Here is a 57,100-nt window from a genome sequence, read left to right on the forward strand (position 1 = left end):
GCAGCTCCATGCCGCTTTCGGCGGCGTGGTCGGCATAGTTCAGGCCGATGCAGATGAACTTGCCCACCTGGCCCACACAGGCCCCAATGCGCGGGTTGCCCTCGACCAACGGCAAGGTTGCCGTGTCGATAGCTCGCAAAGCATCAAGACCGGCATCGGACAACACCTCGCCCGAGATGTCTCCAATCGTGCCCGACAAATCACGGATCGCGCCGTTTCCATCCAGCAGCCCCGGCTTTTCCTGACCAGCCAGGCCATAACGCAGCAGTTTCATCTAAGTCTCTCCTTGCTTACACGGTCCAGCCGCCGTCGATGGCGAAAGTCTGTCCAGTGGTAAATCCACTTTCATCGCTGGCCAGATAGGTCGCCAGCGCTGCAATCTCGTCTGCGTGGCCAATCCGCCCCATCGGTTGCCGCGCGATAAAGTCTTTCAGTGCCTGATCGTAGTCGCCGGTCGCCCGCAAACGGTCATGCAAACTGGGGCTGTCTACGGTTCCGGGGCAAATTGCGTTGCAGCGAATGCCCTGTGTTACGAAATCCGCTGCAATTGACTTTGTCAGCCCGATCACCGCAGCCTTGGACGTGCAATAAGAGAACCGGTTCGGCACACCCTTAATCGAAGACGCAACCGAGGACATGTTGATGATCGACCCCCCGCCGGCCTCCAACATGCCCGGCAGCACCAGCTTGGCCAGCCGGTACATTGCCTTGACGTTCAGATCAAAACTGAAATCCCACTGGCCCTCGTCACAATCCAAGATCGAGCCCGCGCCCACAAAGCCTGCGCAGTTGAACAGAACATCCAGAGGACCGGTTTGCTCCACCGCTTCTGTCACTGCATCCGCGTCTGTGACATCCAGCTTCAACGCGGTGACACCTTCGAGTTCGGCCAGTTCAGCCAAGGTGTCGTCGTTGATGTCGCAAGCTATCACCTGAGCGCCCTCGGCCACGTACCTCTCGACGCTGGCGCGTCCGATGCCTTGCCCCGCAGCGGTAACCAAAGCTTTTTTTCCGGCCATTCGGCCCTGAGTTGGGTTCATATCGATCTCGATCATTAGTTCAGATGTTATGTGTTGGCCGATGTGAGCGATCAAAGCCAGCCGTCTTTAGCCTGAGTTTAACATTGGACTTCAGCCTCGCTCAGACCAGCAATGCGTCAGCGCTCTGGAATTTGGCTTGGGCGGTCTTTTCTACCACGATTCCTCCCCACTATATTATTTAAATGCAAATCATACTTTCATTTATAAATCAACATTGACTTCTGATTACGACCCAAGCGATGATCGAACGCTCAGACTCATCGGCCTGACCAGGAGGGCAAAGTGGCAAATTCGTCCGAGAAATACCGCGCTCCAGCGTTAGAAAAAGGACTTGATATTATTGAGCTTCTTGCCCTTCACGGCGACGGAATATCACAAGGTGAAATTGCGCGAGCCTTGCAACGTTCGCAAAGCGAAATTTACCGAATGCTATCCACATTGGTGCGGCGGGGGTATGTCGTTCGATCGAAGGACGGTGATCTTTACTCCCTAAGCCTGAAAATGTTCGCAGTGTCCCAGGGGCATCCACCAATTGAACGCCTGATGGAGGTTGCCTCCCCCAAAATGCGCGCAGTCACCAGACTTGCCTGGCAGTCTTGTCACCTTGGTATGGAAAGCAATGGAGACATCGTCGTCGTTGCTTCGGTTTCGGCCCCAGGAAATTGGGTGTTTTCGTTGCGCGTAGGCACCGTCATTGGCCTAAGCAACACAGGTACTGGCCGCGTTTTGGCTGCGTTTCGAAGCGACCAGCAGATCGAAGAACTTCTGGATATGCATCGGTTGGCACAGGGAGAACCGGAAATCGACCGCAGTGAGTTCCTAGAGCATGTGAGCCGTATTCGAGAAGTTGGTTACGAGCGTATGCCATCTGCAACAGCAGTGGGCGTCACGAACCTTGCCTTTCCCGTCTTCGACCGTGAACGTGTGCCAATTTGTGTCGTGAACTGCCCCTATGTCGAGCGTATCGACAAGTTAGACGTGCCATCGTTGGATGAAGTACATCTGTTGTATCAGTCTTTGGCCGACGAGCTTACCAATTTCTACTCTGGCGAAAGCAGTTTACTGACCGAGCATTGACGGGAAAGGTTATGTGACCCCATTGAAGCTCCGCTGACCCAACAACGGACGCAGGGTACCCGGTGCAGTAATTGCGGCAGCCCTCGGCCGACTGCCGTTGACTTGTTACCGGCTTAAACCGACGCAAAGTTTCCTTCAGAAATCGCTTAGAAACGCGAATGCTCGGGCCTTTTTGTTTCTGGGGATATGGACACCGACGTCGGAGACGCGGCTACCCCACTGGCTGCTTCAGCGTGGGGGACGCTCTCGCGCATTTTGAGGCGGACAACGGTGAACATACCAGCGACCAGCATCAGCACCCAACACATCCATTGGACCGCTCTGTCACTGCCAAGAAGAGATCCGATACCCCCAAAAATTGGCCCGACCACGCTGCCGACGGTGTAAACAAACAACAAGGTGACAGCTGTGGCGCCTACATAAACAGGAACTGTACGGTCCATGGCATGCGCAACAAGGACCGAATAGAGCGGCATGATCAGTCCTCCCAGAAACACAGAGCCGATTATCATGACAACTTGCAGCACGAGCCCGCTTTCCCCGGCGATTGTAAACCCCTCGTTGCGTGAGGCAATTGACAGGATCATGACGGTCAAGGCGGCGCTCAGTGACATCGCTGCGATCATATAGCGGCGGTCCATTCGATCTGATGCGTGGCCGATTGGGAACTGAAACAGAATACGTCCCAAGTAGAAGGCTGCCACGACAAACGCGATCATATTTGCGCTCATCCCTGCGACCGAAGCCTGATAAGGCAAAACAGTCAGCAGCAGCGCCAACACGAAGCCGTTCACGAACACGCCGATGAACGCGGTTGGAGATTCCCGGAAGGACGCGATAAGGCGCAACTGCGCGTGCGCAGGCACACTGGGGGGAGAGGTTCGGGTCGGCACCAGAACGATGATCGCAATCGAATAAAATGCGGACATCATCACAAACGCTTCGGACAAATCGCCCGAGAACAGTATGATAAAGGCCTGGCTTGCGACAGACGTCACACCCAAAACGATGTAGTAGATGGACAGGATGCGCCCTCTGCTATTTGCGGGTGCAGAGTCGTTGATCCACGCATCCCCAATGGAATACAGACTGGCCGTAGCCAATCCGGTCGCAAATCGCGCAGCAATCAGGACAAAGGTGTTTTCTGAGATCGACAACAACAGGGCACACAGGCTGCACAATGCCGCCGAGGCTGCAAATGCCCGTATGTGACCAATCCGGGCCAAAGGCCGAAAGACAAAAAAACACCCAAGCAAGAAACCCAGAGAATAGCTTGCAGCGACGAAAGACGCTGCCTCTTGGCTGCCACCGGAATCCGCAATGCGCAACGACACCAAGGTGCCCAAAGCCGCCGTCGACAGGTGGATCATTCCAATGGACACAAACAACGAACGCAGAGACACAATGGATATCGTCATTTCAGCCTCATATTGGTTTGCAAGCTACGGACCCGACGACAGTTATCGTTGTCTACAGCTTGAATTTCACGCCGATAAGCAAACCGTGCTGTTCAACGTCATAGACGAACCCGTCTCCATCCTCGCGATCGACAGAGAAGTACCGGTAGCCACCGACCACATCCACGGTTTTACTTACTCGGTAGCCGAAACCGCCGAACACATCCGAGGTAAAATCCGATCCCCCGCCACCAACGAATGCCCAACCCGTCACATACCAGTCTTCTGAAACACTCGATCGACCGCGAAGGCCAAAGATACCGTCAAGCCATTCGTCCCCTCCGCTGACCTCACGGCCCGGAACTGTTCCGGCCCTTAGCGAGCCGTCAATGGATACGTCATAATACCGAAAGCCAACAGCCAGTTTCAATTCGGATGCTTGAGTTGCTAGTGCCACGTATTCTGTGCCAAGCGTTGCGATCAGAATATCCGTGTCGATAACGGCTGAGCTAAATGCCGGGCCAGGTGTTGAAGCGTCCGAGTCGAAATCGAAATATTGAAGATCACCGAAGATACCGAACCTGTCCTTTGTTGCTGATCCAGCAATCATGAAACCGATTTCCAGCTCGTCCAGCAAGTCACTGAAAGACCCATCGACACCCAATGTCGGCGCTCGCGGCCCCGGAGATACATCGCCATTCAGACTGGGCATCCAAAGATATGGGGTCAGCGCGAAATCCCACCCGGATGCCGCCTCCTGAGCCTGTCCGGAAAGAGGTGCAAAAGTCAGCGCCAAGGCGACTGCAGGCTTCCATGCTGCGATCTGGGTACGTTTTCCCTGATGGCTACTCCGGTGTGTTTCGGACAAATTTTTCCGCTGCATGTTTCAATTTCTCCTCAACCAACGTCATTTTGCATGTGACGGACTATCGCGGCCAGTTCCGATCACACGGACTGCGCCTACATGCTTCGGAGCTGTGTCGATCGCTCAAACATGGTTTGGGCTTCACATAGGCAACAGCGGGCACACTTTTTCGCCATAGAACAAAAGCGATGACCGAGATCGGTAGAACAACCAGCATCCGCTGCAAACCCAAGGCTTTAACTCCGCCTTTACTTGTCGATCTTGCTGATCTTTGTCCCCTTAAGACTAGTTCCCGCCATCAAACCTTCCTGACCGAACACTATTGGAACGATATCTCCTTGAAGGTAATTGGTGCCCATGGAAGCAGACCAGCCTTGATCACCACCAACCAGTGTCGGTCCGGTGCCTGCCTCCCAGCCATTGTTGTTGCGAAAATATTCAAGGGCAGCGTCATTCATAAAGAACATTGCATATGAGAATTGCTGAACACCCGCCTGAAACCCGTATGAGGCACCCGCAATATTGTAGTAGCCCGTTGTGACCCCATTCTCGCGCATAGCGCCTTCACCGAATTGACCTCCGACGACCAAGCCACCTGCGGTGACTTTCGGAAAAATCAAAATGGCTATCGCTACTTCGGACAAGTCTCTGGCTTCGGATGAGTTGCTGTACAATTGATCAAGTGCGGCACTTGCCCCATTGTCGATTTCGGACGCGGTCAAACCACTGGTCGTGTCCAAAACAGCCTCGCTTGCAGTTTCAGCGACATCACCTGCCTTTTTGGCCGCGTCGGAAACGCCTTTCGTCACCTTGTCCAGAAGGTTTTCCGCATATGCGGATTGCTCGGTGGGAAACCCTAAAATGCCAACAAACAAAAATGCGGCGAAAAATATGAAATGCAACATCTTATCCTCCCTGTTCATCCGAAGTGACTTGGCAAAAAAGCACATGCTGTCACAGATAGCACAGCTGACTTCGGATTAGTTCAAGTATCTATTGCGCAGCTTTTCCAGATCCTGATCTGTCAGCCCAAGGCCCTCATGCAGGTAATTGTCGACCGAACCGTAAGTCTCGTTCACACTGCTATAGAAGTTATTCAAATACTCCATTCGAACACCCAACGAGGGCCAGACCGCTTCAGGGGTCATGCTCGTGCCGCGTTCAGCGTTCACTTGATCAGCAATTTTCACGGATGCGTTGCGGGCATCCTTGAGAACGTTGCTCATCATGAAATCTGCCTCGATGTCTTCTTGGGTGACGCCCAATGCGCTCAACACCAAGGCAGTGGCAACACCGGTTCTGTCTTTTCCACCCGAGCAGTGATACAGCACAGCCTCCCCCTCCGGTTGCTCGATCAGGACGTCAAACAAAGCACGAAATTCTTTTGTGTAGTCAGTGGCGATATATCCGAAGGCCTCGAAAAAGAGAGTGTCCGTTTGCGTCTCGGTCGCCGTCCCTGACTTGATGCTTGCACGCATGTCTTCGATCATCTGAGCCTCTTGTTCCATGACCGGGAAATTGTAGCGTTCAGGCCCTTGTCCATCCGGCCACAAAACAGGGTCAGCGGTCGATTCCAACGTGGTTCTTAGATCCACTATGGAAGTAACCCCCAGATCCTCGACAAGAGCCATTCCGTCGGCACCCATACGATCAATTTCACCGGAACGAATAAGTTGCCCGGTTCGAATGCTGCGCCCGTCTTTGGTCTGCAATCCGCCTAAGTCCCTGGTATTGGCCACGCCTTCAATCGGGATGGCGCGATCCTCGGAGGCTTGCGTTTGCTCAGCATCCCCCAACCCGCATAAGGCGAGAGCTACGATTGCCACGCGTACAATGGTCATTTGTTTCTCCTTCCGGGTGGTCTGAGGGTGATGATGGGAATGACCGTCAAGGGTTTGGTGAACCTCAGGTTTGGGTCACGTTTCGACCTTAGAAATCAAACCGAGCGCCGACGAAGGGACCATCAAAGGTCAAATCCGAAATCGCCTGCGAATTACCGATGTTCCAATCGAGATACCGATAGCCCAGCACCAGGTCCCAATTGTTGATCTTGTAATTTGCAGCCAAGCTAAGCTGAGTTGTCAGGTCACTTTCTCCAGCACCGATATCCGCATAGTAGGACATCCCCCAACGATCACTGAACTGGCGTGTTCCACGCAGACCGACCACAACGTCCCAGTTGTTGATCTTACCTGACACACGTTGCGAGCCGCCGGAGACTTCGATGTCAACGGTATTGTCTAGGTTCAGTCTTCTTACCCCGCCTAAAACTGTGAAAAGGGTGCCTGGCGCATCAACCAAATCGTATCCAACCGAGCCCGTAAATACGGTCCCTTCGACATCGACATCCGAAGAGGCAGGGATACCCGGACCGACGGCACTGTTTTGATCGTTGCTCAGGTTGAGATACAGGGCATCAACAATGACCGAAAGCTTTGCGCGTCGCGCTTTGACAGCGCCCATCAACCCGAAGTCGAGATTGTCCAGAATGTCGCTGAAACTTACATCGATGCTGTTCCCAGTGGTTGTTTCACCGCTTAATGCGGGCGCCCAGAGATACAGGTAGGCGGTAAAATCCCAGGTCGGGTTATCTGCCTTCGCGGGCAGAGCAAATCCGGCCCAAAACGCGCAGGCAATCGCAGACAAGCGCCATCTCTTTCCGGCGAAAAAGGTACTGTTCATTTTCAGGGCCTTTGTGAAATTTCTAAGTGCGGAGGGGCGCAGAGGTGCAAGCTCTGCGCCCGGCTGAGTGGTTTATTGCCAGCTCATGAACACGTCGCGTGTTTCCTCACTTTCAGGACGCAAGTTCTCAATACCGCCGTAGGGAATGTCTTTACCAATTTCCGAGTTGGGATATTTGGCCATCATCTTTTGATGTCGCTTGACCATGTCCTGGAACGAGGCGCCGGCCCAAAGAGAATACCCAACTAGCGGATGTTCTTCGCGCGGGTCCCTATAGACATTGTAGGTCGGCGCAGCAGCCCCCGGAGCACCCGGCGCAGGCAGATGCATCTTGAATTCCTGTTTGACGATCGACCGCAGCACGGGGCCTTCGTAGACGTAAACATAATCACGCCGCCCATTACCTTCACCCTCCAGCAGCAACGCTGTTTGGTCGACCCCGTCAATTACTCGGTCGCGCGGAATGAATTCTGTCGCCCCGGCAATGCGCGCGATCGTGGTGTAAATATCCGAGACGTGGAAAATGTCCCCTGCAGCGCTGTCAGCTTCGATCACACCGGGCCAACGAATAAACGCATCCGTGCGCACCCCGCCTTCCAGATGCTGAGTTTTGCCGCCGCGATAGATCAATTGGTTCAGGCCAGAGGTTCCTTCGTAGTGATACATCAGGCCATTGTCGGCCATGATCATGACGATGGTATTGTCGGCCTCACCTGTCTCCTCTAGCTTGGCCAGAACGTCTCCGATCCATTCGTCCAAAAGCTGCAACTTGTCCGCATGAAACCCGCCGTTGCGCGAGAGGGCTTGATCTGGGTAGACAAAGTTCAACGGGTAAAGAGGCCAGTATTGCAGAAAGAATGGCTCATCCAGCGCCGCAACGCGCTCAAGCTGCTCCATCGCTTGCACCTGATAGCGCTCATTCATCTCTTCATATTTGGCCTGTGTCCACTCTTCGCCCGGGGCCATTTCAACCTCGCGCGCGGGCCCGCCTGCTTCGGCCTCAACCCCTGTCACCAAGCCGTAGGGTTTAAAGCGCTCGTCCAGCAAAAATTGGTTGTTCTGACCCGAGGCATGGTATCCCAACATATTGTTGGCCTGCATTGCCTCGCGGGTCATCAGACTTAGCTGCACCTGTTGGTGCAGCGGAAAGGCTGCGTAGTCGAAACCCTGATTGTGGGGATAGGCCTCTTCGATATCGCCCTGATGCCACTTGCCAACGTGAGATGTGTTATACCCCACCTCTTTCAGAATCTCGGGAAGCGTCACTTCGCTGGCAGGCAAACCCTCACCAACCAGAGCGACCTTGACCTCTTCAACCCCGGCCCGGATCGGATGCCGACCGGTCAACATAGCTGTACGTGTCGGTGTGCAGGACGGTTCAGTGTACATCCGCATCAGCGACATGCCTTCGCGGGCAAAACCGTTGATATTGGGTGTCTCGATCCCCATCACATAGTTCATCTTTCGCTCGCCCATCTGGCCGAAGCTGATGTCGTCAATCAGAATATACAAAAAATTCGGAGGCTTACCCCCGTTGGCCTCACGAATTTCAGCAAGTTTGGCGTCGATCTCGAGATCCTGCGCGTCCCACTCCTCTCCAAACTGAGCACGCAAAAAGCTGAATTCGCCGTCGTGTACAATGGGGTCGCTTTGCGCAACAACCTGCCCCCCGGTTAGGAATGTAAACATGGTTGTGGCCAACGCCATATATCTCAAACTAATCGTCACTGCAGGCTCTCCAGTTGATGGTTACGTCTTGCAACGCCGCCACAAGAAGGTCGTGGCATTGGGCCGATAATGATTGATCGGACTGATGTGCCAGCTCTGTTAGGCGTCGGTACTCGGGCGGGGTGACAAAGGTCACAACCCTTTTGGAACGGGCGTCGGCATTTGGCAGACGTGGTCTGCCCATGCGAGACTTGGAAGCTTGACGCGACACTTGACTTGGCCCCCCCTCCAGTTTGTTTTCTTTACCGGTAAACTGTCAGGATGCTGAAATGGACCACATCAAAAATCGGCCAAATCCGCAGGAATTCGATGCCAGCGCCGCTGAAGCGGCCCCTTCTGCGATCGTGCTTGACCTGATGCATCCCAATGATCTTGCCGCGATGACGCCCTGGGAAATGGACTTTCGCCAGCTTGACCCCGGCCCTTTGTCCACACAAATCGCGGTGCGCTCTAGCCCGGCATGTTCTGTTTTGAACATCTCGCTCAGCGGTGCGGTTCACCAACGCGGCGTCTCACCCGACGGGTGGAGCACATTCGGCATTTCCCGCAGAGGGACAATAGACTCCTGGCAAGGATGTGCGCTTGACGACGACGCCTTTCTGACTTTTGGAAACAAAGATGGCTTCGACGGCGTGTCTACGGGACGTTTCTTTGGCAATGTCGTTTCTTTCAACACCCGGCGGTTCCAGAATCTCGCCCAGTGTTGCGGATATTCTATCGCAAGCGAAGGCCCGGCGCTGCGAATACAGATTTCCGATGTTAATGCGCGCAGAATGGATTGGCTGGAACGAGAAATCGCAAATCTGTTGAAACACTCGGATGAGCCGTGGAGCGAAGATGTTGAAGAAGCTCTGATGATCAAAGTGTTAGCCATCCTGACCAGCAGCGCAATTCATCAAGACAAGAGTTCAGCCCAAACCAGACGCCGCGCCCTTAACCGGGCTTTGGAGATGATGAACGACAATGCGCTGGAGCCCGTTTCCATCGAAGACCTGTGCGCAGCAACCGGCGCGTCATTGCGCACCCTGAACCGCGCTTTCAACGAACGCTTCGGGTATGGTCCAAAAGCATATTATATGCGACTGCGATTGGACGGTGTTCGCGAAGATCTACTGAACGGGGCTGGAGCGAAATCAATTGCCGATATAGCCAACAAACATGGGTTTTGGCACATGGGGCAATTCGCCCGAGACTATCGGCTGTTTTTTGGCGAATTGCCATCGGAGACGCAGATGAGACGCAGTGCGTGACGGTCTTCAAGCGCCTCGGCATAAATTTTGCGGTTAGAGCTTGAACACACGGGCCCGGCGATACCCACCACCCGACATCCAGCCCGCGACGCCCTAAAAGGGACACCATGAACATGTTTCCGGTGGCAAGCACCAACAGGGGAATTCTGTGCGCTTTGAACCTGTCAACTTATTCGTCCGGCTCGGCGGGTGGGGGCAACAGGTTCATCTCGGTTCCGGTCAGTTGGGCGATCAGGCTTTCAAGAGCAAAGTCGCCTGGATTGGCGCGACTGGCAGCCGCGATGAGTTCTTCGACCTTTTCCTGCTGCCCGGAAACCGCTGCGATGCGGATACGCATGATCCAGGCGTCGACCAGCATGGGGTCCATTTCAACGGCGCGGGCAAAGGCCTGATCGGCGGCGGGAAGGTTGCGGGTGGTCAACGCAAAGCCACCCAGTTGCAAATGGGTTTCGGGAAAGTCCAGCCGCGCAGCCATCGCGCTTTGCCACTCGCCTATCGCCGAACGGAACGCGGCCGCAATCTTGTCAGGCAAATGCGCGATGGGTGCATTATAGAGCCCACGCGCCGCCGCGATCCGGACATTGCGGCTGGGATCATCCAGCATGGGCAACACTCGCTGTACCCGCTCATGACCGGGCAGGCCGTGCATGGCTTCGACAGCGGCAGATCGGATCACGGGGTCTGCCGCGTTGACCATATCCGAAATGCGCCCGATCTGTTTGGGGTCGCCGGTCTGGCCGATCAGCCAGATGGCAGTCGCCCGGATCAGTGCCGGGCTGCTGGCACTTAGGGCCAGGTCCACCAGATCGTCCGAGGCCAATGTGGGATTGATCTGTGCCCGCGCCAAAACCTGCCCGAAATGCGGCCCGCGGTTGGAACTGTCTGGGAACCAGTCGCGCAGCCGTGCTGCGGCCCAGTCCGGGGTCTGATCGGTGTGGCAGCTGGTGCAGGCATCCGGCGCGCCAGTCTCGGCGCTCAGATCCGGGCGGGGGATGCGGAAGGAATGATCGGCCCGCCAGTCATTGCCCATATAGACCTGCTCTGTCATGTGACAGGACCTACATTGCGCCCCGGCGCTGCCTTCCGGGTGGTGGTGATGGGCGGGGCTGTCGAATTCGGCCAGCGGCAGGCTGGGAAAGCGCGGGTTGCCATAGGGGTTATGACACTGTGCGCAGACGGCGTTGCCATCAGCTATGACTTCGGCGCTATGGGCATCGTGGCAATCGGAACAGGTGACGCCCTTTTCATGCATTTTCGATTGCAGGAACGACCCGTATACATAGACCTCATCCCGGATCTGACCATCGGGGTAATAGAGGCCGGGCCGCAACAGCGATAGGTTGTAGGCGTCGTGATAGGCGGTGCCCGGTTCAGGGTTGCCGTCAAAGAACGCCTCGCGTCGGGAATGACATCCCGCGCATTGTTGGATCAGCCCTTGCGGTGTCGACAGGTCAGCCGAGAATCCAAAGTTCAAGGGGGGCTCGCCAGCGCCCTGGGCCCATCCCACATGATCACGACCGGGGCCATGGCAGGCCTCACAGCCGACGCCAATCTCGGCCTGAGTGGTCTGATATGTATCCGAGGCCGGGTCGTATCCGGTGTCGTACCCGGTGGCATGGCAGACACCACAGCGCGCGTTCCAGCTTTTGTACGGCCCCGTCCAGTGCAGTGCGTCCGAGGGTGGCACGTTCTGATCCGGGTAAAGGTGGAACCATTCGGACTTTTCCGTATCCCAGACCACGTCGAAGCTCTGCAACCGGCCGGGCTCGGTTTCCAGCAAGTATTGCTGCAGAGGTTCGACACCGACAACTGAATGCACCGGGTAGTCGGTTGTCACACCGTCGCGCTCAGTCACCGTAACGTGGTGGGTGCCGTCTGCTTCAATACGAAACCGCGCGGTCATGTCGCCCAACGTGAAAGTTGTCCCGTCGAAATCCGCGCGGATGTTGTCGTGTACGGCCTCGGTCCAGGCCCCTGCGTGATGCGAGCCTTTCCAGGCAGCAGCCTCGGCGCGGTGGCATTCGGTGCAGGCGTCCGAGCCGACATAATCTGCGCTTTGGGCGATAGCCGGCACAGCAGGGCCAGTAAGGATGAACAGGGCAGAAATGAGCAGGCGCATCAGAGTCCTTCGGTCGGTCAGGCAGAGCCCGTGGGATTCAGCGCGGGCAAATGCTGTGCCGCGCGGGTCAGAGTGCCCGAGTGCCGGGCAGCGGACAAGGCCGTTGCAAGCGCAGCCCAGGTTGCCCCCGGCTCGCTGTCTGGCGGGCCATAGGCGGCGGCACCGATATTGGTCAGGGCAAGCTGGACGTCTTTGTGCCGACGCGGATCGGGACCCTGTGTCATCGCCGCCCATCGGTCCAATGCACCATAGATGTTGTGAAGATCCCGTGCCTTGACGGTGTGCATCAGGTCGCGGAACAGGCTGGCCTCGGTCGGGGGTGGTGGGGACGTGTCGCGCTTGCGGGCTCTGTGGCGGATCAACCCGATGGCAGCCAGCGTTCCCAGAAGCACGGCGAAACCCATATAGATCAGAGTCGCCCGGTCGGAATCGGCGACGCTGCGCAAGATCGGGCCATCGACGTTATAGGGGATGGCCTCGACCGACGTGGTTTCGATCTGTCCCGTGTTTGTGTTGAACCAACGCAGCTTGATGACAGGCAGGCTGCTTTGAGCGCCGCTTTCCGCCAAATAAACCGTGCGTTCTGAGCGAGTACCGACGGTCTTTCCCCGATTCTCCCGGTCCTGCACCGTCGGGCTGTCAGGATAGGCCGCCAAACCGGGCAAAGCGCCCGTGGGCGCAAGCGCGGGCAGCAGAATAGCGCTGCTTCCCGTAATTTCAGCAGTGATATTGCGGGTCAGAGTATCGCCGGGTTCCAGAGCCTCGGCTGATCCCTCGACGGTCTGCGTCAGGCTCAGCGTTTCAGCGGCGATGAAAGGGTCAAGCGACTCGGACCCGTCCGGCACCGTGGCGGCGAAGCTCTGTGCAGCCAGGGAGAGCGTCGTTTCAACAGGCGCGTTGGTCTCGGGGTCGGCCCATGTAACCGTGATCTCCAGCGACGGAATCCCGAAATTTCCCGCCACCATCGGCGTCACCTTGTAGCGTCTGCTAACACCCGACCAGTTGCTGGCGCCCACACGCTCAGTCACGGGGCCCGACCCGCCTTCAGGCAACGAGATCATCAGGTTCGGCTGATCAAAGGTAGGAAACACCGGAGGGCTGGGCATGTAGGTCGGCACCAAAACGGTCACCCGCATATCCAGCGCCTGACCGGGCACGACGTCCATGGCCGACATTTCGACCCGCGCGACGGGCTCGGTTGGCGTGGCGGCTTCACTGCCGTCGCGGGCGTCTTCCTCGGCCTTGATCTCGGCGTTGGATTTGAAACCTGGAAACGGGTCTTGCGCCGCCGCGACATCGGGTACAATTGATGTGCAAAGAGCTGCTAAGACAGGCCAGAGTTTCATTGCTCGCCCTCCGCAGCCGCCTGCGTCGCTTCCAGCAAGAAGCGACTTTTCAGGAAATCCCCAGTCTCGGTATCAACAGAGTTCATCCATTGTTCGGCGCTCTGCAGCCCGGCGGCGGCGTCCTCTTGCGGCAGGTCGACCTGAAGCTCCTGACCTTTGTTTTCCTCGTTGTCATAGGTCACGTCATCGGCGCGCAGCTCGGTCTGGTCCTGCGTATCCTGCGCCTCTTGCGCGGCTTCGACATACGCGACGATCTGTTTTGCGATCTCCAGATTTTCAGCAGCACCCGGATAGTCCGGGTCGCGCGTCAGAGCGGTTTCGAACGACCGAACCCCGTCACGGTAAGCCCGATTTCGGATGTTTGACAGACCCTGGATCATGGCAGCCTGTGCGGTATCCACACGGTCCAGCACCTGCACGGCTTCGGCATAGCGGCCCGCCCGGTACATGGCCCATCCGCGCCACAGCGGGTCACCGAACAGTTCAGAGGCGCGCGTATAATCCTTGCGATCATAGGCACGCTGCCCCTGCTGGTCAGGCGTCCAGAACCAGTCAGCCAGGCCGTCGGCGCGCGCCTGCCCGGGCGCCATCAGCATAAGTGCAAAGACCGCGGCACCCCAATGCATAGTCCAGCCCCGCCGAAACCACAAAAGCAGCAACAGTGCCGCAGGCCACGCCAGCAGCGGCCCACGATCCAGCCATGGGTCATCAGAGTTTTCCAGCAGACTTTGCCGGTATGAGGCATTCAGCGTCCGGTCCAGACGCCGGATATCGCTGCCATCGGGCTGCACAGCGATCACCCGATTGCCGAGCGCATCAAGCCCCCGGTCGCGCGTGCCTTCGGGCAGCATGGACAGAACCGCAACCGGCATCGGGGCGGTTTCGACCGCACTCACATCCGCCGGATCAAGACCATCGGCCACCAGCAACAACGCACCACCGCCTTCGTCCTCGATCAGGGCTTGAGCGCGGCTCAGGGCTTGTGCAAAATCCGCGCCCTCCTTGGGCATCACGTCTGGCGAAAGCCCTTCGAGATAAGGCAGGATGATCGAGGCATCCTCGGTCATTGGAACCACCACATGCGCGCTGCCTGCATAGGCCACCAACCCCGATCGCCCCCCTGCCCTCAGGTCTAGAAAATCGCGGATCTTTTGCTTGCCGCGTTCCAGACGGCTGGGTGCAATATCGATGGCGTCCATCGATTTGGTGACTTTCAGAACCACTGCCACCGGCGCGGATTGCGCCACCAGAGGGTTGGGTTGCCGTGACCAAGTTGGTCCTGCAGCCGCCGCGGCGAGCAACAACAAAGTCAGCGCAACCCCATCTATGGGCCGAATGCGGTGCGCCTGATTGCGTCCGACTTCCATCGCAGCTTGCAGATGCGGTGCGATGCCCTGAGACAGGGTGTTACGCCCGGACCGACGTCGTCGGGTGAGCCACCATAATCCGACGATCACTGGCACCAGCAGCAGCCAGAGCGGCCGTAGGAAATGGAACACCGACATGGCCAGTAGCAGATCGCTCATGCCTGCGCCCTCCCACTACGGTGGCCCAACGACAACCATCCCATCGCGGCGCAACCCAGCAGCGCAGCCAACCCCAGTGGTATCCACGCCAAAGACCGGCGCGGGCGATAGGACAGGGTTTCGACCTGACGCGGGCTTTGTTCGTCGATTCGGGCATAGATGGCGGTCAGGGCGGACTGGTCGGCGGCAAAGAAGTACTGACCACCGGTGCGGCGAGCGATGTCTTCAAGCGTTTTGACATCCACCTTGTCCTCGCCCGAAGCTTCGGGATCGCCAACGCCGATGGTCATGATGGTCACGCGGTTGTCTTTGGCAATCTCGGCTGCGTTCACTGGGTCCATCCGGCTGGAGGTGTCGCTGCCGTCGGACAGCAGGATCAAGACGCGTTCGTCAATCTCACTGGCTTCGAAGGTATGGATCGCCAGCCCGATAGCATCGCCAAGCGCCGTTTGGGGTCCGGCCATGCCAACCTGCGTGCGGTCCAAAAGATCGGTGATCGTCTGCAAATCCTCGGTCAGCGGCGCCTGCAAATACGCCTTGGACCCAAATACGATCAGCGCCACCCGGTCGCCCTCTCGCCCCTGCACAAAAGCGCGTACAACATCCTGAACGGCCGAGAAACGCTGCCGTTTCTCGCCTTGTGCATCCGTGAAATCCACAGTGTCCATCGAGCCAGACACGTCGATGGCAAGGATCATGTCGCGGGCTGATTTTTCGATCTCGATGGGGCGACCGACCCGTTCTGGCCCGGCCAGTGCGATCACGATCAACCCCCAGCAGAACGCTGCCGTGATCATCTGTATCCGCGTTCGGGCCAACACCACAGATCCGGTGCGTGGTTCCTGCCCCAGCGCATGCGAGACCTGACGGAAGAAGGGCACCCGCAGCGCCGTCACGCGTTCTCTGTGCGGTGGCGCGAAACGCCAGATCAACCAGGGCAGTGGCAGAAGCAGAATAGCCCATGGAAACGCCAGTTGGATCATGAGGCCACCTCGCGCTTATGTGCCTTGATCCAGCGGGCGACGCGCGCGGTCAGATCCGGCGAGGCTCCGGTGTTGCCGTGATAGGGTGCATCAAGCAAAAGCGGGCGCAGAGCGTCATTCCACGATGCACCCTCGGTGCGTTCCAGAAAGGCGATCCAGTCCATTCCCTGTAATCCGGCTACCAAGCGCCGGTCATAAGCCACCAGCGCCGTGCGACGCAGGATTTCGGCGACCTGCGCGGGGTCATCCGCGGCCTGCGCCAGCTCTGCCAGCGCTGCGCGGCGATAGGCGTTGACGCGGTACCGGGTAATCATGCGCCACAGCACAAGTACCGCCATCGCTGCTAGAAGCGCGCCCACAACGGCCCAGCCGACCGTTTGCGGCATCATCGACACGGGCGGCGGCGGATCTGGCACAACCAGTTGATCCAGCAGGTCGACCAGCGAAGTGCCGGTGGGGATTTCCGTTTCGTTCATTTCGGTCCCAGCCCCATCAGATGCCGGATCTGCGGCAGGGTTTCCTCGGCCGCTGTCAGCGGCAGAACGGGCACGCCGAACCTGCGCTGCCAATCCAGAACCTGCGCCACGCGGGCGCTGGCGAATTCTCTCAGCGCCGCATGTTGTATTGAGTCGGATGTTTTGATTTCAGCCTGCAACGCTCCGTCCGAGATGATCAGTGACAGATCGCGAGGCAGGTCCTTGGCGAAGGGATCCGTAATCAGTCCCAAGATCAGGTCGTTGCGCCGTGACAGGCCTGAGACCAACCGTTCGGTTTCTGCATCAATCACATCGAAATCACTAAGCACCACAATCAGATGATCGCGGGGGGCGATCCGGGCAACAGCGCGCAACACATCGGTCAGGCGGATTGGATTGGTTTTAGGGGCCTCGGCGTGCAGCTGTGCATTTGCCTCAGCCAGAATGGCGACAAAGCGCGACAGCGTGGCCCGACTGCGCGCCGGCTTAATCTCGGCGATTTTGTCGTCGGTGAAGACGATACCGCCCACACGGTCGCCCTGATCGAAAATCCGGTAGGCGGACAGGGCCGCCGCCTCGGCCGCAGTGACCGATTTCATGTTCAGGACCGAGCCAAAGAACATCGACATGCGCTGATCCACCACGATCAGTGTCGGGCGGTCGCGTTCCTCGGTCATGACCCGGATATAGGGCTCACCGGCGCGGGCGGTTACTTTCCAGTCAATCGCGCGGATATCGTCGCCAGGCAGGTATCCGCGCAGCTCTTCGAAATTCAGCCCACGCCCGCGCAGACGCGAGGCATGGCGGCCATTCAGCACCGAGTGCGCAGGCTGGCGCGGTAAAAACCGCAGCGCCTTGGCACGTGTCTCAAGCGCCCGCAAATGCGCGATATCAACCCGCACGCGCGGGTCATCGGTTGCGGCGGGCGGGGGCTTGACGCGCCCCAGCCGAAGGGAGGCGTTTCGGTTCATCATCTACGCCTCACGGCAGGGCGACCTGCATCAGGATTTCGGCGATCACTTGATCTGCGCTGATGCCTTCGCCATGGGCCTCATAGCTCAACCCCAACCGGTGCCGCAGCACATCGGGGGTAATGGCGCGGACATCCTCAGGGTCGACATAGTCGCGCCCGTTTAGCCAGGCATGGGTGCGGCTGCATTTATCCAGCGCGATCGAAGCGCGCGGGCTAGCGCCCACCTCGATCCAGCGGCGCAGATCGTCGCTATAGGCCTCGGGCGTGCGGGTAGCCTGCACCAGATCGGCGAAATAGCGGTCGATAGCGTCCGAGACATGGATTCCGCCGATCTGGGACCGGGCGTCAAAGATCGCCTGTTGCGGGATTGGGGCGGGTTTTTCGCCTTTTGCTTTGCTCTGGGCGGCGATCTCTTCTGCGCGGACCAGCCGCACGACCTCAACCTCATCCTCGACCGGAGGGTAAGTGATGAGCACATGCATCAAAAACCGGTCCAATTGCGCCTCAGGCAGGGCATAGGTGCCTTCCTGCTCCACCGGGTTCTGGGTCGCCATGACCATGAACAATGGGGCCATCTTGTGCGTGGTCCCGCCCACCGTGACTTGCCGTTCCTCCATTGCCTCAAGCAAGGCGGCCTGCACCTTGGCAGGGGCACGGTTGATCTCGTCGGCCAGCACGATATTGGCAAAGATAGGCCCGGCCTCGAACCGGAATTCGCCGCCCTTTTCGGTCTGGTAGTAGACATCCGTGCCAGTCACGTCCGAGGGCAACAGATCGGGTGTGAACTGGATGCGACTGAAATCGCTTTCCAGGTTCTTCGCCATCGCCTTGATCGCGCGGGTCTTGGCAAGCCCCGGCAAACCTTCGACCAGCAGATTGCCATTGGCCAGCAAACCAATCAACAGGCGCTCGATGACGTCGCGCTGACCAATTATGGCCTGACCCATGCGTTCGCGCAGGGCGTCGATATGCGCGCGGGGGTTGGGAGTGTCGCTCATTCCGGCCATACCTTCGCCCAATCCTCTTTCATGTCGATGATCACCCATCCACGTGCGTCGGCCTCATCCAATCCGCGGACCAGCCTACCGATGTGGCTGTCGCGGTCGTAGGCGTATTCGCGGTCGGCATCGGTGTGATGAACGATCACGCCTAGGGCAGGTCTGTCGCCAGCGGTGGCATATTCCAGCATTTGGAAATCACCGTCCGAGTTGCCACCCACAAAGATCGGACGCTGCCCGATATGCGAGTCGATCCCAACAGGCTTGCCTGCCCTGTCATCCACAAAAGCAATTCCGGGGCCCTTGATAATTTTGGGCACACCTTCCACCACCTCATAGCTGGTCGGCGTGACCGAGCCTACGATCCGGTTGATCGGGATTCCGTAGGTTTCGCTGGCAAAGGCGCGCATGAAGTGGATGCCGCCACCCGACACGATCCACGTCTGAAACCCTTCGGCCTCGAGGTAATCCAGCAGTTCCAGCATGGGCGCATAGATCATCTCGTTGTATGGCCGGTTCGTGTCCGGGTGTCGGGCAGTGGCGATCCAGTCTGCGACATCGGCCTGAAACGCATCGACGGATACATCCGAATGCGAGACGTTCAGGACTTCCATTAAACCAGCCTCTCCCCCGTCGGCGACGGCGGCCATATCGCCTGCAGCGGCAGCCTTTAGGACATCCGAGGTCAGGATCGACGGGTCCGCCTCAGCCTTTTCCTTCAGGCGGTCGAGTGCGTAGATAAGCTGAAAATAAACCGGCTGTTCACCCCACAGCGTGCCGTCATTGTCAAAGGTCGCAATGCGGGCCTCTTCGGGGACGAAATCGGAAGAGTTCGGATCGCTCACCCGTTCGACAAAGTCGATAATGGCGGCTTTTGTGGCGGTGTCGTTCCAGGACGCCAGCGGATCGGCCAGCGCGGGAAAAGAACCAAACGGCAAGGCAGCCACGGCAAAAACATAGCGTTTCATGAGAAATCTCTTTTGGTGCGAAAATGGCGCGGCATCGCTCCGCGCCATGAAGTTTTGTCCGGTCTAGGCCGTTACTGACTGCCGGCTGTTTGCAGGCTTCTCAGGACCTGATCAATTGAGAAGCTGGCCGGTTCCTGACGTGGCGGGTAGTCCTGGAACGTGCCAAGGAACTGCGCCACAATGGCCTGCGCGGGTACGAGCAGATAGGTGCGGTCCAGACGCCAGCGGGAATAGCCGATGGATTCGTCCTGCGCCCGTTCGAACGGGTCGGAATACAGGTCGATGATCTTGGGCAGACGCAAGAAGGTCAGCGGTTCCTGCCAGACGTCGAACCCATGGGCGCGCTGTTCGGCAAAGACCACTTTCCAGCGGTTGTACCGCAGGTTCACCAGATCGCCGCCATCCGAGAAATAGATGAACTCGCGCCGCGGGCCGACCTCAGTTTCCCCTCGGAAATACGGCATGAAGTCATAGCCATCCAGATGGACGGGCTCGTTTTCTTCGCCAAAGGGGGCCTCGGTGAGCATGCGCTCCTTCATGTCAGGATCGCCCAGCGCGGACATGAAGGTCGGGAACCAGTCCAGATGGCTGATGATCTGGTTTGACTTGCGACCGGGCTCAATAACGCCGGGCCATTTGATCATCATTGGAACGCGATAACCGCCTTCCCAGTTGTCGTTCTTTTCACCTCGGAACGGCGTAGTGCCGCCATCGGGCCACGAGAACACCTCGGCCCCGTTGTCGGTTGAATACATTACGACGGTGTTGTCCGCGATGCCCAGCTCATCCAGCTTGTCCAGCATCTGGCCGACCATGCCGTCATGTTCGACCATGCCATCAGGATAGACGCCCAGCCCGGTCACGCCCTGACTTTCTTCCTTGAGATGCGTGTGGATATGCATCCGCGTGGTGTTGTACCACAGGAAGAACGGCTTACCCTGATCATGGGCGCGCTGCATGAAGTCCAGTGCCCCGGCTGTGACTTCCTCATCTATGGTCTCCATCCGTTTGCGGGTCAGCGGGCCGGTATCCTCGACCGAACCGTCCGCTGATGACCGGATCACACCGCGCGGGCCGAACTGTTCGCGGAAGGCCGGATCTTTGGGATAATCCTCGTTTTCAGGCTCTTCTTCGGCGTTCAGGTGATAGAGGTTGCCGAAGAACTCATCAAATCCGTGGTTGGTGGGCAGGTGTTCGTCCAGATCACCCAGATGGTTCTTGCCATATTGCCCGGTCATATACCCCTTGGAGCGCATGTATTCGGCAATGCTGGGATCTTTCGGCGACATGCCTTCCTTGGCCCCCGGCAGACCCACTTTCAGCAGACCTGTGCGAAACCCTGACTGACCCGTGACGAAGGCCGCACGCCCTGCTGTACAGGACTGTTCCCCGTAGCTGTGCGTGAACAACATCCCTTCATTGGCAATCCGGTCGATATTGGGGGTTTCATACCCCATCATGCCCTGATTATAGGCGCTGATGTTCCAATACCCGATATCGTCGCCCCAGATGACCAGGAAATTCGGCGTGTCGTTCGCGCCCTGGGCCAACACCGGCGCGCCCAGAGCGGCCAGCGCCAGAACCCCACCGCTGAGCGGACGGGCGGCCCGTTTGACTAATTGTCGGAATAAAAGCAATGTTTGTCTCCCTGAACTCGAAATAACCGGGGGTAGTGCCTTCGGCTTGTGGACATGGATACGATGTCACGCCCCCCCGGCTGCCCGAGACGCCTCGGGCTGTGTGATGACAACTTACATCCTGTCCACGCGTATCAAGTGATAGCACATTTCACTTGTCATTTCACGCCAAAGCCGTGCAAAAATTTATATACCTCAATAATTTGCTCCGTCTCCAAAGTAATACATAGATAAAATCAGCATTAACGATGTCAAAACTAAAAACCGCCACCACGACCGCAGCCGGGATGGGACATTTGCCGGACCGGCTGCAAAGCTGCGCCGGACCGGCAGCGGTTGAGCGAGTCTTTGAACGAGCCAACATTCCGATTGATGTGCTGAACGATCGGTTTGTGCGAATCCCGCTATCGGCAATGGTCGGTGTTTTTGCCGAGGCTGAACGCGTGTCGGGCCACCCGTTTTTCGGATTGCATGTCGGGCTTGGAATGTCCGGGGCGGAAATTGGTCCGTGGTTCGAATTTGCCGGTCAGGCCCCTACGTTGCGTCAAGGGATTCATCGTCTTGCGCGGGCCATGCCCCTGTTCCAGAACGGCCCCCGCGTTTGGTTGGTTGAAATGCGCAGCGGCGGAATCATGCGCTATTTCGTCCCGCGCGGTGATGACGTCCCCATCTGCGCCCACAGCGACCACAACATCCCATTGATGCTGGGATTTGCCCGACGCTTCCTTGGTCCTAGCTGGCGACCGCGGTGGATCGAAATTGACTACCCCGACCGAGGCCAAGGGGATGAATTACGCGATTTGTTGCAGTGTCAGCCGCTTTACGACCGCTCGGCGCTGTCCCTGCCGTTGACCGCTATTGAGTTGGATACGCCGCCATTGCCACACAGCATGGCTGGGGCGTCGATATGCTGGGCGGATGTTTAGGCAAAAATGACAGCGCCCGGCAGCGACTTCATTATCGCGTTGGAGGCCTGCATCCTGCTGGATATGTTTGAAGGTACCCCTGAACTGGACTCCGTTGCACGTCGCATGAGCATGAGTAAGCGCACTCTTCAACGGCGCCTGACGCTTGAAGGGCAGTCCTTTCGAAAATTGCTGAGCAAGGTCCGTCATCGCCGCGCCTTAAGCTTGTTGCGCGATACGGATTTGGGCTTGACCGAGATCGCCCACAGGCTGGGGTATAGCGACATGGCCAACTTTACCCGAGCGTTCAAAACTTGGGTGGGATACGCGCCATCCATTGCCCCGCGCACCAAGGCAACTACGGGCACCAATTCATAAACGACAAGGGGCAGTCGGGGCAGTCGGCACGGCTGATACAATTGATACAACATGCGACACAACCCGGACACCTAGACCACATAGCTTACCACTATTAAACGGCAGATCGACTCAGTGGCGGCCTCGTTTTGCACGCACCCGCAGGAGGATGGCGGGAAGATGCCCTCTGATCCCATTTTGCCAGCTGGTTTGGAGAGGAACGCTTCGTGATTTGGATTTCGCATAAGGCAAAGGACGGCGACACGCTGGCTTCGATCGTAAAGCAATATAAAATCAAGGATCAAAACGCGATCCTGAAATATTCCAAGAACAAGAAAGTCTCGGTGCGTCTGAAGAAAGGTGAAGCGCTCAAAAAGGGAGAAGTCGTTTGGGTTCTTAACCCGAAAACAAAGGCTTATGTGGTCTCGGACGGTAAGCGCAATGTTCTGCTGGATGAACGCGGTTACAAAGCTACGGTCAAAGAGGTCCATCGCGTAATGGACCGCGCGCTGGAACATCAGCGGATCAATTTTTATGCTGCCTGTGATCGTCACAATGCCCAGATCGAGATCAACAACCAACAGCGCTATGTCTACACGTTCATCAACGCGGTAAGCCGCGCCGAAGATCCGCGCCCCTACTACACCAAAGCAGCGGCGGCCTACAAAACATTGGCAAAAACCGTCAGCGGGCGCGACTACAAGGGGTTCAAGAAAGCCCTGGTCGCCTGCGACGCGGCTGTCGTGAACTACAACAATGCCGTCATCGCATGGGTTCATGGCCTGATTGATGCCACGGCGAAAAAGATCAAACAGGCGGGATATGTGCGAGCGGCGGGTGAATTCGCGACCTGCGCACTTATTCTGACCGCCTGCCCTCCGGCCGGGTTGGGCGCAGGGATCGTACTGAACGCCACAGCCGCCACCGTTACAGGGTTGGCCTTTGACGGCTACGACGCCATTGGCCGCGAAATCGCAGGCGAAAAGCAGATGTCGACAAAAGAAATCAGCGAAAGAATGGTGAAGAATGCGATCACCGGAGCTGCTGCAGGATTGATCGTGGGTGGGGTAGTCAAACTTGCGCGCCCCTATATCACAACCAGTGCCCTTAGCCCGGCCTTTTTGAAAACGTGGTCGGAACGCGCGGCACCCAGACTCGTGCCCAAGGGCATAATCAACGCCGAATTGAAGATAGCGGCCAAGGTTCTGGAAAAACGCGGCGGGCAGCTTGGCCTTGAAGTCTATATCCGTTCGGTCGCGCCCGAGCGTCTGCTACCTCTGGCATTGCGCCGTTTTGCAACCCAGCTTGGAACGTCAGCAATGCTGAAGGTTCTTAGCAAAATGGAACTTGAGAAACTGCTTCTGCCATGGCTCAAAAGCGGCCCCAAAGAGCTTATGGGCGAGGACAACGTCAAATTGGGCAAGGCTGCGGCGAAATTCTTAATGGACGCTGGCCTGGGTAGTTCGTTGATGGAAACCTTGCTCAAACGGAACATGGATAAGTTCCGCGAAATCCTGCGCGTGCTTATCATTAAGGAAATGGAAAAAGCCGAGAAAGCCGCGGCGTGATCTTTGTCCGTCCGTGACAAATCACTTAGGCTTGGCTACCAGCCCAAAGCGGACTGGATGCATCACATCAGAACGGAAACGTAGTTTTCAACACTGGCTTTGTGCAGGCAATAGGCCAGCAACAGAAAGAAAACACATGTAGGAACAGCCAGTTCCAGCCCTTGCCGGATGGACTTAGAAGAGCCGTCTCCGGTCGTTTTCAATCCCGGAATAGAAGACTTCCATTCGACCGGAAACAGCTCTGTCAGATATTTGTTCAGCTTAACCATGCTCAACTCATTAACAACTACACCTGCAATTTACCGGGGGCCAAATTAACCCAATGTTAATCCGTGAACTTTCTCCGTTTTCGGCTGTTTTTTGATCCAAATTTGCGGATAATTTTTTAAAAACGGTTTGCATTGTTCCGCTTGGCGCGACGATCAGCACCACAAACACCGCAAATCACCCCCAAATTCCCGAATGCACGATTCAAAAAAACTGTCGGCGGGGCCTTTTTTAGATCGTCGAGTAGAGGCAGCCGGTGCAAACTGACCGCCTCATTGGATTTTGCCTTAAACAATTGAGAAGACGGAATCTTCGTCGTTGCCATCCCCGGGTATCGTCAAGCTTGCCGGGCTTCCGTCTGCCACTTCACAGCCACCGGTTGGGTCGGCGCCATCCAAGGCGTCTTCCCCTGCCGCCAAGGTAAAGTCCAAATAAAAGTCATCGACTTCGATTGTTGCCAGCGTCTGGAAGTTGTTGATCCGCAGCTTGTCGTTATTGTCGACTCCATCAAACGCGATATAGAGCGTGTCATTGGTGCCGCTGGGCAGGATCAGAACATCGTCTTCGATTGCAATCGGAATAGCTGCTATTTTACCCCCAAACAAAAAGTCTTGGTTGCACGAGCTGGAAAGCCGTCCAGCGCAATGCGCCGCTGATGTGGCGCGCAAAAATTAGTAGCTGTGACATTCAACATCTGGCGTGATGTCAACGAACTCCTGTAAACGTCACCCTGTTGGCTTCCTAGGTCTAGTTGCCCGGCCTCGTCTCGAAGAAATCAAGAAATCCACACCAATATTAGTGATTGCAAGCGCGACTCGCGTCATTGGGCCTTGCAGATTGCGTTTACTGAATACCTTAGAAGCCTTTTATGGGTCGAATAGGGCCAATCCGAATGCGAAGCCAAATTAGGCACCTACTTCAAATTTCCTTTTCCGACCATCGACAGTTCGCGGTGTTCTTCAATATATCCCCGGTTCAGTACGACCAAAGCTATTACCCAAATTTTGCCAAAACTTTGCGTATGGGCTCCTGCTCTTCGCCCGTGGCGAGTTCTACAATCAACATTCCTGCCTGTTTGGCCTACTTTCCGCAAATTCGATACGGAATTCAGACCCCATGTCTGAAGGCTCAACCTTCAGCGTGGCCCCATAGCCTTCGAGGATCGCGGCAACGATCGCAAGACCCATCCCAGTGCCGCCTTCTTCGCGACGCGTTGTGAAGAAAGGCTCGGTTAGCCTTTCCGCGTCGTGTTGTGAAATCCCTTCACCGTTATCCAGAACCCGCAGGACACTATCAGAATAAGACAAGACCACCTCGGTAGCGCCGTGAGACTTCGCATTCTGAGCCATGTGCAGCAAAACAACCCGCCCGTGCTCTTGCGATAATGGCAGCAGCGCATCCTGCCCCTCGGCAATGCGAACTTCCAGCCCGTCTACAGTGGGCAGCATGTCAGGCAACAGGCCCGGACCCGATTTCGGGGCTTGCCGCAATTTACTCAGCTCACGCAACTGGCCCAGCAGAGTGTTCATGCGCACAGCTTCGGTCTGGATATTGTCCAGCAGCCCTGCGCGATCTTCCGGCGACAGGGCAGGTTCGGACAAAAGCTCGGCGGCTCCAGCGATCGAGGTGACTGGGGATTTCAGTTCATGCGTCACGTGATCGGTATAAATCGCAATCTCGCGTGATCGGGCCTGCAACGTATCGGCCATCGACAACATGCTTTCACCAAGATCGGCCAGTTCCCGCATCCCGTATTGTGCAAGCGGGTCCGAGACAGGGGTATCCCCCGAGGCCACTCGGCGCGCCTCATCCCGCAGGCCCCGAACCGGACGGGACATCAGTCGGTGCAAAAGCCATCCGATCAATGCAGCACCGCTAAGCGTGAACAGCGCCATTGTGATCAGCGCGTCTCGTTCGCGGTACAGAAATTTGCTGAGGTTCAGCGGCGTGCGGGACAGCAGCACAACCCCGATCACACGATTCTGTGCCAGAACGGGATAGGCCACGAACACCCGAAACCCCGTATCCCTACTGATCGAGGTCAGCGGATGGCGGTCAAATTCATCTGCACGCGCCCGCAACGCCGTACCGACACGACCAGTCAATGCTTGCTGCACTTCGGCCAAATCGGCGAAAGCACGCAACCCCGCCTCGCCGGTGCCCTGCCCCTGATGGTCCAGAAAAATCACCCCGGCCAGTGTGCTCTTGCCCGCAGACCGGGCCAGCTCGGCCATGCCCGGCAAAACTGTTTCATGACGCGGATCGGATATCGCCCCGACCTTTGGTCCCTCCGGCAGTGGCGGAAGAACCCGGTCGCGGCGCACGTTGATCTGGGCCCGTATGGGGCGGACCTCGGCGGCCCAAAACTCTTGCATTTCGGGCGCAAGTTCGGGGCCGATCTCGGGTCCGTCCACGGCCTGAAAGCGGGTGCGATAAATCTCGGCGTAGACTGCAGCCTGTTTCAGCAGCACCTGTTCGGTTTCCCGCACAAACTGGTTCGAGGTTAGCTGCACCGTCATCATGGCCGCCAGCGGTATTGAGACCAAAGCTACACAGACCAGCGCAACGACAAACGCCATCGACGGGCGCCATTTTCGGCGGATCGCGCCTATCCGTCGCACGTACATGCGCCCAGCTTGATACCGACGCCGTGGACCGTCTGGATGATATCGGCGCACCCGACCTGAGACGCTTTGGCCCGAATGTTACGCACGTGGCTATCAATCGTGCGCCCGGATAATTGCGTGCCCGTCCCATACAGTTTTTGGGCGAGCGCATTTCGGTCATGCACCTGATCGGGACGCTCTGCCAGAGAATACAGCAACTGAAATTCGGTCGCCGTCAGATCGACCGGCGTGGTCTCGATGCGGCAGGTGTGACCGGCCATGTCCAGCTCCAGCCCGCCGGTGCGCAAAGGGCGCGAGGCCGAGCGGCGACCACGGGACAGGATTGCCTTGATCCGCAGCACCAGTTCGCGCGGGCTAAAGGGTTTGGCGACAAAATCATCGGCGCCCAGTTGAAATCCCAGAACCCGGTCGATTTCGTCATCTTGTGCGGTCAGGAACAGGATCGGCAGATCCGATCGCGCCCGAATGGCCTTGCAGCATTCAAACCCATCCATCTGAGGCATTCCGATATCCAGCAGCACCAGATCGATCGATTCACCTCCGACATGGGTCAGCGCAGCCTGCCCGTTCGCGGCTTCGGTTGTGCGCATACCCGCCCCTTTCAGGGCGATGCGGATCACATCGCGGATCTTGGGATCATCATCAACAATCAGGATATGCGCTTCCATAAGAAGGTTCTGACAAGCGATTCGGGCGATGTCCATATCAACCTGCATGATCAGCGACCTCATACCCGTCGCGCCTGCCGAGGACGCAGACCCAATACGGTCATGGCCGCGACCATGATCAGACCCAAAATCGCCTGCGGCTCGGGCGAGGATGACCCGGCGAAGCCCTGCGAGGGATAGGCCGCGGCTGTCACACCGGACACCATCGGCAATGGGACATCGGCCTGCACAGCCATCTGCCCGCTGTCATTGACGATTTGCTGCGACACGGCCACGAATGAGGTGTTCCGGGTTTGCAGCGAATAGGCCAGCCCCAGACGCGTGATCTCGGCATCCGCCTGTCCGGCGCGGTCCCCGACCGCGATCTGCCGTTCCAGCACGCCGATCCGGTCACGTGCCCAGATCAGCGGCAATGCGGCATCGCCTTCGGTTTCGGTCAGTGACAGCTTGACCGGCATCTGCGCGGGGCGCCCCTGCACCAAACCTTTCAACGTGATATCGCCCTCAAGAGCGCCATCGTAGCGCGCCATCACACGAAGGCCATTGCCCGCAAACAGATCAGGCAAACGGGCGGGTGTGACGTCCTGTACCTCCAATCCGCCCCAGTCGATCTGTAAGTCGGTCAGCAAAGGGGATTTGAGGTTCGCGGCCAGAGTTTCGGCCACCTCAAGCGCGTCTTCGTCCAGCGCGACATAGCGGGAATAGCCGCGCCCCTCTTCCGCCATGGCGTCCAGAAGATAGCGGTTCACGGCGTTGCCCACCCCGAACGCATAGATTCGGGCTGGACCGATCTGATCGCGAATGGTTTTCAGGACTCGCGCTTCATTGCCGATATAGCCGTCGGACAGAAAGACCACGATGCGGATCGCGCCCTCGGGCGTGTCGGTCGCAAAGGCAGCGCGAACCGCATTGTCGATCTCGGTCCCGCCCCCCGCAGACAAGCCGCGCACAAAGGTGCGCCCCTTGCGGATATTCGACCGGGTTGCCGGGGTCGATGTGTTCGAAAAATGCCGCGCCGTGTTGGAAAACGGGATGATGCGGAAATGATCCCCCTCCCGCAGCCCTTGCAAGGCAGCATCCATGAAGCGTTTACTGGCCTTCATCGGCTCCCCGCCCATCGAGCCGGAGGTGTCCAGCACAAAGACCAATTCGCGCGGGGTGGCTGTGGCCTCGTCCGGGACCGCCGGGGGTTCGATCAGCACCGACAGAAAGCCACCGCGCTCGTCATGATGGGACAGGCTTGCCGCCTGTAACTCCGCCCCACCCAGCGTATAGCGCAGCACCAGATCGCGGTTGTCCATGACCTTGCCATCTACAAACCGGGCAGTCAGGCTTTCTTGGCCCTGATCGATTTGCAACGGATGGGTCGGGCTGTGAAACCCAGATAGCTCAACCCCAGCAGTCAGAGAGACATCCAGCGAGACCCGCTCGGACGTCACAGTATCGGGCAGGTCCAGCCCCGCGACCGGAGGATAGGCGGGGATCGGGCTGACAGACCACGTGGCGTTTTCCAGCGGAATGTCCTCGGCACTGGCCAGCTCAGGCCGAGGAGTGTCTAGCGGGCTTTGATAGCGCGGGCCGACGATCAGAGGGATCACCATCTCATGCTGGCCGTCGATCTTGGGCACCATCTGGACGTAGCGCAACGTTACCTCGACCGGACGCCCCGGCATCAGGTTGGCAATCCTCTGCGTGAACATGTTGGGGCGGTGCTGGGTCAACAGCGCAGCCGCCTTGCCCTCGGACGCGGCCTGATCGAACTCTGCCTCGGCCTGTGCTTTTTCACGGATCACGGCCCGTACCAACTCATCGCCTACGCGCATCTCCATCCCGTAAACGGCGGCTTTTTGGTTCAGGGGGAACAGGTATTCAGCCTCGACCGGAACCATCGCTGGGTTCTGGAACGTCTGCCGCAGTTCAACTGTCGCCATATCGCCCTGAATGGTGACATGCAGGGCGCTGTCCAGCAGGGGCAGATCGAAAACCCGGTCGCCAGCATGGGCGACAACGCGCCCGGCCACGTCGGCGGGGTCGGGTTTGGCCGCGGCCACCATCGGCCAGACAAGTAGGATCATCACAGGGAAAAGGGCACGCATTTGGATCTCCTGAGCAAGGGTTACAAATCAAGGGCGGCTAGAACCGCAGCCTCATAGGCGGCGCGGTCCGAATCTGACATGGATTTCGGGGTAATGCGCTGGATCGAGCGCCATTCGCGGGATGAGCCGTTCAGCCAGCTCCAGACGGCTTCGCCCACGCCAGCGGTGCGCTGACCATCGCCCGAGACAAAGCTGACCGCGACCGTCCAGACCTGCCCGTCCGGGCCCGTTGCTTCGTAAACCGAGCTGGGCAGCGGATCGAACCGGGTGCCCAGAAACCGCACTTGATAGCCCATACCAAGCAGGCAGGCGGCCGGAGAATGCAGGTGGCGCAGGGGCGAAGTCGTGCGCACGACATTCACCCCCATGGGGCCGAACTGTACTTTGCGCGCCGTGCCGCCATAGGTCGCGAAATAGGCGCGTTCAACGTCAGAGAGTGCGACCTCTTGCGCGGGGTGTCCGAGCAACTGACCGGGCAGTTCGGTCGGGGGCACCGGAGCGGATTGATCGACCGGCGCGCGCGGGGCACTGACGATTGCCAGCGACAAACCCAGCGCCGATACAACCGCTGGGAAATGCAGGACGCGCGGCAGGGAAAACGTTGTGATCCGCGCAGGTCTGGGCCGGGCGGGTTTCGGACGGTACAGCAGCACAACCGTCAAGGCGATCAGCGCCAGTGTCCCCAGCCCGATCAGGCTGTGCAACGTGGGGGCCATCGTGTCGACCCCTTGCGCCAAACCCGCCGCCAGCAGGGTGATGCGCAGGCCATTGCCCAGCACCGTTGCTGCTGCTATCAACAGACCTCCGCCCAGCGCAGGCAATAGCGCCGGACGGTAGAGCGCGTTCAGGCAGGCCCAAAGGCTGACAAGCTGCAACAGCCCCACCGCACCCGAGCAGGGCAGATCGACCAGAACATCCACGCCACCCACACGCAGCCGAACTCCTTCGCATAGCAGGTCCGGGAAAAAGGGCGACAGCATTGCGCACGCCACGTGGGCGGACATCACCTGCAACGGAAACCCTGCCACCCGCTCAAGGATCGGTCCAAGCGGCAGGCAGAACAGAAACAGCGCCGCCAACCACATGGGCGACAGCGCAATGCGTCGCTGATCCAGTCGCAGGAAAACGGCCAACGCAAAGACATCCAACGCCAGAGCCAATGCGCTGAGGATATTGACGGCCAGCACCTGCCCCCCCAAGCGAACGCAGGCCGCACCCAGGAAGACGGCAAAGACCCGCCCGCGCCGGTCCGGCCCCTGCGGGCGAGAACTTGTCAGAGACAGAAGCACCAGACCGGCCAGCAGCAGGCCGTACAGCGCGCCATAGGATTGGTAAGACGGATCGCGCCAGCTTTGGATCAGCCACAGGACGGGCTCGATCGCCAATACGGCGGATGCAAGGGCCAACCCGGCCCACAGTAGGTAAGATCGGTTATGTTCCATACCGCCTTGTCACACCTTGATGTGCAAACCAGCGGCGGATGTTGTGCAGGATTTGTGCAGATCAGGCGGGGGTGCCGCCTTGGGTCATGACTATGCCCGACGCTGGGCGCCAACCCAAACAGGAACTGGTTGATCGACCGCTGTAGCTGCCCGCATGGATTGAACCGCCAAGGTGGCCCAGCTACGCAGTTGCAACAAAACCATTGCACCTCCGATCACAATGGTCGCGCCGATCAGGGGTGAGGCCGCAACCTCGTAACTTTGTGTGCCGGCGACCCAAACGGCGAAACCCAGACGCGTTACTGCGACAGCATCTGTCACGCGGGCTAGTTTGGGCAGAAAATACGTGGACACAGCCGTCGCGAACACGATCATCGACATATATAGCAGCCCGGTGAACACCGGCAGGGGCATCCCGAAACGTGTCACCTCGATATGGGAGTACAGGACATATCCGGCAGCAAACGCCAGAAACGCAATCGCGTAGAGTCGCCTTTTCTGACTGTCGATATGTCCAATGATGCGCTTCACAGCAAAGACCCCCTGAACCTTCATGAAGATCTTTGTGCGCCCTGATTTTGCGGATCATCTGACCTAATAAGGGCGGAAATTTGGCTTTATGCCGCGAACCCTGCGAAACCGCTAATAGGATGCCGATATCATGTCCGCGTAGTTGTCTGCCAGCATTCGCGCATCGGTGCGGTCGAATTTCACCGTCGGCAGGGCTTGCATATCAATCAGCGCCGCGTTGTCGAACAGTTTGGCCAGATCGACATCAAGATTTATCTGCGTCTCCCCTGCCCGCGTCATGTCTGCCGGAACCAGCACCGAGACCTCGCGGGCATTCTCGGAAAACCCAACATGATAAACCAGCGGAGAAATGGCTCCATCCACATCCAATGCACCCTCGAAGAGAACGAATTTATACCCAACCTCCCAGTTCCACGCCATCTGGCTGTTGGGGTCCAGATCGCCCCGCGCAAGGATCGACCCGTTGGCGTCCGGGTCCACGCCGATCAAAAAGCGCAGTCCCTCGATCCGGCGCAGTGGCACATCGGACAGAGTGATCACATAAGATCTGTCCGCATTGTCGAACCGGGCAAGGTAATAGCTGTCGGGCTCCACGAACTCTTCATCGCCCGAGGTCAAAACCAGATTACTGAGGTAAAACCGAAAATCTCGTACCCGAAACGCGCCGGGTCCAGCGGGGTTGTCATACATGAACTGGTCGAAGGTCAGCGGGGCCCCGTCCATGGTCGCCCGCAGCGTGACGGTGACATCGGTCGTGCGTTTGGGGCCAGGGACGAACACAATCCATCCGATGGCAAGCAACACCAACAGACCAAAACCGGACATGGCTTGCAGGCGGGACATCATGAGCCTCCTTCAAACGGATTGGAAAAGGCAGGGTCGGTCAGAAAAACTTCGTCGGTCAGCGTATGTAGAAAAGCGATGATTGCGTCGATTTCCTCGGGTGTCATGCGCAGGCCCACCGTATCCGACGGGGTGTCAGGGGCGTTATCGGCTTCAAGGATCAACGGGCTGAGCGTGTCGCTGACGACAATGCCGTCATTATAGTGATTCATGACATCTCGCAGCGTCTCGAACCGGCCGTCATGCATATAAGGAGCGGTCACGGCAATATTGCGCAGGGTTGGAACCTTGAAGAACCCTTTGTGAGCAGGGTTTCCCGTTACCGCCATCAAACCAGGTGCCAGCGTGTCCTCTGGGTCGAGCCCATTGTTCGAGAACCCGTCCAGCGCGTCCCGAAACCCCGAGGTCAGGAACTGACTGTGGCAATCAATGCAATTCCCGCCGCGCAGGGACACTTTGGTGTCAGGATGGGCCATGAACAATTTGCGCCCATGTTCTTCCTGCGCGTTCAACCGCACCTCACCGCGCAGGTATTTGTCGTATTTGGAATTGTCCGAGATCAGCATCCGCATGAAACTGGCCAACGCCCGGGCGATGTTGTCGGCGCTGACTTCACCATAGGCGCGGCGAAACATGCGACGATAGCTAGACGAGCTGGACAGCTCTGCAACCAGCACGTCGATATCCTGCCCCATCTCTTCGGGGTGCTGGATCGGCATCAGCGCCTGCTCTTCAAGCGAGGTCGCACGGCCATCCCAAAAGAACCTCTCCTGCCCCCAAAGCAGATTGACCAGGCTCATGGCGCTGAACTCCAGCTCACCGCCCGATAAGGCCTGAGATCGGGCACGCCCGTCGGTGAAAGCCATCGCCTGAATGTGGCAAGTGGCGCAGGACACTTCGTTGTTCGCGGATAGAATAGGGTCGTAGAACAGGTGCCGCCCCAAGGCGAAACCTTCCTGAGTCAGCGGGTTATCAGGCGGCACGGCAAACCGCCCGAACACAAACGGCGCCGAGAAGTCGGCGATGGGTGTCGCCACCGGATCGCGGATGAAGTCCCGGATCAGCCACCCCGCCGCGACCAGAATCGCAGCGGCGGCCAGCAGAACGATCACCCGAGGCATGGGCCACCCGATCCGTTAGTGGTGATGCACAAAGCCCGAACCAAACAGACCCTCAACGTTGTCCACGCCCTTGTTGTAGCGTTCCTTGAAATTGACCGTCCCGATACGTTCACCGGTTTCCAGATCATGCACCGAAATCGTGTGCGCGTTCAGAGAAGCGATGAAATCCACATCGGTCGGGTCATTGTCCGCACCGTTGCCCAGATTGAGCAGATTGTTCTGAATCGCGATCAACTCGCGCCCTGAGGCGGAGGTGAAAAAGATCATGTGATGTGCACCGGGATCGGTCACGATGTCGGGGCCGCTGGACACCAGTTCAGGCAGAGCGCCCAGTTCGTACCGTTTCACCACACCGGGCAAAGCGTGCGAAATGAACAGCTCATCCTCGGTGCCATAGAATTCCAAGGGCACGGCAGTGTCATTGGCGACACCGCTATAGATGACCTCGGGCGCGCCAAAGGTCTTGGCCTTGGCGTCATAGGGGATTTTCCACGTCTCGAACCCGAACATTGTATTGGCCAGAATGGCCGGTTCGATATCGGGGTGAATGCTGGGCCGCGCGAACAGAACCTCGACCGGAGAAGACGGGAAGTTCAGCGGCTTTTCATTCTCGACGGTGATGTTCTGGATAGGCTCCAACGTGTTCAGATCAATGATCGTTAACGCGTTCCCAACACCAGTAGCCAAGTCAGGATGCACGGTCGATGTCACCACCATACGATCCTCGAAAGCCGAAATGCCATGCGGATACATGATATACGGGGCACCTTCGCCGACCTGACTTTTACGGGCTTCGATGATTTTGACCACCGCGTTGGTTTGCGGATCAAACACCCCGACCGAGCCGCCATCATCACCTCCGGTGCCCCCCATGAAGGTAACAAACATGTATTCCTGCCCGTTCGAATTGGCCCACATGATATCTTCGCCCACGATCTGGCCCTGTGTGTCCAGACAGGTGATGCCTTCGATCACCGGCGCACCGCCAGCGTCCCTCGACAAGCCAATCTCGGCCAGACTGCACGCCGGATCGAGCCCGGTGGAATACAGCCTGCCATTCGGGCTGTAGTAAAGGTGATGCAGAGGGTGCTCGATATCGGGTTGCTCAACCTCGCTGAGAATTTCTCCAAAGCGATCAGATTCCGGGTCCAATTCAACAATGGCAACGCTGTGATGGGTATCCAGCGTCGGCAACCCGCGCAGCAACACCATGCCATGGCTTTCTTCACGGGTCTGCGCGTAACTGGCTGAAGTGCTGACGACCAACCCTGCCGCAAACAGAATGGTTGCTCCAAATCCCATGTATTTCATAGCCTTCCCCCTTGTTGCACAGCCCTAAAAAGTTCAGGGTTACATGTATCTTACGTAACGTCATATCACAGTGAGACGCCTGCACCAAACACCCCGGCGCTTTACCGGAAATCAGTATGCGGCAGTAAGGAAGTCATTGTGTTTCAAAACAGTTTGACCACTGCGTGAGCGTTCCCCAAGCGTGGCCCGAAACCGCGCCTAGGGATCACCGAAAACCCCGCGCAGAATTCGGCGAATGTCCTGCGCGAACGCCTCGCGCGAAGACGCAACAACCAAAGCGCCCCGTGTCGCGGTTATCAAAATATGCGCCAGATCCTGCGCCCGTTCCGGCGTTGCAGCCAGGTCGTGGCGCAAGATAAATGCCCCCAGCTTCTGGGCATACAGGCTGGGCCAATTTTCGGGCTGGGCGCTTGCGACGGCCAGAGCATCCTCGAGCAGCTCGGACCCGTGCCTGGATTCAGCCAGTTCGACCGAATCTCCGACGACAGAAATCAGCGCTGTTTCCACTACAGCCATCGGCGCGTTTTCAGCCTGATCGAGCAGCGCGAAAACATGCTGGTACAACGCTTCTGTATAGGCCCTCAACGCCCAAGCGTAACACGCGTCCTTCGATCCGAATTTCTTGTAGATCGACTGGCGCGACAGACCTACCGCGCGCGCAACGTCTTCCATTGACGTTTTCCGAAATCCGTACTGGGCAAAGGCGGTCATGATATCTTGTGGGTTCACGCCGGAAATTGTGTTCGCAGTCGCCAAAAATACCCCACTTCCCGGTCAGGCAGGGCACAAACACAAAGTACCGCCTTTGACCAATCAATCACATTTTTACATTTCTGACACTGTTCGTGAAAAATGACAACTGGTCAGCCGCAGCCAATAGGGAACGCCCTATCCTTGGGAACCACAGCGTTGACGCCACGCTAAGCGTTTTCCGCCAAAATGATCTTCTCGGTCGCGCGAACCAGGTCAGGAAACCGTGATCGTTCGTGGATATATAGGAATACCTGCCTGTGATCTGGCAAGTCGCGGATCAGTCGAAATGCGGTGGCTTCCGGAATGAACCCTGTCACCGTTTGTGGCAAAACCGTCACCCAATCACCGGTCCGAACCATCGCAATCAACGAATGCGTGTTGTGGATGGTCACTCCCGCCCGGTCAATCGCGGCGTGAAACTGCGGCGACTCTATCAGGTCGCACAATGCGTTGCGAATGAATGGAACCGAGGCGATTTGGGCAAGGGTCGGCGGCGCCTCTTGCGCGATCAACGGATGCTCGGCCGAGCAGACCAGCCCGAACCGGTCCCGCAACAGCGGCACCGCGCGAATACCATTCAACGCATGATACCCCGAGGCGATCCCGATATCGGCTCTGCCTTCGACAAGCGCGTCAAGAACCTGCTGCGTATCGGTGTCGCGCAAATCGACTTTCACGCCGGGATACCGCCGCGCAAGATGCGATAACACGCGTGGAAAAATCAAAGCCGCAACCGACGGCACCGAGGCAATGCGCAAGAGCCCCTGCTCGGCGATCGCGGCCTCTTCGATGTCCTGCACGGCCTGATCGAACTGACGCACTTGTTTCAGCGCCAGTTCAAACACTTGCGCTCCCAATGGGGACAAACGGCTCTTGCGCTCACCTTCAAACAGCTTTCGACCCAGATGGTCCTCAAACTGTTTCAATGTCATCGATACCGCCGACTGCGTGCGCCCCAAGCGATCCGCGGCCTCGGTCAAATTGCCGGTTTGGGCAACGGTGCAGAAACAACGAAGGGTTTCAATCTTGAGTGCCATATTTCAGTTTTCCTGAACTTTTGTTCATTCGTTTGAATTTGACTGATATGCGGCGGAAAAGCCATCCTAAGCGCGACTCTTATTTTGCTCTGGGGCGCATTGTGACCAAACTGAACCTGATCGCTGGCGAATGGCTGGCGGGTGATTCTGAAATCGAAAACCGCAACCCTTCGGATCTGAGCGATCTGGTCGGCATCTTTGCGCAGGCCAGCACGGATCAGCTTGAGGCGACACTGGATCAGGCGCGTCTGGCGCAGGCCGAATGGGCCGCTTACCTGCCCGAACGCAAACAGGCCGTTCTGAACGCCATCGGCAATGAATTGATGGCCCGCGCGGAAGAGCTGGGCACGCTTTTGTCCCGCGAAGAGGGCAAACCGCTGGCCGAGGGCAAAGGTGAAGTCTATCGCGCCGGTCAGTTCTTTACCTACTACGCCGCTGAGTGCCTGCGCCAGATCGGTGAGAATGCCGACAGCGTTCGACCCGGCGTTGAGATTGACGTGCGACGCGAGGCCGTGGGCACTGTCGCCATCATCAGCCCATGGAACTTTCCCACCGCGACCGCCTCGTGGAAGATTGCACCAGCGCTGTGCTACGGCAACGCCGTCGTATGGAAGCCTGCGAACATCACCCCGGCCTCGGCCGTAGCCCTGACCGAGATCATTGAACGTCAGGACATCCCCAAGGGCCTGTTCAGCCTGATGATGGGCTCGGGGCGCAGCATCGGGCAGCGTCTGGTGGAAAGCCCCAAGGTGAACGCGATTTCATTCACCGGGTCGGTGCCGGTGGGTAAAGGGATTGCGGCAGCGGCCATTCAGAACCTGACCAAGGTACAGATGGAGATGGGATCCAAGAACGCGCTAGCCGTCATGGACGACGCCGATCTTGATCTGGCTGTGACGCTGGCGCTGGGTGGCGCGTTTGGCGGCACGGGGCAGAAATGCACCGCCTCGTCGCGGCTCGTGGTTCATGCGGGCATCCATGATGCGTTCGTCGAGAAACTGGTCGCCGGTGCGCAAGCGATGAAAGTCGGTCACGCGCTGGAGGACGGCACCCAGATGGGGCCGGTTGTCGGCGAGCAGCAGTTGCAGGAAAACCTCGCCTATGTCGATCTGGGCAAGTCCGAGGGCGCCGAGCTGGCCTGTGGCGGCGCGCGGTTGGAGATGCCGCATGACGGGTTCTACATGTCGCCCGGAGTGTTCCTGAACACCTCCAACGACATGCGCATCAACCGCGAAGAAATGTTCGCGCCGCTAACCAGCGTCATCAAGGTCGGCAGCTATGATGAGGCGCTGAGCGTCGTCAACGACACCAAATTCGGCCTGACTTCGGGCATCGTGACCCAAAGCCTAGCCCGCGCCACCCATTTCCGCCGCAACGCGCGCACTGGCGTAGTTACGGTGAACTTGCCGACAGCGGGCACCGACTATCACGTACCCTTCGGCGGACGCGGCGACAGCTCATATGGCCCGCGTGAGCAGGGAAAAGCGGCAGCTGAGTTCTACACCACCGTCAAAACCGCCTATATCAGCGCCGGGACGCCGGTCTGATGCGTATCGACGGGCTGCAATATGCCAACTGGTCGGAAAAGATTTTCCGGCAACTGCGCGAAGGTGGCGTGGATGCAATCCACGTCACCATCTCTTATCATGAGAACTTCCGCGAAACCGTCCTGAACTTTGAAAAGTGGAACCGTTGGTTCGAGCAATTCCCCGACCTGATCATGAAGGGTCGGTGGGCCAGCGACATCGACACGGCGCGCGAAACCGGGCGGACGGCGGTGTTCTTCGGCTTTCAGAACCCCTCGCCCATCGAAGACGATATCGGTTTGGTCGAAATCCTGCACGATCTGGGTGCCCGGTTCATGCAGCTGACCTATAACAACCAATCCCTGCTGGCCACCGGCTGCTATGAGGCCGAAGATACCGGCATCACCCGCATGGGCAAGCAGGTGATCAAAGAGATGAACCGCGTCGGCCTTGTCGTGGATATGAGTCACTCGGCTGACCGATCCACAATCGAGGCTGCTGAACTGTCCGAGCGTCCCATCGCCATCACTCACGCCAATCCGCATGACTGGTCGCCTGCACTGCGCAACAAGCGCGACGCAGTGATCCGCGCGGTGACGGAAAATGGCGGGATGCTCGGCTTTTCGGTCTACCCGCATCATCTGAAAGACAAATCCGCCTGCACGCGGGATAGTTTCTGTCAGATGATCGCCCGCACCGCCGACAAATACGGAGTCCAACATCTGGGGATCGGCACTGACCTGTGTCAGGACCAACCCGACAGCGTGGTCGAGTGGATGCGCGTCGGGCGCTGGACGAAAGAAATCGACTATGGCGAAGGCTCGGCTTCGGCGCCCGGTTTTCCGCCCATGCCAAACTGGTTTCAGGACAACCGCGATTTTGGGAATATCGAATCCGGGCTACGTTCCGTGGGTATGAACGAAGATGAGGTCTCAGGTATCATGGGCGGCAACTGGTATCGTTTCTTTGCTGAAAACTTCGGACCACGCGCATGATCGATCTGCACCGCGATATTGCACGCCGAGACCCCGCGCAGGTCATGCGACTGTCGCGATTGGGGTCGCTGCACCAATGTCGCCTTAGTTTCATGCGGCAATTGACCCGGCGGATGGCCCGCGAGAACTGGCGTTTTACCCGGCCCGTTTTTGACATCGACACGAACGGGGTGGGTCATGCGGTCTATACCGCGCACGGCCCTGAACGCGCTTATTCACTGGTTGCTTTCGCTCATGACCTGCCGCCCGAGCAACGCTCCGACCGCGTGATAGCCGAGGCTTGGGACGCCACATTTACCCTGTTCGATGGCATCCCCACGACCGAAGACATTGACCGCCTGTCTCAAAACGTCCCCTTGCAAGAGGCCGGGCGGATCAGCGAAAGCGAGTTGTCTCTGTCTCGCGCCAACCGTTCGGTCCGGCTTTGGGCGCATGTGGTCGACGCGCTGGCAGCAGGCACACAGCCGGACCCCGAGCAGATCTATCAGGTGGGCTACCTGATGCGCAGCACGGCTGTTTATGGATCGGGCAAGTTCGGGGCGGCTGATCGTGAGAAAACTGCCGACCGCCCGGAACTGAGCGCCCCTTTCCAAACCGAGATGCTGTCGGTTTATCTGACCCGCACCTTCGTGCGCGATCTGGTGCAGCACATGGCGCAGGCCAAAGGGGGGAACCAAACCGCCAGTCTGGACCCGACGATTGCGCAATGGCTGGGCATTGGCAATTCGACCGGTCTGGGCATGGCGCCCTTTATCGTCAACCATCCCGTGCTGTTCAACAACTGGATCATGGTGCGCGAAGAGGCCATCGCGCGGGTGCGGTCCGTGCCGCAAGCCACACCTGACCGCATCGCGCAGTTCCGCGCGATTTTCGAACGCAGCAAGCTGTCGGTGTCGTGGTGGCGCTCGGATCATCCCGTTCAAATCGACAAGCTGGCCGTGCTCAGGGTTGATCTGGACACGCTCACCGCCGAACTGGCCCAGCGCGACCTGACCGAAAACCTTCCCTGGGACGCCCTGATCCGCTGGTCCGAAGATCATCTGAGTGAAGAGGGTCAGGAATTGCTCGCCTCGCTGATCCTCGAACCTTACGGCGATCTGGTCGACGGTTTGGTCGATTGCATGGCCGACAGCAACGCCGGGGCGCAGGTGATCGACGGCAATATGAGCGTCGCACAGGTTCGCGCGCTGATCCGACAGAGTTTTGACTGGGCGCTTGATCTTGACTGGAAAGCACAGGCCAACTGCGCCCGCGCCTGGTACGTGTCCGAAGAAAAGCTGGAACCCCGTCTGGGCGAACGGTTCGAAGAGCCCATCGCGGAGTACGAACAACCCTTGGCCCCGGCCCGCGATGCGGCGACGGCTTACTACGCCCTGTCCCACTGGCCAGACACCACCTCCATTGCCGCGTTTCTGTCGCAGCACCCCGAACATCGCCACACGATCCGGCGCGCGCAGATGGGACAGGTCGCACCCTATGGTGAAATACGCGACAATACGATCGGCGCGGATGTCATGCCCATCGACATGCTGCGAGCGAAACTCTCGTTCTTCGGTGCCACGCATTTCGATCCCCGCTCGGACCGTTGGGTGCGGATTTGCATGTATGCCGGTGCCCCCTACCCTGAGGATCTGTCCGCAGATACCGCTGATCACTGGGTCTACCCAAGGGCAATGACATGAGCTTTTCATTAAACGAGGTCGAGGCCACCGCCAAACGCGCCACGCGCGGCGCGGGCTATGGCTGGGGCCTGTCCGAAGAGGCCGGAAAGGCCACCCGCTGGCTATGTGCCGCGGGACTGGACGGCGCGCAGGTTCTGGCCGATCTGTTGGACCGGGGCTTGGCACATGCGCCGGGCCGGCACCGCCCGGCATGTCCGGGCAACGAATGGCGCGGGGATGAAATCCTTTGCCCTCTGGCCACCGGGGCAGCCTTGTCCGACCATATGGGCTCGCTGCGGACGGGCGAAATCACACTGACCAATGTCGCCGCCCCTGCCCTGTTGCTGCCATTCGCCGCGAACATTGCGCGCAATTTGAAAACGCCCGTCACAATCACCGTGGATGGCGTTGAGGTCGTCACAGATGGGCCTTCTCTGGCCGTGAACCCAGCGCTGCCCAGCGACGCCACTTTGGTGAAGGTCGCGCTTGGCGGAATCTTGACCGCACCCGCTGCCTGCGCCTCACGCGCGATGCCCGATCCGGCCGCATGGGCCGTATTGAACCGTTTTGCCCACCGCACCTATGCCCCCGCGACCGAGGCCTCTCGTCTGCTTGGGGCCGGGTCTGGCCTGTCCGACAACGATTGATGAAAGCGACACGATGGAAACCCGCACTCTGACCCTGACCGAAATCGAAGACCTGGCCTTTCGCGCCCTTGTTACCGCTGGCACGACCGAAGCCAACGCTCGCCCGCTGGCCGTTGCCACGGCGGCAACCGAAGCGGATGGGGTGGCCAGCCACGGTCTGGCCTATATCCCGATCTATTGCGAACATGTGCAATGCGGAAAGGTCGACGGTGCCGCAAAGCCCGTCTTGGACCGGCCTCGCTCTGGCCTGATCACGGTTGACGCGGCAACAGGGTTTGCACATAGCGCAATTGACATGGGGTTTGACGCCCTAATCCCAGCCGCCAAGGAACAGGGCATCGCGGCCTTGGCCATCCGCAACAGCTATAATTGCGGGGTCCTGGGCTATCACACGCACCGGTTGGCGCAGGCGGGTCTGGTTGGGTTGGGCTTTACCAATGCACCTGCCTCAATCGCGCCATCGGGCGGGTCGAAGCCGGTTATCGGCACCAACCCGTTCTCGGTCGCGGTACCCGGCACAGATGGACAGCCCGCCGTTCTGATCGACCAAAGCGCTAGCACCATCGCCAAGAGCGAGGTCATGAAACATGCCCGCGAAGGCAAACCAATCCCTGTGGGCTGGGCGCTGGACGCGGATGGGAACCCAACCACGGACCCTAATGTCGGGCTCAAGGGCTCGATGGCCCCATCGGGGGGCTACAAAGGAGTGGGCATCGCTTTGCTGACCGAGATCATGGCCGCAGCCCTGACCGGCGCGACGCTCGGCATTCACGCCTCGCCGTTCTCGGGCACAGCTGGGGGGCCACCCAAGACCGGTCAGTTCTTTATCGCCATCGACCCGGCCGCTGCGGCGCAAGACATGTTTGCCGAAAATATCAGTGCATTGGTCGGCTCGATCCATTCTCAGGACGGCGCGCATCTGCCGGGCGACGGACGGCGCGCAAAACGCATTGCCGCCGAAACCGAAGGCGTCGCGGTCAACAAGGCGACCTTGGACAAGATCGAGGCTATCCTGGCCTAACGCTGCGCACCCCCGACGGAACGAAAAAAGGGCGCCGTATTGGCGCCCTTTCTCGTTCTCGACCACATTGGGTTATTGGATCAGACGCAGCTTCTGGATCGAGCCTGCAATCGACACGAAGGAGTCGATAATCTCTTCACCGGTCACTTCATAGTAGTGCGACCAGGACGAAGCACAGGTTCTGATCTCGGATGCGGCCTGCTCCGTGGTTTCGAACGCGACGGTGTAGACAACGGCACCTTTCGCTTTGGCCAATTCACACTGTTCTTGGAACAGTTGCAGGTTGGTCAGCTGCGACGAGGCGATGGTCGAGTCTTCACTTGGACGCGCAGTCAGCTCCGTCAGGCCGTTTTCCTCTTCCATCTCATCGGCGGGGCGAACCTGCGGGGTGGTTTGTCCATCGGTCATGATCACAATAATCTTCGAGCTGTTTTCGTGATCCCAGCTCAGCGGGCGGTCTGCGAACTCGGAGGGAACTTCCCCGGCTTTGCTGAGATAGGCAAACTCATCCTGACTTGACGGGTCCAGCAGGGCCAGCGCGTATTTCAGGCTGTAGTTGGTGCCGGTTCCATCGAACAGGCGCAGACCGTCGATGAAATTGTGCAGTTTGGTTTCATCGTTCTGGGCGTATTGGATGCTCATTTCGTCTTCCGGACACCAACCCCAATTCTGGGTCGTCTCATCATATTCCCAGTTCACGAAATAGGGCGTCTGATCGATCGAACCTGAAGGCAGGCTTGTATTCAGGAAATCCGAATAGGTCATTTCCAGGCAAGACGAGGTGTTGTTCGGAATGTTGCCCACATAGCTGTGGAAATCCGAATACTGAAGCTCGATGTCGACGTTATTGAACTTGGTTGGGCCCGAAGCCTCACTATAGACCGTCGTTGTCCGGTCAATGCTGTAATACATCGTCTCCTGCTTCCCGCCCTTGATGGATGCACCCACCAGTTCGGCACTCTCAGGCAGCTGGGACGAGTTGTTGATGATAAAGTCCCGGACATAGTGATAGTACGTGTCGACGTCATCCTTGTTGAACAGATCGGTTTCGTTGTCCGGGAAGCTGTCGATCTTGACGGAAAAATCGGGGTCAGCATTGCCGTCTGTATCAAACCAGAACACGACGTTCGAGATATCCTGCTTCCATTCCGGGAAGAAATCGTCGTCGGTGGTCGTGCCAAACCGCTCGCCGCCCAAGTATTCGAACATCACCGAGCCTGGGTTGGTTTGACCTGCAAACGGGATAACGCTGACCGAGGTCGCGCACTCGGTGCCTGGGTCGTTGTTATGCTCCAGAGTTTTTGTGACAAATGCTTTGGCTGCGGTCTGCATTTGGGTCAGGCGTTGATTGTTCCCCATACTGCCTGAGATGTCCAAAACCATGGAAATCTCGGTGCACGGTGCCGCCTCATGCGCGGCGGAATTCACGCCCAATGAAATCGTCTCAACACCGCTCAACCGCATGAAATTGGTGTCAAAACCAGATGTCAGGCTGGCACGGACGGTGCGGTCCAGATATTTGTCTTCGACAGAAATCGAACTCGCGTACTCGCCCAAACCGGATGCCGCCAGATGTGCTTCGACAACTTGTGCAGGATCGAGGGTTTGCTCAAGGCTCGCGGCAGAGAGGACAGCGTTGTCCAGAGCCCACTGCAATTTCGCGCGGTCGCGCTCATAGTTCATAACATCGACGGCAATACCCGCCGCAGCCAACAATAGAAAAAAGGCAAACAACGCGAAAATTGTCAAACCACCTTCTTCGCGTTTCGCAAACCAACCAACATCCGCAACCGAATTTCGGAGAGTTTTTGAAACGGCTTTCTTCCGTGAATTCAGATTAAACATTTCTTTCTCCAGACATCCTTATTCGCGAATAAGATGCCCAAAGAAGTTGTCTCTATTTTGCCGTAATGTTGCTATTTGGGTTACCGGAGGTGAACCCATTTTTAACTCAAAATGAACGCGCGGGTGACGCGGAAAACACGGGACTGTCACGAATTCGAATAAAAATATTTAAAATCAATATGATATCACACATCCGTGAAAACGGCGCTTTACACGAGGACCACTGACCGAAAATTAACAGACCGAGTGACCATGGGTAACCTTGCCACATTCCCTTATTTTTAGGCCTCCGAGTCGCGAGCCTGGAAATTTCATCGCGGACACCTCACGTCAGGCCTTGCCGCCCAACGGTTCCACTCGGCCCACACACACGCCTAAAAATACCGTGAAAATTGGCCTCTCAGTACTCGTCTTCATACGGAAAACCGGACCAGCGCATGGCTTCTTCCTCGGCCCGAGAAAGGTCCAGTTTCTCCATCCCCATGTGCAAATGATCCAGAAGCTTTCCGCACAAAATTGACATATTCAACGCAAAATCCGCGCGGTTGACCGCCGCCGTCACAACATCCTCAGGCGCATTTTCTAGGACATCCACGGTGGCCCGCACATCATGAGAAATAACCCATTCTGCACAGGCCTGCCCCCCGATGACCAAGCTGGAGACACGCTCCAACTCTCGACCGGACCGTTCATCATACCATTGATAAAGCGGCAGGACCGCAGCAATTGCCGCGCCTATGACCGTGCCTTTTTCAATGATGTCCAAAGTTATCCGCATATGCCCCACTCCAAGCTATCAGAATGAGCCAAGATTACTTAAGAAAAGCCGTTTGCCCTAATTGCACCCAACCGACGCAATCTAAGGTCTTTTCCAGCCCGTCGGAATAACGATACGACACTCCAGCCCGCCCAGGCTCGTTGAACGGCCAAGGTCGAGTTTTGCCCCATACGCGTTCAGCAGATCGACCGCAATCGCAAGACCAAGCCCGCTGCCGGCAACCGATGTGTCCAACCGCCCGCCCGAGCGCAGGGCCTCGCGCCGGTTGTCCTCGGGGATGCCGGGCCCATCATCCTCGATTAGAACCTCGACGTTGCCTTTTCTAACCTGCGCCACAACCCGAACAGTCTTCTGACACCATTTAACGGCGTTATCCATCAGATTGCCCAGAACCTCTTCGATATCCTGAGGGTCCATGCGCACCCATAATCCGGTTTCGCGAGTGACTTGAAATTGTTTGCCTTCCCGTTCGGTCATTCTCGAGAACAAGCGCGCAAGACGGTCGACCGAATTTGAAAGATCCGTACGGGAATGGGTCAGTTCGGCCGTATTCATCGCACGCATCCGCGCCAGTGAGCGGCTGAGCTGCGCATCGATCCGGTCCAGTGCCTCTTGCGCCGTGTCTGTCGTGGCACCTTGTTCGGAAAGACTGGTTAGTTCATTGCGCAATATGGCCGTCGGGGTCTTGAGGGCATGAGCCAGATCAGCGGTCTGCCGTCGGGACCCGAAGACGATGTCCCGGTTGCGTCGCGACAATTGATTAAGGTCTTCAACCAGCGGCGAGACTTCTTCGGGGTAATCATCCGGCTTCAACCCCTCATCCGAGTCCCAGCGATGGGACACATCTGTGCGTAGTTTGCGCAGCGGCCCCAGAATAGCCGACATCAGGAAAAGCGACCCAGCCACTCCGATCAGACCGACAAGCGTAAAGACCGGCAGAAGGTTCCGCTGGGCCGCGCGGCGTTCGCCCATCAATTCCTCGCGGCTTTCAGCCACGCTGACACCCCAGACCGTTCCGTCTTCGTAAGATATTTCCTGGTAGATACTGCGCACGGCCTCATCTTCGGGGCCTTGCGTGTTCCAAAAGGTAGGCGCGTTGGGAAGGCCCCGGGGCTCGGCCAGCGTTTCATCGAACAACGAGGCCGACGTAAATACCGACCCATCACTACCGGTGACCTGCCAATAGCGCCCGGAAAACGGTGTGCCATAAGCCGGGTCGAACATTAGGTTGCCAAGCGCATCGGGATTGTCTGTCGTGACGCTCAACCCTACCACAAGCTGGGTATGGCGATCCCGCAACGCGGTGTCAAACTGGTCCGAGACCCTTGAGTTGATGTAGGAAAACACTGCCAGAGTCCCCACGCCAACCGACACCGCCCCAGAAGCGATCCCCCCCAGCAATGCGCGCTGACGCAGGGAAAGCATCAGTCCGTGTCAATCATATAGCCGCGTCCACGTACCGTCTTGATCAGTTCCGATCCCAGCTTTTTGCGCAGGCGTGTAATGAAAACCGCAATGGTGTTTGAATCCCGATCGCCGTCATATTCATAGATATGCTCAGAGAGTTCGGTGCGTGAGATCAGCCGTCCGCGATTGTGCGAAAGATATGTAAGAACCGCGATTTCCTGCGCGGTCAGGTCTACCGGCACATCCTTGACCGTCACCCGCCCGTTCTTTGTGTCCAACGCCACATCGCCCATTTCGATGACCGTGTTCAGCTGTCCGCTTTGCCGGCGCAATATCGCACGCACCCGCGCGGCCAGTTCAGGCATATGGAAGGGTTTGATCATATAGTCATCCGCGCCTGCATCCAGCCCGTCGACCCGATCGCTCCACCCATCGCGCGCAGTCAAGATCAGAACCGGCGTCGAAACCCCGGCCTCACGCCATTCCCGCAACACTGTGATACCATCGCGTTCAGGCAGGCCGATATCGAGAATGATCATGTCGTAAGGCTCGGTCGACCCCAGATGCAGGGCCTCCAGGCCGTTTTGAGCGGTGTCCACGACCCGCCCTTCAGCATTCAGCAATCTCTTGATTTGAGCGCTCAGGTGCGGCTCATCTTCTGCCAGAAGTACTCTCATATCGCGAATTTACAGCTATTCAGTTGCGTATTCATCTAGTTTTTCTTGCCGCCGCCATTTCCGCCGCCGCCGCCATTTCCGCCGCCGCCACCGTTGCCGCCGCCACCGCCGTTGCCACCACTGTTGCCGCCGCCGTTGCCACCACTGTTGCCGCCGCCGTTGCCACCACTGTTGCCGCCGCCATTGTTGCCTGAATTTCCGCGGTTCCCGTTATTGCCATTGTTGCCGTTATTGGACTTGGCATTGGAAGCACCGTTGGACTTGGCCGTTGCAGAATTGCCCGGTGAAGTCTTCGCTGCCTCTTTGATCTGCCGCCCGATACTGGACCCGTTTGAAATAACCGCGCCCGTCTGAGCATCGACGATCACGCTGATGATCCGGCCGTTCGGCTTTTTGACCAGAATGCGGTAGTAAACCTTGTCATCCTTGAATGCGCGCGCATCCACGGGGGTGCCGCCAAAGACCTTCTCAACGCCCTTGATGACTTTTTTCAGGCGGATCGCCCCGCCCACAAGCGTCGCTTGCCGCAATTCGGACTGCTTGAGTTCGCGCACAGCAGACTGCCCTTCTCCGGTCAGGAGAAGGGACGCCACAAATGCCGTCGCCAAAAGCTGTCTCATCACTGTCAACTCGTTCTCGCGCGAAACGGTCTAAAGCCTAATTTATTCTATGTGAACCAGTGATGAACAAACGGTTTTTCGTGTGTTCAGGGTGCATCAGTTCAAATGAGGTCGTGGGGTGATTCTGTCGCGCGTTTGTCGTGCCGGAAAACATGGATGCAAACACATGACCCGTGAGGACTGATATGAAGACCAAAACCAACATCCTGCTGAAAGCTACGGCAGTCGCAGTCGCTTTGGTCGGCTCCACCGCAATCGTGACGACACTTGCTGTCCCTGACGCTGCCTATGCCAAAAATGGCAATGGTGGCGGCAACGGGAATGGCGGCGGCAACGGGAATGGCGGCGGCAACGGGAATGGCGGCGGCAACGGGAATGGTGGCGATAAAGGCGGCAATGGCAACGCCAACAAAGGTGATGGCGCAAAAGCCAAAGGCAATGCCGGTCGCGGCAAAACCAAGTCCGGCAGCTCCGGGAAAAAATCCGGTGGCGGTTTTTCCCTGAAAGAGCTGTTCAACGGGAACAAGTCGAAAAAGAAATCCGCCCGCGTGGCCAGCACGACGACCTCAACCACCGAGGTAGAGGAATCCGTCCGACCAAAGGGCCGCAAGAAGGGCAACAAGGCTTCGGCTGAATTTGGTGCGCACCCGTCCGAGTTGGGCGCGTTGAACGCCGCCAACGCCAGCGAGACGGCGCTGCAAAACGCATCGCCGAATTCACGTGTGGGTCGCATCGCCACCTACCGTGACACGGTTCTGGCCGGTCAGGCACTGAGCGAGGAACTGGAAGAAGCCCAGGAATTCCTGGATGGCTTGGAACCTCCTGCTCGTCCCACCGAAGACATTGAGAACGACCTGACCGATGCTCAGCAACAAGTTGTGGAAGATCAAGCGCTTGTGGATGATCTGACCGAGCAACTTGAAAATGCTCCGGACGAGGAAAAGGAGGCTCTTGAACAAGAGCTTATGGAAGCAGAAGAAGCGCTTGAAGCCTCGCAGATGGCCGCGTCCGAATTTGAAACAGAACTCGCAGACGCCGAGGAATATGAAGAAGCCGTCGAAACGGTCGACACCCTGACGGAACAGGTCGAGGCTCAGCCCGAACTGGAACGTGAAGCTTTGGAGGCCGCGGCGAACAAACCCGTCACGGATGAGGTCGAAGCGACCGTAAGGGCGATGTTGGGTCTCGACCCGGTTGAGGATCCTATCGAAGAAGAAGAGGTATCCGAAGTCGAATAGGACCCAATCACCGATCTCACTGCCCTTACACTCACGGAGGCATGGGGGGCCGGGCCAGCCATTTCATCCACCTACATGAGCCTTTGGCTGGCCCGGAACAAATTCGCAGAACCTCGCCACGTTCTGCACAGTTTCACGTATCGCGCACCTTTTCTCACTCTAGCCGCGATAAAAAGCCCGCTCTATTTTGAGCGGGCTTTCCCTTTTCACCGTACCTATTCCGTATGTCTTGTCCTGATGCGTTCTACTTTGTCGGAACGCTTCTTTTTGCCTCGATAAGCCGCATCTCATCGATGATAGAAGACAGTGTAATGTTAATCGGAGGAAAGCGGTTTCCGCGCGTCTTATCGCACGGTGTTTTTCCGTCACGCTGAACCAAATTCCGGGACCGATTAGCAGCGGTGGTCCGAGGTCCGGCAATCAGGATGGCAGACTTTGTCATGCGTTTCCCCTTTGCATGAATTCGGGTAAATACTCACTTTCGTTAAGAATCGATGCCGCGATTATGCAGATTTCCGTTGAACACACAGCAAATACATTGTTCAGCTTGCGTTAATGTTGTCGCGAAAATCGCAACAAAACCAAATAGGGCGCGCGAATCGCCTCGGGTCAGATCCTTGTGTTTTCGAGCCATTCATCCGTTTTGCACCCCTGCGAACCCAAGCCCGAGTTGACAGTCGGCAGCGTCTCGGATAACACCCGCCGCAACATCCGGAAGCGTCTGATCTTCCGGTCCCTTGAGTCGTTCAGGGATCGCCCCCCACCAGCGAGTTTCGCCCGTGGGGGCGTTTGTGCATTTGACCGACGCATCCTATCTAGGAGGCGCCACCAGATAACCGGCTAAGGAGGCCGAAGGCATGTTTGAAAATCTATCCGAACGCCTTTCCGGCGTCTTTGACCGGCTGACCAAACAGGGCGCGCTGTCCGAAGAAGACGTGAAAACCGCCCTGCGTGAGGTTCGCGTGGCCCTGCTTGAGGCCGACGTCTCGCTGCCCGTCGCCCGTGCTTTCGTCAAGAAGGTGCAGGAACAGGCGACCGGTCAGGCCGTCACCAAGTCGATCACCCCCGGCCAGCAGGTCGTCAAGATTGTGCATGACGCGCTGGTTGACACGCTGCGCGGTGAAGAAGACCCCGGCAAGCTGAAGATCGACAACCCGCCTGCGCCGATCCTGATGGTCGGTCTGCAAGGCTCGGGTAAGACGACCACGACCGGTAAGCTGGCGAAACGCCTGAAAGAGAAAGAGGGCAAGAAGGTTCTGATGGCTTCGCTCGACGTCTATCGCCCAGCGGCGATGGATCAGCTGGCCGTGTTGGGGACGCAGGTCGGCGTTGATACGCTGCCGATCGTACCTGGTCAAAAGCCGGTGGATATCGCCAAGCGCGCCAAGCAGCAGGCAACGTTGGGTGGCTATGACGTCTTCATGCTGGATACCGCGGGCCGTCTGCACATCGACGAAGTCCTGATGGATGAGGTCGAGCAGGTTCGCAACGTGGTCGATCCGCGCGAAACCCTGCTGGTGGTCGACGGCCTGACTGGTCAGGTCGCTGTTGAAGTGGCCGAAGAATTCGACGCCAAGGTCGGCATTTCCGGCGTAGTTCTGACCCGGATGGACGGCGACGGACGTGGCGGTGCGGCGCTGTCGATGCGCGCAGTTACCGGCAAGCCCATTCGCTTTGTCGGTCTGGGCGAGAAGATGGACGCGCTTGAGACCTTCGAGCCGGACCGGATCGCCGGTCGTATTCTGGGCATGGGCGACATTGTTGCCCTGGTCGAAAAAGCCCAGGAAACGATGGAGATCGAACAGACCGAGCGCATGATGAAGCGCATGGTCAAAGGTCAGTTCAACATGAACGACCTGAAAATGCAGCTGGAGCAGATGATCCAGATGGGCGGCATGCAGGGCATGATGGGCATGATGCCCGGCATGGGCAAAATGGCCAAACAGATGGATCAGGCCGGTCTGGACGACAAGATCCTGCGCCAGCAGATCGCCATGATCCAGTCGATGACCAAACGCGAACGCGCCAACCCTCAGTTGTTGCAAGCCAGCCGCAAGAAACGGATCGCTGCGGGTTCTGGGATGGAGGTCAGCGACCTCAATAAGCTGCTCAAGATGCACCGGCAGATGTCGGACATGATGAAGAAGATGGGCAAGATGGGCAAAGGCAAGATGCTGAAACAAGCCATGAAGGGCATGTTCGGCAAAGGCGGCCCCTCGCCCGAAGACATGGCCGCAGGCATGGACCCCAAGGCGCTGGAACAGGCGGCCAAGGCCATGGGCGGACGCGGCGGCCTGCCCGGCATGGGCGGCGGCATGGCCCTGCCTCCGGGGCTTAGCGGGTTCGGGAAGAAAAAGTGAATCTGATCGCCAATCATATCCCCCGGCTTGAAACCGAGCGCCTTATCCTCCGCGCGCCGTCCGAGGCCGATTTCGAGGCCGAGGCTGAGTTTTTCGCATCAGACGCAGCCAAGTTTCTCGGTGGCCGCAAAAGACCTGATGAGACATGGCGCTTCATTGCGCAGCTTTTGGGTCATTGGGCGATGCGCGGCTATGGCTTTTGGGGTGTTGAGGAAAAGAACACCGGGATCTATGTGGGACATGTCGGCCTGTGGTATCCTCACAGCTGGCCCGAACGCGAAGTCGGTTGGACGCTAATGAACCACGCCACCGGCAAAGGCTATGCGACCGAGGCCGCAATGGCCGCACGTACTCACGCTTATGACGTGCTGGGCTGGGACACGGCGATTTCGCTGATCGACCCGGAAAACCACGCTAGCAAGGCAGTCGCCAAACGTCTGGGCGCAGCATTTGACTACCACTTTGAGCACCCGAAATTCGGCCCTTCCGAGGTCTGGCGGCACCCCGCCCCAGCCGATCTGGTGAATGGCGGCATGGAGGCATACGCATGACCGATCCCGTAGCACAGGCTGCCACGCTGCTGAAAGAGCATCGCGAAAGCATCGACCGGCTGGACGCGATCCTTGTCTACACGCTGGGCGAGCGGTTCAAGCACACGCAGGCCGTTGGCAAGCTCAAGGCGCAACACGACCTTCCCCCGTCCGATCCCTCGCGCGAGGCTGCGCAGATCGCTCGGCTTGAAGACCTGGCGAAAGAGGCCGATCTGGACCCCGACTTCGCCAAGGCTTTCCTGAATTTCATCATTCAGGAAGTCATCCGACACCACCGGAAACATCAGGAATGACCCGTCGTTTCCACCCATAGAATACCCGGTCCTTGACCGGTCACGCCATCTTAAGGAGATACCACCATGGCAATGAAAATTCGTCTCGCCCGCGGCGGCTCGAAAAAACGTCCGTTCTATCGCATCGTTGCGGCTGACAGCCGTATGCCCCGCGATGGCCGTTTCATCGAGAAACTGGGCACCTACAACCCGCTGCTGCCCAAAGACAGCGAAGAGCGCGTGAAAATGAACATGGAGCGCATCCAGTACTGGCTGGATCAGGGCGCTCAGCCCACCGATCGGATCGCTCGTATGCTGGAAGCTGCTGGCGCCCGCGACAAGGCCGAGCGCAACAACCCCAACAAGGGCACCCCGGGCAAGAAAGCCCAGGAACGCGCCGAAGAAAAAGCAGCCAAGGCTGCTGAGGCGGCAGAAGCTGCTGCTGCTCCGGCTGAAGAAGCGGCTGCAGAAGAATAAGCAGGAAAGCGCGTGCGGGATCAGACTTTCACCGACGATTTTCGCGCGCAGTTTGACCTGTTGCTGCGACTCCGGCGCGATGTGCGTCGGTTTCGCACCGACGCGATTGACGAGGCAGTGCTGACGCGCTGCCTCGACGCGTTTCGGCTGGCCCCTTCGGTGGGGCTCAGCGAACCCTGGCGCGTGATCCGCGTCAAAAGCCAGCCCGCGCGCGACGCGGCGCTGCGAAATTTTCAAACAGCCAATGCGCAGGCATTAGACGGGTATTCCGGCGAAAAGGCGCAGCTCTACAGCCGCCTGAAACTGTCGGGGATACAAGAGGCCCCGGTGCAACTGGCCGTGTTCTGCGACGACACCACCGACAAGGGGCAAGGTCTGGGCGCAGGCACGATGCCCGAGATGCGGCGCTATTCCGTGGTCTCGGCCATCACCCTGTTCTGGCTGGCCTTGCGGGCCGAGGGTCTGGGGCTGGGCTGGGTGTCCATTCTGGACCCCGACAAGATGGCGCGCGATCTGGACGTGCCCGAGGATTGGCGCCTGATCGGTTATTTCTGCGTTGGCCTGCCAGAAACGCAATCGGACACGCCTGAACTGGAACAGGTCGGCTGGGAATGCCGCGACGACAGCCTGCCCATTGAGGTGCGATAGGCGCATGTTCGGGTTATTACGCCTTCCCATCCTGCTGATGATCGCCTTTATTGTCGGCGTGTTCTTCGAACGCTCAAACCAGCGCGAAGCCTGCGAAGGCATCGGGCAATGGGATGACGGACTTTGTGTGACGGATGGGGCAAATGAGTGATCTGATCTGCGTCGGCAGCATTGCGGGATCATATGGCGTGCGCGGTGAGGTGCGGCTGAAAAGCTATTGCGCCATCCCCGAGGATATCGAAGCCTATTCTCCCCTGACTGATGAGGCCGGTGGAGAACGCTATCCACTGATCCTGACCCGGTCGATCAAGAACGGCTTTGCGGCGCGTTTGGGCGGAGTTGAAACCAAAGAACAGGCCGATGCACTGAAAGGTCTGCGACTGTTTGCGCGGCGCGATCAACTGCCCTCGTTACCCGATGATGAGTTCTATCACACTGACCTGATCGGGCTTGAGGTCTATGACACAGGCGGCACCCTGCTGGGCCGTGTGAAGTCTGTGCAAAACCACGGCGCTGCCGACCTGCTGGAACTGCACGGGCCGGGGCTGAAGGCCACCGTTCTGCTGCCCTTCACGCTTGAGGCCGTCCCCACGGTCGATCTGGATCAAGGCCGCATCATCGCCGACCCGCCCGAAGGGCTGATCTGATGCGCCGCGTCCTGCTGCATCTGGGCCTGCACAAGACCGGCACCACTGCGGCGCAATCCTTCCTCTACGACAACCGCGAATTGATCTGGCCGCATTTCGCGCTGGTTCTGCCTTATCGCACGCGCAATTCGGGATTGTCGCGGGCAGCAACTAACCATTCCGTTTATGGCACCGTTGGCACTTTGTCCGAATTCGGTCGCCAGATGCGCGACTTCCTCGATACGCTGGATTTTGGAGAAAAGCGCGGCTTGATCCTTAGCGAGGAAAACTTCGCGGGTCTCCGCCCCAGTCGCAATCTGGAACAGGGCTACGCGGCGGCTCCCGATCTGGCCGCCTGTCTGGTAGATTCGATCCACCAGAGGTTTTCAGGGCAGGAGGTAGAGATCACGCTTTACCTGTCTTTGCGCCAACGGGGCGGTTGGCTAAGCAGCCTGTGGGCGCATGATTTGCAGCGGATGCGGCAGGTGCAAGATTTCGACACGTTCCGCGACAGCATCGACCATTTGCCCTCGTTGCAAGAGACCGTTGACCAGATCCGTGAGAAACTGCCCTCGGTCACCGTGACCACGGAATGGCTGGAGGAACAGCAATTGCGTCAATTCGGGCCGGGTGCGCCCTTTGCCGAGTATCTGGACTTACCCTATGACAAGGCGCAACGGTTGGTTCCGCCCTCCAAATCTAACACTCGGTTGCCCGAGAACGTTTTGGCGGAATTGCTGAACCTGAACAGATCACGTTTGGACGAAGCCGCCTTGGTCGCGCAAAAGGCCGCCGTAGTTGAACGGGCGCAGCAGGCGCTGATGGGTGCGACATGACCGAAAAACCGTCGAAATCTCATGGGCGCAAGGCGATCCGCCCGACCCTGAAACCGCGTGAGTTGCTGACCCCAACGCCCGACCTGCACGGAGTGTGGAAGGCTAAGATCATCACTCTGTTCCCTTCAGCTTTTCCCGGTGTGTTGGGCGAGAGCCTGACGGGTAAGGCACTGCAAGAGGGCCTCTGGCAGTTGGAAACCGTCGATCTGCGCCAATTCGGCGTCGGAAAGCACCGCAATGTGGACGACACGCCTGCCGGTGGCGGCGCTGGCATGGTGCTTCGCGCCGATGTACTGGGCGAGGCGATTGAACACACGATGGCGGGGGTGCGGGGTAATTGGCCGCTGATCTACCTCAGCCCGCGTGGCCGCCGGATGGATCAGCGCATGATGCAGAATCTGGCGCGCTGTGACGGTATGACCCTGCTGTGTGGCCGGTTCGAAGGCGTCGATGAGCGGGTGTTGGAGCATTTCGGCGTGCAAGAGGTCTCCTTGGGCGATTTCGTCATGACCGGTGGTGAGATTGCCGCGCAGGCTCTGATCGACGCGACTGTGCGGCTGATCCCCGGCGTTTTGGGCAATCAGGCCTCGGCTGAGGAAGAGAGCTTCTCCTCGGGCCTGCTGGAACACCCGCAATACACTCGCCCTGCCGAATGGAAGGGCCGTCCGATCCCGGACATTCTGATGTCGGGCCATCACGGCCGTATTGCCAACTGGCGGCATGAGATGTCCGAGCGGATCACACAGGAACGCCGCCCCGACCTGTGGGACGCCTACTCCAAAGCAAAGTCCGAAGACTAGCCGTTCTTCCACCGCGCCCAAATCTCGGGTGGGCCGTTGAAGGTGTTGATGTCCACGGGTCCCTGCACGCCGGGCACCAAACCAGTGCCGGTATATTGCCAGAACCGCCAAACCGCCTTGGGATAGACCTTGCGGGGGTGGCCTGCCACTGACCTCAGCCAGAACTCTGTCTTGGGCAGGCGCCCTATGTCGGTGTCGCCGTAGAAATCCACGGTGGTGTAGACAATCGGACGCCGCCCGTAGTGACGTTCGAGAATATCCAGAAACCTCTTCGCCTCAGCCCGGACGGTCGCGCCATCGGGGCGTAGGGTGCAGGTCTTGGAATGCGGCGTCCACTCCATATCCAGAACATGCGGCAGGTCCGACCCTTTGGGAACGTTCTGGATGAACCACCGCGCCTGCTCGCGAGCTGGGCGGCAGAAATAAAAATAGTGATAGGCACCCCAAGGCACCCCGGCGGCCTTTGCTCCGCTGCTGTGACTTGCAAACATCGGATCAGCTACATCACCACCCTCAGTCGCCTTGATGAAGACAAAGCTAACCCCCGAAGCCTTGGCCTTGTGCCAGTCAATCGGCCCTTGCCAACGCGACACGTCCAGACCGTGCACCGGATAGTGGCCAGGATGGCGCCCCTCCCACGGGTGCGGATCAGCATCGCCAAAAGCCGGGAAGATCACCGAAGGTGAGGTCGTGCCCAGAAACGCGTTGGCCTCAACCTCTTGCGGCGGCGGGCTGCTGCGACCGCAGGACAGGATGGCAAAAGCCACGACAGCAAGCATCAATGCAATGCGCATGTTCTGTTCCTGTTTGAAATGACTGCTCTTGTAATTACCCTCAGAATGCCTGATCGACGGATCAAAGCAACGATGCTGTTTTGAGGCGGCGGAATCCCACCGCTTCACAGCATTTTGGGCTTGATCCCTGCACATAATGCCCTTAAACGACCGCAATCCGGTGCCGCGTCATGCGACTCCGGTGTTTTGGTTTGGTCGATGTCGTGACGCCTGGCTTTCTTCGGTCTGGGCGCGGCCGAACAAACCGGACTAAGGAACATTCGATCTGACCTCTGGCGGGCTGCATGCAGAACCCGGTGAAGACCAAGAGCTCTCAGCCCGTGCCCAAACTTCGTGGACCAACCACGAGCAGATAGGAGTGAATGCGATGGACCTGATCGCACAGCTTGAGGCGGAACAGATTGCCGCCCTGGGGAAAGACATCCCCGATTTCAAAGCCGGTGACACCATCCGTGTCGGCTTTAAAGTGACCGAAGGGTCGCGTACCCGTGTGCAGAACTACGAAGGTGTCTGCATCGCGCGCAAAGGTGGCAGCGGCATCGCCGGTTCGTTCACCGTCCGCAAAATCTCGTTCGGCGAAGGCGTGGAGCGTGTGTTCCCGCTGCATTCGACCAACATCGACAGCATCACCGTTGTTCGCCGTGGCCGCGTCCGTCGCGCCAAACTGTACTATCTGCGCTCGCGCCGTGGTAAATCCGCGCGTATCGCCGAAGTCACCAACTACAAGCCC

Annotated in this window: 55 protein-coding genes and 1 pseudogene (1 of these 56 cut by a window edge); 21 read left to right on the top strand and 35 right to left on the bottom strand. The window is 58.2% G+C overall.

The genetic code is table 11. The features are described 5' to 3' along the window. Positions 1-274: pseudogene (locus tag ACR0L1_RS19460) on the bottom strand (2-hydroxyhepta-2,4-diene-1,7-dioate isomerase); the annotation flags it as partial. 16 nt (positions 275-290) lie between these two features. Continuing rightward, entirely contained in the window at positions 291-1,055 is a 765-nt protein-coding gene (locus ACR0L1_RS19465; RefSeq protein ID WP_214648077.1) for an SDR family oxidoreductase, read from the bottom strand. Positions 1,056-1,322: 267 nt separating this feature from the next. Between ACR0L1_RS19465 and ACR0L1_RS19470 the strand changes: the two genes are divergently transcribed. Next, a complete protein-coding gene (locus tag ACR0L1_RS19470; protein ID WP_170775035.1) occupies positions 1,323-2,117 on the top strand; it encodes an IclR family transcriptional regulator in 795 nt (264 codons plus the stop codon). A 146-nt stretch (positions 2,118-2,263) separates the two neighbouring features. Here ACR0L1_RS19470 and ACR0L1_RS19475 read toward each other — a convergent pair whose 3' ends face one another. From ACR0L1_RS19475 to ACR0L1_RS19500, 6 genes are all read right to left on the bottom strand, one after another. Further along, positions 2,264-3,535: an MFS transporter gene (locus ACR0L1_RS19475; protein ID WP_480860423.1), complete on the bottom strand. Its 1,272-nt coding sequence runs from the start codon at positions 3,533-3,535 to the stop codon at positions 2,264-2,266. A gap of 52 nt (positions 3,536-3,587) precedes the next feature. Continuing rightward, a complete protein-coding gene (locus tag ACR0L1_RS19480) occupies positions 3,588-4,397 on the bottom strand; it encodes a hypothetical protein (protein ID WP_480860425.1) in 810 nt (269 codons plus the stop codon). 230 nt (positions 4,398-4,627) lie between these two features. After that, positions 4,628-5,329, bottom strand: coding sequence for a lipid-binding SYLF domain-containing protein (locus ACR0L1_RS19485; RefSeq protein WP_480860427.1), 702 nt, complete (start codon positions 5,327-5,329; stop codon positions 4,628-4,630). A 30-nt stretch (positions 5,330-5,359) separates the two neighbouring features. Continuing rightward, a complete protein-coding gene (locus ACR0L1_RS19490; RefSeq protein ID WP_480860429.1) occupies positions 5,360-6,220 on the bottom strand; it encodes a tyrosine-protein phosphatase in 861 nt (286 codons plus the stop codon). A gap of 88 nt (positions 6,221-6,308) precedes the next feature. After that, complete coding sequence (locus tag ACR0L1_RS19495) at positions 6,309-7,025, bottom strand: porin family protein (protein ID WP_480860431.1); 717 nt, start codon at positions 7,023-7,025, stop codon at positions 6,309-6,311. A gap of 108 nt (positions 7,026-7,133) precedes the next feature. Next, positions 7,134-8,789 carry a sulfatase-like hydrolase/transferase gene (locus tag ACR0L1_RS19500; protein WP_480860433.1) on the bottom strand — a complete coding sequence of 552 codons (1,656 nt, stop codon included), beginning with the start codon at positions 8,787-8,789 and terminating at the stop codon, positions 7,134-7,136. A gap of 269 nt (positions 8,790-9,058) precedes the next feature. Between ACR0L1_RS19500 and ACR0L1_RS19505 the strand changes: the two genes are divergently transcribed. After that, the gene (locus ACR0L1_RS19505) at positions 9,059-10,039 is read left to right on the top strand and encodes a helix-turn-helix domain-containing protein (RefSeq protein ID WP_480860434.1); all 981 of its coding nucleotides are present in this window, start codon (positions 9,059-9,061) and stop codon (positions 10,037-10,039) included. A gap of 169 nt (positions 10,040-10,208) precedes the next feature. Here ACR0L1_RS19505 and ACR0L1_RS19510 read toward each other — a convergent pair whose 3' ends face one another. The 9 genes from ACR0L1_RS19510 to ACR0L1_RS19550 form a co-directional block, all read right to left on the bottom strand. After that, positions 10,209-12,158, bottom strand: a complete 1,950-nt coding sequence (locus ACR0L1_RS19510; RefSeq protein ID WP_480860436.1) for a multiheme c-type cytochrome — start codon at positions 12,156-12,158, stop codon at positions 10,209-10,211. A gap of 17 nt (positions 12,159-12,175) precedes the next feature. Then, positions 12,176-13,504, bottom strand: coding sequence for a hypothetical protein (locus ACR0L1_RS19515; protein ID WP_480860438.1), 1,329 nt, complete (start codon positions 13,502-13,504; stop codon positions 12,176-12,178). Next, entirely contained in the window at positions 13,501-15,030 is a 1,530-nt protein-coding gene (locus ACR0L1_RS19520; RefSeq protein WP_480860439.1) for a VWA domain-containing protein, read from the bottom strand. Before ACR0L1_RS19520 ends, ACR0L1_RS19515 begins: the two co-directional genes overlap by 4 nt. Next, positions 15,027-16,013 (bottom strand): VWA domain-containing protein, encoded by a 987-nt coding sequence (locus ACR0L1_RS19525; RefSeq protein ID WP_480860441.1) that lies wholly within the window; start codon positions 16,011-16,013, stop codon positions 15,027-15,029. The genes ACR0L1_RS19520 and ACR0L1_RS19525 overlap by 4 nt, the downstream gene beginning before the upstream one ends. Further along, positions 16,010-16,489, bottom strand: a complete 480-nt coding sequence (locus tag ACR0L1_RS19530) for a DUF4381 domain-containing protein (protein WP_170787217.1) — start codon at positions 16,487-16,489, stop codon at positions 16,010-16,012. Before ACR0L1_RS19530 ends, ACR0L1_RS19525 begins: the two co-directional genes overlap by 4 nt. Beyond that, positions 16,486-17,460 (bottom strand): DUF58 domain-containing protein, encoded by a 975-nt coding sequence (locus ACR0L1_RS19535; RefSeq protein ID WP_480860443.1) that lies wholly within the window; start codon positions 17,458-17,460, stop codon positions 16,486-16,488. The genes ACR0L1_RS19530 and ACR0L1_RS19535 overlap by 4 nt, the downstream gene beginning before the upstream one ends. Positions 17,461-17,470: 10 nt before the next feature. Beyond that, the gene (locus ACR0L1_RS19540; protein ID WP_480552506.1) at positions 17,471-18,469 is read right to left on the bottom strand and encodes an AAA family ATPase; all 999 of its coding nucleotides are present in this window, start codon (positions 18,467-18,469) and stop codon (positions 17,471-17,473) included. Continuing rightward, a complete protein-coding gene (locus ACR0L1_RS19545) occupies positions 18,457-19,428 on the bottom strand; it encodes an HAD family hydrolase (RefSeq protein WP_480860445.1) in 972 nt (323 codons plus the stop codon). The genes ACR0L1_RS19540 and ACR0L1_RS19545 overlap by 13 nt, the downstream gene beginning before the upstream one ends. Before the next feature lie 71 nt (positions 19,429-19,499). Beyond that, a complete protein-coding gene (locus tag ACR0L1_RS19550; protein WP_174819508.1) occupies positions 19,500-21,065 on the bottom strand; it encodes an arylsulfatase in 1,566 nt (521 codons plus the stop codon). A 248-nt stretch (positions 21,066-21,313) separates the two neighbouring features. Here ACR0L1_RS19550 and ACR0L1_RS19555 point away from each other — a divergent pair, with 248 nt between their 5' ends. The 3 genes from ACR0L1_RS19555 (at position 21,314) to ACR0L1_RS19565 (ending at position 23,895) form a co-directional block, all read left to right on the top strand. Further along, entirely contained in the window at positions 21,314-21,991 is a 678-nt protein-coding gene (locus ACR0L1_RS19555; protein WP_480860447.1) for an AraC family transcriptional regulator ligand-binding domain-containing protein, read from the top strand. A 6-nt stretch (positions 21,992-21,997) separates the two neighbouring features. Next, complete coding sequence (locus tag ACR0L1_RS19560) at positions 21,998-22,348, top strand: helix-turn-helix transcriptional regulator (RefSeq protein WP_480860449.1); 351 nt, start codon at positions 21,998-22,000, stop codon at positions 22,346-22,348. A gap of 206 nt (positions 22,349-22,554) precedes the next feature. After that, a complete protein-coding gene (locus tag ACR0L1_RS19565; RefSeq protein WP_170775072.1) occupies positions 22,555-23,895 on the top strand; it encodes a hypothetical protein in 1,341 nt (446 codons plus the stop codon). 62 nt (positions 23,896-23,957) lie between these two features. Here the strand turns inward: ACR0L1_RS19565 and ACR0L1_RS19570 are convergent, their stop codons facing one another. From ACR0L1_RS19570 to ACR0L1_RS19625, 12 genes are all read right to left on the bottom strand, one after another. Next, on the bottom strand, positions 23,958-24,164 hold the full coding sequence (locus ACR0L1_RS19570) for a hypothetical protein (protein ID WP_480860451.1): 207 nt from the start codon (positions 24,162-24,164) through the stop codon (positions 23,958-23,960). Between the two features lie 285 nt (positions 24,165-24,449). Further along, positions 24,450-24,767, bottom strand: coding sequence for a hypothetical protein (locus tag ACR0L1_RS19575; RefSeq protein ID WP_480860452.1), 318 nt, complete (start codon positions 24,765-24,767; stop codon positions 24,450-24,452). 453 nt (positions 24,768-25,220) lie between these two features. Beyond that, positions 25,221-26,741 carry an ATP-binding protein gene (locus tag ACR0L1_RS19580; protein WP_480860454.1) on the bottom strand — a complete coding sequence of 507 codons (1,521 nt, stop codon included), beginning with the start codon at positions 26,739-26,741 and terminating at the stop codon, positions 25,221-25,223. A gap of 29 nt (positions 26,742-26,770) precedes the next feature. Beyond that, positions 26,771-27,520, bottom strand: coding sequence for a response regulator transcription factor (locus tag ACR0L1_RS19585; protein ID WP_480860456.1), 750 nt, complete (start codon positions 27,518-27,520; stop codon positions 26,771-26,773). Continuing rightward, the gene (locus ACR0L1_RS19590) at positions 27,517-29,553 is read right to left on the bottom strand and encodes a VIT and vWA domain-containing protein (RefSeq protein WP_480860457.1); all 2,037 of its coding nucleotides are present in this window, start codon (positions 29,551-29,553) and stop codon (positions 27,517-27,519) included. Before ACR0L1_RS19590 ends, ACR0L1_RS19585 begins: the two co-directional genes overlap by 4 nt. Positions 29,554-29,573: 20 nt before the next feature. Beyond that, on the bottom strand, positions 29,574-30,995 hold the full coding sequence (gene xrtT, locus ACR0L1_RS19595) for an exosortase T (RefSeq protein WP_480860459.1): 1,422 nt from the start codon (positions 30,993-30,995) through the stop codon (positions 29,574-29,576). A 90-nt stretch (positions 30,996-31,085) separates the two neighbouring features. After that, positions 31,086-31,526, bottom strand: coding sequence for a hypothetical protein (locus ACR0L1_RS19600; protein WP_480860460.1), 441 nt, complete (start codon positions 31,524-31,526; stop codon positions 31,086-31,088). Positions 31,527-31,637: 111 nt separating this feature from the next. Continuing rightward, entirely contained in the window at positions 31,638-32,369 is a 732-nt protein-coding gene (locus ACR0L1_RS19605) for an MbnP family protein (protein WP_170775083.1), read from the bottom strand. Then, the gene (locus ACR0L1_RS19610; protein WP_480860462.1) at positions 32,369-33,490 is read right to left on the bottom strand and encodes a cytochrome-c peroxidase; all 1,122 of its coding nucleotides are present in this window, start codon (positions 33,488-33,490) and stop codon (positions 32,369-32,371) included. The genes ACR0L1_RS19605 and ACR0L1_RS19610 overlap by 1 nt, the downstream gene beginning before the upstream one ends. Before the next feature lie 15 nt (positions 33,491-33,505). Beyond that, the gene (locus ACR0L1_RS19615; protein WP_170775087.1) at positions 33,506-34,801 is read right to left on the bottom strand and encodes a hypothetical protein; all 1,296 of its coding nucleotides are present in this window, start codon (positions 34,799-34,801) and stop codon (positions 33,506-33,508) included. 198 nt (positions 34,802-34,999) lie between these two features. Beyond that, a complete protein-coding gene (locus ACR0L1_RS19620; RefSeq protein WP_480860464.1) occupies positions 35,000-35,512 on the bottom strand; it encodes a TetR/AcrR family transcriptional regulator in 513 nt (170 codons plus the stop codon). A 209-nt stretch (positions 35,513-35,721) separates the two neighbouring features. After that, the gene (locus tag ACR0L1_RS19625; RefSeq protein ID WP_480860466.1) at positions 35,722-36,591 is read right to left on the bottom strand and encodes a LysR family transcriptional regulator; all 870 of its coding nucleotides are present in this window, start codon (positions 36,589-36,591) and stop codon (positions 35,722-35,724) included. A 47-nt stretch (positions 36,592-36,638) separates the two neighbouring features. Between ACR0L1_RS19625 and ACR0L1_RS19630 the strand changes: the two genes are divergently transcribed. From ACR0L1_RS19630 to ACR0L1_RS19650, 5 genes are read left to right on the top strand one after another with little or no spacing between them, the layout of a single operon-like run. Beyond that, on the top strand, positions 36,639-38,138 hold the full coding sequence (locus ACR0L1_RS19630) for an aldehyde dehydrogenase family protein (protein ID WP_480505566.1): 1,500 nt from the start codon (positions 36,639-36,641) through the stop codon (positions 38,136-38,138). Then, a complete protein-coding gene (locus ACR0L1_RS19635; protein ID WP_480505564.1) occupies positions 38,138-39,112 on the top strand; it encodes a membrane dipeptidase in 975 nt (324 codons plus the stop codon). Before ACR0L1_RS19630 ends, ACR0L1_RS19635 begins: the two co-directional genes overlap by 1 nt. After that, positions 39,109-40,794, top strand: a complete 1,686-nt coding sequence (locus ACR0L1_RS19640) for a hypothetical protein (protein WP_480860467.1) — start codon at positions 39,109-39,111, stop codon at positions 40,792-40,794. Before ACR0L1_RS19635 ends, ACR0L1_RS19640 begins: the two co-directional genes overlap by 4 nt. Next, entirely contained in the window at positions 40,791-41,420 is a 630-nt protein-coding gene (locus ACR0L1_RS19645) for a DUF3726 domain-containing protein (protein ID WP_480860469.1), read from the top strand. Before ACR0L1_RS19640 ends, ACR0L1_RS19645 begins: the two co-directional genes overlap by 4 nt. A gap of 13 nt (positions 41,421-41,433) precedes the next feature. Continuing rightward, a complete protein-coding gene (locus ACR0L1_RS19650; protein ID WP_480860471.1) occupies positions 41,434-42,441 on the top strand; it encodes an Ldh family oxidoreductase in 1,008 nt (335 codons plus the stop codon). A 72-nt stretch (positions 42,442-42,513) separates the two neighbouring features. Here the strand turns inward: ACR0L1_RS19650 and ACR0L1_RS19655 are convergent, their stop codons facing one another. The 5 genes from ACR0L1_RS19655 to ACR0L1_RS19675 form a co-directional block, all read right to left on the bottom strand. Further along, positions 42,514-44,286: a Tad domain-containing protein gene (locus tag ACR0L1_RS19655; protein WP_480860473.1), complete on the bottom strand. Its 1,773-nt coding sequence runs from the start codon at positions 44,284-44,286 to the stop codon at positions 42,514-42,516. 400 nt (positions 44,287-44,686) lie between these two features. Then, positions 44,687-45,064: a hypothetical protein gene (locus tag ACR0L1_RS19660; RefSeq protein ID WP_170791446.1), complete on the bottom strand. Its 378-nt coding sequence runs from the start codon at positions 45,062-45,064 to the stop codon at positions 44,687-44,689. 81 nt (positions 45,065-45,145) lie between these two features. After that, positions 45,146-46,489, bottom strand: a complete 1,344-nt coding sequence (locus ACR0L1_RS19665) for a sensor histidine kinase (RefSeq protein ID WP_480505554.1) — start codon at positions 46,487-46,489, stop codon at positions 45,146-45,148. Continuing rightward, the gene (locus tag ACR0L1_RS19670) at positions 46,489-47,148 is read right to left on the bottom strand and encodes a response regulator transcription factor (RefSeq protein WP_480860475.1); all 660 of its coding nucleotides are present in this window, start codon (positions 47,146-47,148) and stop codon (positions 46,489-46,491) included. The genes ACR0L1_RS19665 and ACR0L1_RS19670 overlap by 1 nt, the downstream gene beginning before the upstream one ends. Before the next feature lie 35 nt (positions 47,149-47,183). Then, positions 47,184-47,660 (bottom strand): PepSY domain-containing protein, encoded by a 477-nt coding sequence (locus ACR0L1_RS19675; protein ID WP_480860477.1) that lies wholly within the window; start codon positions 47,658-47,660, stop codon positions 47,184-47,186. A gap of 293 nt (positions 47,661-47,953) precedes the next feature. Here ACR0L1_RS19675 and ACR0L1_RS19680 point away from each other — a divergent pair, with 293 nt between their 5' ends. From ACR0L1_RS19680 to trmD, 10 genes are all read left to right on the top strand, one after another. Beyond that, positions 47,954-49,006: a hypothetical protein gene (locus ACR0L1_RS19680; RefSeq protein WP_480860479.1), complete on the top strand. Its 1,053-nt coding sequence runs from the start codon at positions 47,954-47,956 to the stop codon at positions 49,004-49,006. Positions 49,007-49,863: 857 nt separating this feature from the next. Beyond that, positions 49,864-51,366, top strand: a complete 1,503-nt coding sequence (gene ffh / locus ACR0L1_RS19685; protein ID WP_170791440.1) for a signal recognition particle protein — start codon at positions 49,864-49,866, stop codon at positions 51,364-51,366. Beyond that, positions 51,363-51,917, top strand: coding sequence for a GNAT family N-acetyltransferase (locus ACR0L1_RS19690; protein WP_480860481.1), 555 nt, complete (start codon positions 51,363-51,365; stop codon positions 51,915-51,917). Before ffh ends, ACR0L1_RS19690 begins: the two co-directional genes overlap by 4 nt. After that, complete coding sequence (locus ACR0L1_RS19695; RefSeq protein ID WP_170791436.1) at positions 51,914-52,210, top strand: chorismate mutase; 297 nt, start codon at positions 51,914-51,916, stop codon at positions 52,208-52,210. The genes ACR0L1_RS19690 and ACR0L1_RS19695 overlap by 4 nt, the downstream gene beginning before the upstream one ends. 66 nt (positions 52,211-52,276) lie before the next feature. Then, a complete protein-coding gene (gene rpsP / locus ACR0L1_RS19700) occupies positions 52,277-52,666 on the top strand; it encodes a 30S ribosomal protein S16 (protein ID WP_010437590.1) in 390 nt (129 codons plus the stop codon). Between the two features lie 12 nt (positions 52,667-52,678). Further along, positions 52,679-53,314 carry a 5,6-dimethylbenzimidazole synthase gene (bluB, locus tag ACR0L1_RS19705; protein WP_480860483.1) on the top strand — a complete coding sequence of 212 codons (636 nt, stop codon included), beginning with the start codon at positions 52,679-52,681 and terminating at the stop codon, positions 53,312-53,314. Positions 53,315-53,318: 4 nt separating this feature from the next. Continuing rightward, positions 53,319-53,465, top strand: a complete 147-nt coding sequence (locus ACR0L1_RS19710) for a hypothetical protein (protein WP_170356104.1) — start codon at positions 53,319-53,321, stop codon at positions 53,463-53,465. Further along, positions 53,458-53,961, top strand: a complete 504-nt coding sequence (rimM, locus tag ACR0L1_RS19715) for a ribosome maturation factor RimM (protein ID WP_170775128.1) — start codon at positions 53,458-53,460, stop codon at positions 53,959-53,961. The genes ACR0L1_RS19710 and rimM overlap by 8 nt, the downstream gene beginning before the upstream one ends. Further along, positions 53,961-54,776 carry a hypothetical protein gene (locus ACR0L1_RS19720; RefSeq protein WP_480860484.1) on the top strand — a complete coding sequence of 272 codons (816 nt, stop codon included), beginning with the start codon at positions 53,961-53,963 and terminating at the stop codon, positions 54,774-54,776. Before rimM ends, ACR0L1_RS19720 begins: the two co-directional genes overlap by 1 nt. Next, a complete protein-coding gene (gene trmD, locus ACR0L1_RS19725; protein WP_480860486.1) occupies positions 54,773-55,576 on the top strand; it encodes a tRNA (guanosine(37)-N1)-methyltransferase TrmD in 804 nt (267 codons plus the stop codon). Before ACR0L1_RS19720 ends, trmD begins: the two co-directional genes overlap by 4 nt. Here the strand turns inward: trmD and ACR0L1_RS19730 are convergent. Then, positions 55,573-56,370: a glycoside hydrolase family 25 protein gene (locus tag ACR0L1_RS19730; RefSeq protein ID WP_480505538.1), complete on the bottom strand. Its 798-nt coding sequence runs from the start codon at positions 56,368-56,370 to the stop codon at positions 55,573-55,575. The two genes, trmD and ACR0L1_RS19730, sit on opposite strands and share 4 nt — an antisense overlap. A 367-nt stretch (positions 56,371-56,737) precedes the next feature. Between ACR0L1_RS19730 and rplS the strand changes: the two genes are divergently transcribed. Next, positions 56,738-57,100: the 5' portion of a 50S ribosomal protein L19 gene (rplS, locus tag ACR0L1_RS19735; RefSeq protein ID WP_170328369.1), read on the top strand. The gene runs 21 nt beyond the window's last position; 363 of the gene's 384 nt are visible here — the first part of the coding sequence; the start codon lies at positions 56,738-56,740; the stop codon falls past the right edge of the window.

It is taken from the genome of Ruegeria sp. J8, from assembly GCF_056531925.1.

What these genes read in the sequence shown, in the direction of transcription:
- ACR0L1_RS19465 (WP_214648077.1), bottom strand. Translation starts at nt 1,055, where the DNA reads ATGATCGAGATCGATATGAACCCAACTCAGGGCCGAATGGCCGGAAAA.
- ACR0L1_RS19475 (WP_480860423.1), bottom strand. Translation starts at nt 3,535, where the DNA reads ATGACGATATCCATTGTGTCTCTGCGTTCGTTGTTTGTGTCCATTGGA.
- ACR0L1_RS19480 (WP_480860425.1), bottom strand. Translation starts at nt 4,397, where the DNA reads ATGCAGCGGAAAAATTTGTCCGAAACACACCGGAGTAGCCATCAGGGA.
- ACR0L1_RS19485 (WP_480860427.1), bottom strand. Translation starts at nt 5,329, where the DNA reads ATGTGCTTTTTTGCCAAGTCACTTCGGATGAACAGGGAGGATAAGATG.
- ACR0L1_RS19490 (WP_480860429.1), bottom strand. Translation starts at nt 6,220, where the DNA reads ATGACCATTGTACGCGTGGCAATCGTAGCTCTCGCCTTATGCGGGTTG.
- ACR0L1_RS19505 (WP_480860434.1), top strand. Translation starts at nt 9,059, where the DNA reads ATGGACCACATCAAAAATCGGCCAAATCCGCAGGAATTCGATGCCAGC.
- ACR0L1_RS19510 (WP_480860436.1), bottom strand. Translation starts at nt 12,158, where the DNA reads ATGCGCCTGCTCATTTCTGCCCTGTTCATCCTTACTGGCCCTGCTGTG.
- ACR0L1_RS19515 (WP_480860438.1), bottom strand. Translation starts at nt 13,504, where the DNA reads ATGAAACTCTGGCCTGTCTTAGCAGCTCTTTGCACATCAATTGTACCC.
- ACR0L1_RS19520 (WP_480860439.1), bottom strand. Translation starts at nt 15,030, where the DNA reads ATGAGCGATCTGCTACTGGCCATGTCGGTGTTCCATTTCCTACGGCCG.
- ACR0L1_RS19525 (WP_480860441.1), bottom strand. Translation starts at nt 16,013, where the DNA reads ATGATCCAACTGGCGTTTCCATGGGCTATTCTGCTTCTGCCACTGCCC.
- ACR0L1_RS19530 (WP_170787217.1), bottom strand. Translation starts at nt 16,489, where the DNA reads ATGAACGAAACGGAAATCCCCACCGGCACTTCGCTGGTCGACCTGCTG.
- ACR0L1_RS19535 (WP_480860443.1), bottom strand. Translation starts at nt 17,460, where the DNA reads ATGAACCGAAACGCCTCCCTTCGGCTGGGGCGCGTCAAGCCCCCGCCC.
- ACR0L1_RS19540 (WP_480552506.1), bottom strand. Translation starts at nt 18,469, where the DNA reads ATGGCCGGAATGAGCGACACTCCCAACCCCCGCGCGCATATCGACGCC.
- ACR0L1_RS19545 (WP_480860445.1), bottom strand. Translation starts at nt 19,428, where the DNA reads ATGAAACGCTATGTTTTTGCCGTGGCTGCCTTGCCGTTTGGTTCTTTT.
- ACR0L1_RS19555 (WP_480860447.1), top strand. Translation starts at nt 21,314, where the DNA reads ATGTCAAAACTAAAAACCGCCACCACGACCGCAGCCGGGATGGGACAT.
- ACR0L1_RS19560 (WP_480860449.1), top strand. Translation starts at nt 21,998, where the DNA reads ATGACAGCGCCCGGCAGCGACTTCATTATCGCGTTGGAGGCCTGCATC.
- ACR0L1_RS19570 (WP_480860451.1), bottom strand. Translation starts at nt 24,164, where the DNA reads ATGGTTAAGCTGAACAAATATCTGACAGAGCTGTTTCCGGTCGAATGG.
- ACR0L1_RS19580 (WP_480860454.1), bottom strand. Translation starts at nt 26,741, where the DNA reads ATGGCGTTTGTCGTTGCGCTGGTCTGTGTAGCTTTGGTCTCAATACCG.
- ACR0L1_RS19585 (WP_480860456.1), bottom strand. Translation starts at nt 27,520, where the DNA reads ATGAGGTCGCTGATCATGCAGGTTGATATGGACATCGCCCGAATCGCT.
- ACR0L1_RS19590 (WP_480860457.1), bottom strand. Translation starts at nt 29,553, where the DNA reads ATGCGTGCCCTTTTCCCTGTGATGATCCTACTTGTCTGGCCGATGGTG.
- xrtT (WP_480860459.1), bottom strand. Translation starts at nt 30,995, where the DNA reads ATGGAACATAACCGATCTTACCTACTGTGGGCCGGGTTGGCCCTTGCA.
- ACR0L1_RS19605 (WP_170775083.1), bottom strand. Translation starts at nt 32,369, where the DNA reads ATGTCCCGCCTGCAAGCCATGTCCGGTTTTGGTCTGTTGGTGTTGCTT.
- ACR0L1_RS19610 (WP_480860462.1), bottom strand. Translation starts at nt 33,490, where the DNA reads ATGCCTCGGGTGATCGTTCTGCTGGCCGCCGCTGCGATTCTGGTCGCG.
- ACR0L1_RS19615 (WP_170775087.1), bottom strand. Translation starts at nt 34,801, where the DNA reads ATGAAATACATGGGATTTGGAGCAACCATTCTGTTTGCGGCAGGGTTG.
- ACR0L1_RS19620 (WP_480860464.1), bottom strand. Translation starts at nt 35,512, where the DNA reads ATGACCGCCTTTGCCCAGTACGGATTTCGGAAAACGTCAATGGAAGAC.
- ACR0L1_RS19625 (WP_480860466.1), bottom strand. Translation starts at nt 36,591, where the DNA reads ATGGCACTCAAGATTGAAACCCTTCGTTGTTTCTGCACCGTTGCCCAA.
- ACR0L1_RS19630 (WP_480505566.1), top strand. Translation starts at nt 36,639, where the DNA reads ATGCGGCGGAAAAGCCATCCTAAGCGCGACTCTTATTTTGCTCTGGGG.
- ACR0L1_RS19635 (WP_480505564.1), top strand. Translation starts at nt 38,138, where the DNA reads ATGCGTATCGACGGGCTGCAATATGCCAACTGGTCGGAAAAGATTTTC.
- ACR0L1_RS19640 (WP_480860467.1), top strand. Translation starts at nt 39,109, where the DNA reads ATGATCGATCTGCACCGCGATATTGCACGCCGAGACCCCGCGCAGGTC.
- ACR0L1_RS19645 (WP_480860469.1), top strand. Translation starts at nt 40,791, where the DNA reads ATGAGCTTTTCATTAAACGAGGTCGAGGCCACCGCCAAACGCGCCACG.
- ACR0L1_RS19650 (WP_480860471.1), top strand. Translation starts at nt 41,434, where the DNA reads ATGGAAACCCGCACTCTGACCCTGACCGAAATCGAAGACCTGGCCTTT.
- ACR0L1_RS19655 (WP_480860473.1), bottom strand. Translation starts at nt 44,286, where the DNA reads ATGTTTAATCTGAATTCACGGAAGAAAGCCGTTTCAAAAACTCTCCGA.
- ACR0L1_RS19660 (WP_170791446.1), bottom strand. Translation starts at nt 45,064, where the DNA reads ATGCGGATAACTTTGGACATCATTGAAAAAGGCACGGTCATAGGCGCG.
- ACR0L1_RS19665 (WP_480505554.1), bottom strand. Translation starts at nt 46,489, where the DNA reads ATGCTTTCCCTGCGTCAGCGCGCATTGCTGGGGGGGATCGCTTCTGGG.
- ACR0L1_RS19670 (WP_480860475.1), bottom strand. Translation starts at nt 47,148, where the DNA reads ATGAGAGTACTTCTGGCAGAAGATGAGCCGCACCTGAGCGCTCAAATC.
- ACR0L1_RS19680 (WP_480860479.1), top strand. Translation starts at nt 47,954, where the DNA reads ATGAAGACCAAAACCAACATCCTGCTGAAAGCTACGGCAGTCGCAGTC.
- ffh (WP_170791440.1), top strand. Translation starts at nt 49,864, where the DNA reads ATGTTTGAAAATCTATCCGAACGCCTTTCCGGCGTCTTTGACCGGCTG.
- ACR0L1_RS19695 (WP_170791436.1), top strand. Translation starts at nt 51,914, where the DNA reads ATGACCGATCCCGTAGCACAGGCTGCCACGCTGCTGAAAGAGCATCGC.
- rpsP (WP_010437590.1), top strand. Translation starts at nt 52,277, where the DNA reads ATGGCAATGAAAATTCGTCTCGCCCGCGGCGGCTCGAAAAAACGTCCG.
- ACR0L1_RS19710 (WP_170356104.1), top strand. Translation starts at nt 53,319, where the DNA reads ATGTTCGGGTTATTACGCCTTCCCATCCTGCTGATGATCGCCTTTATT.
- rimM (WP_170775128.1), top strand. Translation starts at nt 53,458, where the DNA reads ATGAGTGATCTGATCTGCGTCGGCAGCATTGCGGGATCATATGGCGTG.
- ACR0L1_RS19720 (WP_480860484.1), top strand. Translation starts at nt 53,961, where the DNA reads ATGCGCCGCGTCCTGCTGCATCTGGGCCTGCACAAGACCGGCACCACT.
- trmD (WP_480860486.1), top strand. Translation starts at nt 54,773, where the DNA reads ATGACCGAAAAACCGTCGAAATCTCATGGGCGCAAGGCGATCCGCCCG.
- ACR0L1_RS19730 (WP_480505538.1), bottom strand. Translation starts at nt 56,370, where the DNA reads ATGCGCATTGCATTGATGCTTGCTGTCGTGGCTTTTGCCATCCTGTCC.